General features: G+C 57.3%; 54 protein-coding genes, 2 tRNA genes, 3 rRNA genes and 1 pseudogene (2 of these 60 running past the window's edge). 26 read left to right on the forward strand and 34 right to left on the reverse strand.

Features of this window, described 5'->3' with window-relative positions; genetic code table 11:
- On the forward strand, positions 1-722 hold the 3' portion of the coding sequence (locus OGM81_01745; protein UYJ43901.1) for an MATE family efflux transporter. 634 nt of this gene lie to the left of the window's left edge; 722 of the gene's 1,356 nt are visible here — the last part of the coding sequence; its start codon lies beyond the left edge, outside the window; it ends in the stop codon at positions 720-722.
- A 191-nt stretch (positions 723-913) separates the two neighbouring features.
- Here OGM81_01745 and OGM81_01750 read toward each other — a convergent pair whose 3' ends face one another.
- Positions 914-1,561 carry an ROK family protein gene (locus OGM81_01750; protein UYJ43902.1) on the reverse strand — a complete coding sequence of 216 codons (648 nt, stop codon included), beginning with the start codon at positions 1,559-1,561 and terminating at the stop codon, positions 914-916.
- On the opposite strand from OGM81_01750, the gene OGM81_01755 reads away from it, so the two are divergent.
- From OGM81_01755 to OGM81_01770, 4 genes are all read left to right on the forward strand, one after another.
- Complete coding sequence (locus OGM81_01755) at positions 1,554-1,988, forward strand: hypothetical protein (GenBank protein UYJ43903.1); 435 nt, start codon at positions 1,554-1,556, stop codon at positions 1,986-1,988. The two genes, OGM81_01750 and OGM81_01755, sit on opposite strands and share 8 nt — an antisense overlap.
- Positions 1,989-2,045: 57 nt before the next feature.
- On the forward strand, positions 2,046-2,891 hold the full coding sequence (locus OGM81_01760; GenBank protein UYJ43904.1) for a MurR/RpiR family transcriptional regulator: 846 nt from the start codon (positions 2,046-2,048) through the stop codon (positions 2,889-2,891).
- 236 nt (positions 2,892-3,127) lie between these two features.
- Positions 3,128-3,337 carry a hypothetical protein gene (locus OGM81_01765; protein UYJ43905.1) on the forward strand — a complete coding sequence of 70 codons (210 nt, stop codon included), beginning with the start codon at positions 3,128-3,130 and terminating at the stop codon, positions 3,335-3,337.
- A 105-nt stretch (positions 3,338-3,442) separates the two neighbouring features.
- The gene (locus tag OGM81_01770; protein ID UYJ43906.1) at positions 3,443-4,219 is read left to right on the forward strand and encodes a Cof-type HAD-IIB family hydrolase; all 777 of its coding nucleotides are present in this window, start codon (positions 3,443-3,445) and stop codon (positions 4,217-4,219) included.
- A gap of 56 nt (positions 4,220-4,275) precedes the next feature.
- Here the strand turns inward: OGM81_01770 and OGM81_01775 are convergent, their stop codons facing one another.
- From OGM81_01775 to OGM81_01800, 6 genes are all read right to left on the reverse strand, one after another.
- Positions 4,276-4,437, reverse strand: coding sequence for a hypothetical protein (locus OGM81_01775; GenBank protein UYJ43907.1), 162 nt, complete (start codon positions 4,435-4,437; stop codon positions 4,276-4,278).
- Positions 4,438-4,482: 45 nt separating this feature from the next.
- Positions 4,483-5,037, reverse strand: coding sequence for a GtrA family protein (locus OGM81_01780; GenBank protein UYJ43908.1), 555 nt, complete (start codon positions 5,035-5,037; stop codon positions 4,483-4,485).
- Positions 5,038-5,049: 12 nt separating this feature from the next.
- The gene (locus tag OGM81_01785) at positions 5,050-7,467 is read right to left on the reverse strand and encodes a glycoside hydrolase family 3 C-terminal domain-containing protein (GenBank protein ID UYJ43909.1); all 2,418 of its coding nucleotides are present in this window, start codon (positions 7,465-7,467) and stop codon (positions 5,050-5,052) included.
- A gap of 90 nt (positions 7,468-7,557) precedes the next feature.
- Positions 7,558-10,560: a glycoside hydrolase family 3 C-terminal domain-containing protein gene (locus OGM81_01790; protein UYJ43910.1), complete on the reverse strand. Its 3,003-nt coding sequence runs from the start codon at positions 10,558-10,560 to the stop codon at positions 7,558-7,560.
- A 215-nt stretch (positions 10,561-10,775) separates the two neighbouring features.
- The gene (locus OGM81_01795) at positions 10,776-12,053 is read right to left on the reverse strand and encodes an ATP-binding protein (GenBank protein ID UYJ43911.1); all 1,278 of its coding nucleotides are present in this window, start codon (positions 12,051-12,053) and stop codon (positions 10,776-10,778) included.
- Complete coding sequence (locus OGM81_01800; protein UYJ44950.1) at positions 12,050-12,760, reverse strand: LytTR family DNA-binding domain-containing protein; 711 nt, start codon at positions 12,758-12,760, stop codon at positions 12,050-12,052. Before OGM81_01800 ends, OGM81_01795 begins: the two co-directional genes overlap by 4 nt.
- Positions 12,761-13,066: 306 nt before the next feature.
- Here OGM81_01800 and OGM81_01805 point away from each other — a divergent pair, with 306 nt between their 5' ends.
- Both OGM81_01805 and OGM81_01810 read left to right on the forward strand, forming a co-directional pair.
- Positions 13,067-14,206, forward strand: coding sequence for a sodium ion-translocating decarboxylase subunit beta (locus OGM81_01805; protein ID UYJ43912.1), 1,140 nt, complete (start codon positions 13,067-13,069; stop codon positions 14,204-14,206).
- Between the two features lie 12 nt (positions 14,207-14,218).
- Positions 14,219-14,353, forward strand: coding sequence for an OadG-related small transporter subunit (locus OGM81_01810; GenBank protein ID UYJ43913.1), 135 nt, complete (start codon positions 14,219-14,221; stop codon positions 14,351-14,353).
- 112 nt (positions 14,354-14,465) lie between these two features.
- Here OGM81_01810 and OGM81_01815 read toward each other — a convergent pair whose 3' ends face one another.
- The 4 genes from OGM81_01815 to OGM81_01830 are packed head-to-tail and all read right to left on the reverse strand — an operon-like array spanning position 14,466 to position 16,554.
- Positions 14,466-14,591, reverse strand: a complete 126-nt coding sequence (locus OGM81_01815; protein UYJ43914.1) for a hypothetical protein — start codon at positions 14,589-14,591, stop codon at positions 14,466-14,468.
- 15 nt (positions 14,592-14,606) lie between these two features.
- Positions 14,607-15,239, reverse strand: a complete 633-nt coding sequence (locus tag OGM81_01820) for a GyrI-like domain-containing protein (protein UYJ43915.1) — start codon at positions 15,237-15,239, stop codon at positions 14,607-14,609.
- Positions 15,240-15,293: 54 nt separating this feature from the next.
- The gene (locus tag OGM81_01825) at positions 15,294-16,193 is read right to left on the reverse strand and encodes a YafY family transcriptional regulator (GenBank protein UYJ43916.1); all 900 of its coding nucleotides are present in this window, start codon (positions 16,191-16,193) and stop codon (positions 15,294-15,296) included.
- 31 nt (positions 16,194-16,224) lie between these two features.
- Positions 16,225-16,554: a hypothetical protein gene (locus OGM81_01830; GenBank protein ID UYJ43917.1), complete on the reverse strand. Its 330-nt coding sequence runs from the start codon at positions 16,552-16,554 to the stop codon at positions 16,225-16,227.
- 213 nt (positions 16,555-16,767) lie between these two features.
- Between OGM81_01830 and OGM81_01835 the strand changes: the two genes are divergently transcribed.
- The 4 genes and pseudogenes from OGM81_01835 to OGM81_01850 all read left to right on the forward strand — a co-directional run bounded on the left by OGM81_01835 (position 16,768) and on the right by OGM81_01850 (position 18,282).
- Positions 16,768-16,899: a hypothetical protein gene (locus OGM81_01835; GenBank protein ID UYJ43918.1), complete on the forward strand. Its 132-nt coding sequence runs from the start codon at positions 16,768-16,770 to the stop codon at positions 16,897-16,899.
- A gap of 17 nt (positions 16,900-16,916) precedes the next feature.
- Positions 16,917-17,177: a hypothetical protein gene (locus tag OGM81_01840; protein UYJ43919.1), complete on the forward strand. Its 261-nt coding sequence runs from the start codon at positions 16,917-16,919 to the stop codon at positions 17,175-17,177.
- Positions 17,178-17,249: 72 nt separating this feature from the next.
- Positions 17,250-17,357, forward strand: a pseudogene (locus tag OGM81_01845) (class I SAM-dependent methyltransferase).
- A 262-nt stretch (positions 17,358-17,619) separates the two neighbouring features.
- On the forward strand, positions 17,620-18,282 hold the full coding sequence (locus tag OGM81_01850) for a cupin domain-containing protein (protein ID UYJ43920.1): 663 nt from the start codon (positions 17,620-17,622) through the stop codon (positions 18,280-18,282).
- A 363-nt stretch (positions 18,283-18,645) separates the two neighbouring features.
- On the opposite strand, the gene OGM81_01855 is transcribed toward OGM81_01850, so the two are convergent.
- Positions 18,646-19,479, reverse strand: a complete 834-nt coding sequence (locus OGM81_01855) for an AraC family transcriptional regulator (protein ID UYJ43921.1) — start codon at positions 19,477-19,479, stop codon at positions 18,646-18,648.
- A gap of 433 nt (positions 19,480-19,912) precedes the next feature.
- On the opposite strand from OGM81_01855, the gene gnpA reads away from it, so the two are divergent.
- The 13 genes from gnpA (at position 19,913) to OGM81_01920 (ending at position 33,606) form a co-directional block, all read left to right on the forward strand.
- Complete coding sequence (gene gnpA / locus OGM81_01860; protein UYJ43922.1) at positions 19,913-22,078, forward strand: 1,3-beta-galactosyl-N-acetylhexosamine phosphorylase; 2,166 nt, start codon at positions 19,913-19,915, stop codon at positions 22,076-22,078.
- Positions 22,079-22,159: 81 nt separating this feature from the next.
- Positions 22,160-23,518 carry an extracellular solute-binding protein gene (locus OGM81_01865; GenBank protein ID UYJ43923.1) on the forward strand — a complete coding sequence of 453 codons (1,359 nt, stop codon included), beginning with the start codon at positions 22,160-22,162 and terminating at the stop codon, positions 23,516-23,518.
- Between the two features lie 135 nt (positions 23,519-23,653).
- On the forward strand, positions 23,654-24,538 hold the full coding sequence (locus tag OGM81_01870; GenBank protein ID UYJ43924.1) for a sugar ABC transporter permease: 885 nt from the start codon (positions 23,654-23,656) through the stop codon (positions 24,536-24,538).
- A 70-nt stretch (positions 24,539-24,608) separates the two neighbouring features.
- Complete coding sequence (locus OGM81_01875) at positions 24,609-25,337, forward strand: carbohydrate ABC transporter permease (GenBank protein ID UYJ44951.1); 729 nt, start codon at positions 24,609-24,611, stop codon at positions 25,335-25,337.
- On the forward strand, positions 25,334-25,786 hold the full coding sequence (locus OGM81_01880; protein ID UYJ43925.1) for a hypothetical protein: 453 nt from the start codon (positions 25,334-25,336) through the stop codon (positions 25,784-25,786). Before OGM81_01875 ends, OGM81_01880 begins: the two co-directional genes overlap by 4 nt.
- The gene (locus OGM81_01885) at positions 25,749-27,050 is read left to right on the forward strand and encodes a polyhydroxyalkanoate depolymerase (GenBank protein UYJ43926.1); all 1,302 of its coding nucleotides are present in this window, start codon (positions 25,749-25,751) and stop codon (positions 27,048-27,050) included. The genes OGM81_01880 and OGM81_01885 overlap by 38 nt, the downstream gene beginning before the upstream one ends.
- Positions 27,051-27,416: 366 nt before the next feature.
- Positions 27,417-28,022, forward strand: a complete 606-nt coding sequence (locus tag OGM81_01890) for a hypothetical protein (GenBank protein ID UYJ43927.1) — start codon at positions 27,417-27,419, stop codon at positions 28,020-28,022.
- Between the two features lie 170 nt (positions 28,023-28,192).
- Positions 28,193-28,903 (forward strand): class D sortase, encoded by a 711-nt coding sequence (locus OGM81_01895; GenBank protein ID UYJ43928.1) that lies wholly within the window; start codon positions 28,193-28,195, stop codon positions 28,901-28,903.
- Between the two features lie 12 nt (positions 28,904-28,915).
- The gene (locus tag OGM81_01900; GenBank protein UYJ43929.1) at positions 28,916-29,785 is read left to right on the forward strand and encodes a hypothetical protein; all 870 of its coding nucleotides are present in this window, start codon (positions 28,916-28,918) and stop codon (positions 29,783-29,785) included.
- A gap of 14 nt (positions 29,786-29,799) precedes the next feature.
- Positions 29,800-30,495 (forward strand): Wzz/FepE/Etk N-terminal domain-containing protein, encoded by a 696-nt coding sequence (locus OGM81_01905; GenBank protein UYJ43930.1) that lies wholly within the window; start codon positions 29,800-29,802, stop codon positions 30,493-30,495.
- Positions 30,492-31,244 carry a CpsD/CapB family tyrosine-protein kinase gene (locus tag OGM81_01910; protein ID UYJ43931.1) on the forward strand — a complete coding sequence of 251 codons (753 nt, stop codon included), beginning with the start codon at positions 30,492-30,494 and terminating at the stop codon, positions 31,242-31,244. Before OGM81_01905 ends, OGM81_01910 begins: the two co-directional genes overlap by 4 nt.
- Complete coding sequence (locus OGM81_01915; GenBank protein UYJ43932.1) at positions 31,241-31,996, forward strand: capsular biosynthesis protein; 756 nt, start codon at positions 31,241-31,243, stop codon at positions 31,994-31,996. The genes OGM81_01910 and OGM81_01915 overlap by 4 nt, the downstream gene beginning before the upstream one ends.
- A gap of 317 nt (positions 31,997-32,313) precedes the next feature.
- Positions 32,314-33,606, forward strand: coding sequence for a hypothetical protein (locus tag OGM81_01920; protein ID UYJ43933.1), 1,293 nt, complete (start codon positions 32,314-32,316; stop codon positions 33,604-33,606).
- 101 nt (positions 33,607-33,707) lie between these two features.
- Here the strand turns inward: OGM81_01920 and OGM81_01925 are convergent, their stop codons facing one another.
- From OGM81_01925 to OGM81_01980, 12 genes are all read right to left on the reverse strand, one after another.
- On the reverse strand, positions 33,708-34,337 hold the full coding sequence (locus tag OGM81_01925) for a bifunctional 4-hydroxy-2-oxoglutarate aldolase/2-dehydro-3-deoxy-phosphogluconate aldolase (GenBank protein UYJ43934.1): 630 nt from the start codon (positions 34,335-34,337) through the stop codon (positions 33,708-33,710).
- A gap of 24 nt (positions 34,338-34,361) precedes the next feature.
- Entirely contained in the window at positions 34,362-35,507 is a 1,146-nt protein-coding gene (gene dgoD / locus OGM81_01930) for a galactonate dehydratase (GenBank protein UYJ43935.1), read from the reverse strand.
- Positions 35,508-35,608: 101 nt separating this feature from the next.
- Complete coding sequence (locus OGM81_01935) at positions 35,609-36,871, reverse strand: PTS maltose transporter subunit IIABC (protein ID UYJ43936.1); 1,263 nt, start codon at positions 36,869-36,871, stop codon at positions 35,609-35,611.
- 84 nt (positions 36,872-36,955) lie between these two features.
- Complete coding sequence (locus OGM81_01940; GenBank protein UYJ43937.1) at positions 36,956-37,246, reverse strand: PTS lactose transporter subunit IIB; 291 nt, start codon at positions 37,244-37,246, stop codon at positions 36,956-36,958.
- A gap of 6 nt (positions 37,247-37,252) precedes the next feature.
- Complete coding sequence (locus tag OGM81_01945) at positions 37,253-37,669, reverse strand: PTS sugar transporter subunit IIA (GenBank protein ID UYJ43938.1); 417 nt, start codon at positions 37,667-37,669, stop codon at positions 37,253-37,255.
- A gap of 183 nt (positions 37,670-37,852) precedes the next feature.
- Positions 37,853-40,666 carry a sigma 54-interacting transcriptional regulator gene (locus tag OGM81_01950; protein UYJ43939.1) on the reverse strand — a complete coding sequence of 938 codons (2,814 nt, stop codon included), beginning with the start codon at positions 40,664-40,666 and terminating at the stop codon, positions 37,853-37,855.
- 22 nt (positions 40,667-40,688) lie between these two features.
- On the reverse strand, positions 40,689-41,618 hold the full coding sequence (locus OGM81_01955; GenBank protein ID UYJ43940.1) for a hypothetical protein: 930 nt from the start codon (positions 41,616-41,618) through the stop codon (positions 40,689-40,691).
- Between the two features lie 359 nt (positions 41,619-41,977).
- Positions 41,978-42,094: ribosomal RNA gene (rrf, locus tag OGM81_01960) — 5S ribosomal RNA — on the reverse strand.
- A 76-nt stretch (positions 42,095-42,170) separates the two neighbouring features.
- Positions 42,171-45,000 (reverse strand): 23S ribosomal RNA (locus OGM81_01965).
- Positions 45,001-45,233: 233 nt separating this feature from the next.
- Positions 45,234-45,310 (reverse strand) — tRNA-Ile (locus OGM81_01970).
- A gap of 3 nt (positions 45,311-45,313) precedes the next feature.
- Positions 45,314-45,389, reverse strand: a tRNA-Ala gene (locus tag OGM81_01975).
- A 143-nt stretch (positions 45,390-45,532) separates the two neighbouring features.
- A 16S ribosomal RNA gene (locus OGM81_01980) occupies positions 45,533-47,046 on the reverse strand.
- Together the 16S, 23S and 5S rRNA genes with 2 tRNA genes alongside form the textbook arrangement of a ribosomal RNA operon.
- A 454-nt stretch (positions 47,047-47,500) precedes the next feature.
- Here OGM81_01980 and OGM81_01985 point away from each other — a divergent pair.
- Complete coding sequence (locus OGM81_01985) at positions 47,501-48,076, forward strand: NUDIX hydrolase (GenBank protein UYJ43941.1); 576 nt, start codon at positions 47,501-47,503, stop codon at positions 48,074-48,076.
- Positions 48,077-48,190: 114 nt separating this feature from the next.
- Here OGM81_01985 and OGM81_01990 read toward each other — a convergent pair whose 3' ends face one another.
- Positions 48,191-49,309, reverse strand: coding sequence for a 5-methyltetrahydropteroyltriglutamate--homocysteine S-methyltransferase (locus OGM81_01990; protein ID UYJ43942.1), 1,119 nt, complete (start codon positions 49,307-49,309; stop codon positions 48,191-48,193).
- A 124-nt stretch (positions 49,310-49,433) separates the two neighbouring features.
- Complete coding sequence (locus OGM81_01995) at positions 49,434-50,336, reverse strand: LysR family transcriptional regulator (GenBank protein ID UYJ43943.1); 903 nt, start codon at positions 50,334-50,336, stop codon at positions 49,434-49,436.
- Between the two features lie 176 nt (positions 50,337-50,512).
- Between OGM81_01995 and OGM81_02000 the strand changes: the two genes are divergently transcribed.
- Positions 50,513-50,953, forward strand: coding sequence for a hypothetical protein (locus OGM81_02000; GenBank protein UYJ43944.1), 441 nt, complete (start codon positions 50,513-50,515; stop codon positions 50,951-50,953).
- An 81-nt stretch (positions 50,954-51,034) separates the two neighbouring features.
- Here OGM81_02000 and OGM81_02005 read toward each other — a convergent pair whose 3' ends face one another.
- The 8 genes in view from OGM81_02005 to OGM81_02040 are tightly spaced (at most 26 nt apart) and all read right to left on the reverse strand, a layout consistent with a single transcriptional unit that may run on beyond the window.
- Positions 51,035-51,940: a LysR family transcriptional regulator gene (locus OGM81_02005; GenBank protein UYJ43945.1), complete on the reverse strand. Its 906-nt coding sequence runs from the start codon at positions 51,938-51,940 to the stop codon at positions 51,035-51,037.
- A 26-nt stretch (positions 51,941-51,966) separates the two neighbouring features.
- Positions 51,967-52,638: a precorrin-8X methylmutase gene (locus OGM81_02010; protein UYJ43946.1), complete on the reverse strand. Its 672-nt coding sequence runs from the start codon at positions 52,636-52,638 to the stop codon at positions 51,967-51,969.
- Positions 52,635-54,140, reverse strand: coding sequence for a cobyric acid synthase (locus OGM81_02015; GenBank protein UYJ43947.1), 1,506 nt, complete (start codon positions 54,138-54,140; stop codon positions 52,635-52,637). Before OGM81_02015 ends, OGM81_02010 begins: the two co-directional genes overlap by 4 nt.
- Positions 54,137-55,189 (reverse strand): aminotransferase class I/II-fold pyridoxal phosphate-dependent enzyme, encoded by a 1,053-nt coding sequence (locus tag OGM81_02020; GenBank protein UYJ43948.1) that lies wholly within the window; start codon positions 55,187-55,189, stop codon positions 54,137-54,139. Before OGM81_02020 ends, OGM81_02015 begins: the two co-directional genes overlap by 4 nt.
- A gap of 10 nt (positions 55,190-55,199) precedes the next feature.
- The gene (gene cbiB, locus OGM81_02025; GenBank protein UYJ44952.1) at positions 55,200-56,156 is read right to left on the reverse strand and encodes an adenosylcobinamide-phosphate synthase CbiB; all 957 of its coding nucleotides are present in this window, start codon (positions 56,154-56,156) and stop codon (positions 55,200-55,202) included.
- Positions 56,153-56,752: a histidine phosphatase family protein gene (locus OGM81_02030; protein ID UYJ43949.1), complete on the reverse strand. Its 600-nt coding sequence runs from the start codon at positions 56,750-56,752 to the stop codon at positions 56,153-56,155. The genes cbiB and OGM81_02030 overlap by 4 nt, the downstream gene beginning before the upstream one ends.
- Positions 56,746-57,063: a bifunctional adenosylcobinamide kinase/adenosylcobinamide-phosphate guanylyltransferase gene (locus tag OGM81_02035; protein ID UYJ43950.1), complete on the reverse strand. Its 318-nt coding sequence runs from the start codon at positions 57,061-57,063 to the stop codon at positions 56,746-56,748. The genes OGM81_02030 and OGM81_02035 overlap by 7 nt, the downstream gene beginning before the upstream one ends.
- Positions 57,064-57,671, reverse strand: the 3' portion of a protein-coding gene (locus OGM81_02040; GenBank protein UYJ43951.1) for an adenosylcobinamide-GDP ribazoletransferase. The gene runs 145 nt beyond the window's last position; 608 of the gene's 753 nt are visible here — the last part of the coding sequence; its start codon lies beyond the right edge, outside the window; the stop codon is at positions 57,064-57,066.

A 57,671-nucleotide genomic window follows, 5' to 3' on the forward strand; every position in this document is an offset into this window, starting at 1 on the left:
TTTTCATCCTGCTCAAAAAACAGCTGCCGTTCACCATCAAAAAATCGGATTTCTGCTTCAATGTACAGTGCCGCAAATTCCTCGAGGTTGGCCTGCCGCTGGCTTTGCAGGAGTTCCTGACTCAGCTGTCGTTTTTGGCGCTCTGCGCATTCGTCAATCGCCTGGGGCTGGCGGCCTCGTCCGGCTACGGTGTTGCCAGCAAGATTGTCAACTTTGCGATGCTGATTCCCAGTGCGCTGATGCAGTCGATGGCCTCCTTTGTGGCGCAGAACGTGGGCGCGGGTGACAGCAAGCGTGCTAAAAAAGCGATGTTTACCGGCATTGGTATCGGCTTGGTCTTTGGCTGTGCCGTGTTTGCACTGATTATGCTCAAGGGTGATCTGCTGGCCGGGGTGTTCTCGACCGATGCAGAGGTTGTGGCAAACGGCTTTGCCTACCTGAAGGGCTTTGCCCCAGAAACCATTGCCACGGCGATTTTGTTCAGCATGGTGGGCTACTTCAACGGTAACAACAAGACGGTATGGGTGATGATTCAGGGACTGGTGCAGACACTGCTGGTCCGCCTGCCGTTGGCCTATGTTATGAGTATCCAGCCCAACGCCAGCCTGACGAAAATCGGCCTTGCGGCCCCCATCTCCACACTGGTGGGCGTTGTGCTGAACATTGGCTTCTACAGCTGGCTCAACCGCGCCGAGCAGCACAAGCAGACAATACCCGAATAAAAAGTTTGACCGCACCGGTTTTGCCGGTGCGGCCTTTCTTTTATGTGTGTGCCGTTCACGAAAATAGTTTTCGTGTCCAGACAGCCTTCATTCGCAGCTGCTTTCACTAACCAACAAAAAATATACTCCACAGATACCGTGCTAAAACGGTGCTTGAAGCAGTCAATTTGAATACTTTTATGGCGTGATGCTTACTTGGTTTGCCCATGCAGAGAAAAGTAATACACCGCGCCGACCAGCCCGGCATCATTCTGCAGGGCAGCGGATTTTAGCTCCAGACCCTCGGCAAAAGCGGGCATGACGCTGGCGCGTACTTTTTCGGCCAGCGGGTCGATCAGCAGCTCTTGCTGGGCGCTGACGCCGCCGCCGATCAGGATCAACTGCGGGTTGAAGATATGCACAAGCCCGGCCAGGCCCTGGGCAATTTCATTCACCCAAGCATGAACGACCGCCAGCGTGCGGGCATCCCCTGCGGCAGCGGCTTCAAAAATCGCGCGGCCATCGGGCAGGCCAATCCCGGCCTTTTGGGCGCTGCGCACCAGCGCGGTGGTGGCGGCGTAGCGCTCGTAACAGCCGATGGCCCCGCAGGTGCAGGCCACGCCGTCCAGCGCGTGGAGCCGGAAGTGTCCCAGCTCGCCGCCAAGGCCCCGGGCACCCTCCAGCAGGCGGCCGCCGGTCAGGATGCCGCCGCCCACGCCGGTGCCCAGCGTAACGCCGATCACATCGGTATAGCCTTTGGCTGCACCGGCCCAGACTTCGCCCAGCAGCATGCAGTTGGCATCGTTGGCAACGGTGACGGGCAGGCAAAACTCGCGTTCCAGCGTACCTTTTATGTCCACGCCGATCCAGCCGGGAAAGTTGCCGCAGGTGCTGGCCACCAACGACAGCAAGGCGCGGTTCGGCTGCAGTTCCTATTTAATAGCGCTGGGCATCACCCGGCTGGTGAAAAAAGCCCTGCGCACCGAGTGCTGGCGCGACAACGCCCACCCGGACGTGCTGGTCATCGTGCCGCCGTCCATCACGCCGGAGTATGACAAGCTGAAATTTCGTGAGGAGATGGGCCCCGGTTGTCATGAGCGGTGTGCCGGCATCGCCGCCCAGCTGGAGCCGATGCTGAAAGACCTGCCCGGCGTGCGGTTTCTGGACGCCAACCTGCTGCCCGGGGTGGGGTGCTCCCCTGTTGACGGCATGCACCTGACGCCGGAGGCACATAGAGCGGTGGCCGAGGCCTTGAAAAATGCGCTGACAAGCGTTACACTATTATAGTAAGGGTTAGGCGACCCTCAGCAGGGCCGCAAAACCGAGGGAAAGGAATCTTCATCTATGGTTGAGCAGAATTTTTGGGAGATGCTGCGTGCCAAGCACGACAGCCTGACAAAATCCGGCACGATCGTGGCGGACTACCTGGTGCAACATGCCGAGGACGCCCAGTATTTATCGATCTCCTCGCTGGCAAAGGCGTGCGGCGTGGCCGAGGCCACCATTTTCCGCTTTTGCCGCTCCCTGGGGTTTGACGGCTACAACGAGATGAAGATTGCCCTGGCCAAGGCCAACGCCATGACGGTGCCGGTGGCATTAAAGCTGGAACCTGGCGTAGATACGCAGATTTTATGCACCCATGCCTACAATACGGCCATCGAGGCACTGAACGGCACCCGCAACGCGCTGGACCCCGATGCCATCGACCAGGCCGCCACGCTGCTGCAGCGGGCACGGCAGGTGTTCTGCTTCGGGCAGGGCGGCAGCAGCCTGCTGGCGAGTGACATCTGGGCGCGGTTTGCCACCATCTCCACGAAGTTCCATACCAGCGGCGACAGCCACATGCAGGCCATCGCGGCCAGCCTGATGGGGCCGGAGGATGTGGTGCTGTTCGTTTCCTACTCCGGCGCAACGCGGGACATGATGGATACGCTGCGTCTGGCCAAGGACAACGGCGCAAAGGTTATTCTGCTGACCCACTATGATGACGCCCCCGGCACGGCGCTGGCGGACGTGGTGTTGCTGTGCGGCACTAAGGAAAGCCCGCTGGACTCCGGCAGTATGCCGGTGAAGCTGGCGGTGCTGTTTGTGGCCAACGTGCTGGTACTGCGCTACACGCTGGACAACCAGGAGCTTGTCAGCCTATCCCGCGAGAGAACGACCAAGGCACTGGGAAATAAACTGTTGTAAGTACGTAAAATTTGAGCAGGCAGCCCGGATGAGACGGGCCGCCTGCTTTTTTGTTGTGCGGGCGGAATACCAGGGTGCATCCTCCATGCGGCCGGGTACAACGCCCCCGCCCGCCCTGCGTGGGGGACGGATCGGACCAATTGCCCCGATAAAATCCGCTTTGCAAAATCCGGCGGGGGCTGGTATAATAGCTATAATTGCGCAGCATTCTGCGCCGGAAAAGTGAGGTCTTGATTTTGAAGAATCTGTACATCAGCGCGGCAGAGTATGACTACCATACCCTGCTGAAAGTGGCCGAGATGGCAGGCCTGGCTGGGATCGTGGGTTTCCACGAAGCTGGGGACGGCTACCTGGTCAGCTTCCCGGACGGGGAAAATACGGACACCCTGATCAACGACTACAAAAGCCGCCTGAAGGACCTGGAAAACAACATCTGGATGCACTGACCGCCTATTTTGGCGGGATTCTGCTGCTTTTGGGCGGAAAATTGATAGAAACTGTGCCATCACGGTGGTATACTGATCGTATATCGTTTAAAGGAGAGGTACCCCATGCCGCAGACGAAAATCGTTTTCTTTGATATTGACGGCACGCTGATCGATATGCAGGCGAAGAAAATCACCCCAAAAATGTTGGAGACTCTGCACCGTTTGCAGGACCGCGGCATCAAAATCTGCATCGCCACCGGGCGCTCCCCCATGGTGCTGCCCAAAATCGACGGGGTTGCGTTTGATGCGTACCTGACCTTCAACGGCTCGCTGTGCTATGACAGGAAAGGTGTCATCTTCAGCAACCCCATCCCCCACAAGGACGTGGTGCGTTTTATCCAAAACGCGGCGGCGCTGGGGCGGCCGGTCTGTGTTTCTACCAGGGGCCGCCTGGCGGCCAATGGCACCGACACCGACCTGACCGACTACTTTTTCATTGCCAACGAACCCGTGCCTGTGGCGGACGACTTTGACGCTGTGTGCGCGGAAGACATTTACCAGCTGATGCTGGGCTGCCGCCCGAAGGACTACCCTGCCCTGCTGGACGGTGCACCGGGGGCGAAGATCGCCGCCTGGTGGGACCGCGCGGTGGATGTCATCCCCGCGGGCGGCGGCAAGGGCATCGGCATTGAAAAAATGCTGGCCTATTACGGGCTGGACAAGGCCGAAGCATTGGCCTTTGGCGACGGCAACAACGACCGGGAAATGCTGCAGGCTGTGGGCACCGGTGTGGCTATGGAGAATGGCTCGCCCGAGTTGAAAGCCATCGCCGATGAAATCTGCGGCCCGGTGTACGAGGATGGAATCTATCACTATTGCGCCGACAAGGGCTTAATTTAAAAGAATAGCGATAAGAAAACTGCCGCACAGAGACGAAGCTGTGCGGCAGCTTTGTTTTATAGTGCAATCTCATCAATACTACGCTGGAGCGTCATGCCGTAGGCAGCGTAGGCTTTCTGCGCGATGGCGTTGTGGCTCCACACCATCAACTCCACCCGCTGGGCACCAAACTTGCGGGCGCACTTTTCCAACTCGGCAAACAGCGCCCACACAAACAAAATACCGGTCGCCTTATCCGGGCGACCGGTACTTTTATAGTGCGCTTAGTCTTTCTTCTGCTGTCCCTCGGGGAAGATGATTTTATTCACGAAGAAGAAAATGACCATTGAGATGCCGCCGTTCAAAACGGTGGTGCCGATGTTGTAGATGAAGTCCGGCACCAGCAGGCCAGCCACCGCCACCCACACACAGTTGATGGAGTTGACGATGCAGGTGATGAGGCAGAACGCCACCACGTACCAGCCGATCTGCTTGGCCAGATTGCCCTTGCTGCGGAACACAAAGTTGCGCTGGATCGGGAAGTTGATGCACTCACCGATGACCATGGCGATCATGTAGGCGCAGAAGTAGGGCAGGCCGCCGTGGGCAGCATCGTAGCCCAGAATATTCCACTGGAAGGTCTCGCCAAACAGCGTGACCGGGATGCCCGGCCAGCCGAAGTCTACCACCGGCAGGCTGGCAAAGGCCTTGGGCAAAAACTGCAGCAGCAGATACTTAAAAACGGTGATAAGGTTGGACACGACCACGAACAGGCCGCCCTCCCGCACCCACTTGGCAGCGGCGGGGTGCTTGGCCGCGAAGTTATTCCAGAATTGCACGTTGCACCTCCGTCAACTGTTGCGCAGGCGGCTTTCCAGCTGCGCGTTGAGAATTATGTTTTTGATGGCCTCAAGAATGACCTTGACCAGGCCAATCACCCAGAAACCCTTGGCTTCCAGCACGATGCCATCCACCATGCCCATACTGATGGCCCCGCTGGTCATTTTGGCCAGGGCGCGCAGCGGCATGTTGTATTGGAACATCACGTTCAGGTTGGGCTGGCCTTTTTTGTAGCTGGCGGTCAGCAGCGTATGCAGCACCAGCCAGATCAGCCAGCACAGCGGGCTGCGGCTGTGGTTCAGCTCGCCCAGGGTCATGTTGCGATCGATTTTTACGGTGTCGTCCGGGATGGGGCGGCCCAGCAGGGTTTCCCACTCGGCGTCGGGCACGTTCTGCACCTTGCCGCCTGTGTAGTGCGGCAGGCTCTTGCCCTCGTAGGGGTTGGGTGCACCGGTACCGGTCACAGTAACAACAGCGGTCAGGCGGATGTCCTCGCAGGAGGCACCGACGCGGACTTCATAGCTGCCGCCCTCGACCTCCCAGGCGTTGGTGAGCGTGTTCCAGTAGCGGAACGCCTTGTCATCCAGCGCAACAGTCACCCGCTTGCTCTCCCCTGCCGCCAGCTGCACCTTGGCAAAGCCTTTCAGCTCCTGCGTGGGGCGGAAGATCTTGGCATCAGGCTTGGCTACGTAGACCTGCACGATCTCCGCGCCCTCACGGTCGCCGGTGTTGGTCACGGTCAGGCTTACGCCCTGGGGTGTGGCTTTTACGTCAGCATAGGCAAAGGTGGTGTAGCTTAAGCCAAACCCAAACGGATAAGCGGGAGCGACCCCGGCCGTCTGGTGGTAGCGATAGCCCACGTACAGCCCCTCGCGGTACTGTACGGTGCGGCCGTCGCCGGCAAAGTTGTCCCGGGCGGGGGTATCCGAATACGCCTTGGCCCAGCTCTCGGCCAGCTTGCCGCTCGGGTTGACCTTGCCGGTCAGCACGTCCAGCATGGCCCCGGCCCCGGCCTGGCCGCCCAAAGCGCCGTAGACCAGCGCCTTGCAGTGGTTCGCCCAAGAGGTCTCCACCGATGCGCCGGCGCTGAGCACCACCACAATGTTGGGGTTGACCTTTTGCAGCGCACGCAGCAGCTCGATTTGGTTCGATGCTACGCACATATCGCTGCGGTCCAGGCCCTCGCTCTCTTTGATTTCGTCCAGGCCCATGCAGAGCAGCACCACGTCAGCCTTTTGGGCCAGCGTCACGGCTTCGGCCTGCTTGGCGGCGTCGGGTTTGCCCTGGCGGTCGAAACCGGCGGCAAATCCTACCTGTTCCAGTCCGCTTTCGGCCCAGCAGCCCAGCAGCGAATCTACCTTGATGGAGTTGACCGCGCTGGAGCCTGCGCCCTGGTAGCGCGGGGTCTCGGCAAAGTCGCCGATGACCGCCACTTTGGTGCCTGCCGCCAGCGGCAGCAGGTTGTCCTCGTTTTTCAGCAGCACCGTGCTTTCGGCAGCGGCGCGGCGGGCCAGCGCGTGGTGTGCGTCGGCGTCAAAGCTGCGGCTGTGGTTCTGCACAGCGGCGTGGGTGTCGTAAATCAGCGTCAGCAGTTCGTCCAGGCGGGCATCCACATCGGCCTCGGTGATCTTGCCGGACTTGACAGCGGACAGCAGTTCCCGCACGGCGTCACCGCCGGGGGCGGGCATTTCCAGCGTGGAGCCGTTCTTTACGCCCAGTGCATGGTCGTTGGAGCCGCCCCAGTCGGTAACGACAGCGCCGGTAAAGCCCCAATCCCTGCGTAGGATGTCCTGCAGCAGATGGGCATTTTCGTTGGCGTAGGTGCCGTTGACCAAATTGTAGCTGGACATGATGGTTTTGGGTGCGGATTCTTTCACCACGATCTCAAAGCCGGTCAGGTAGATCTCCCGCAGGGTGCGTTCGTCCAGCACGGAGTCCGACGCCATGCGGCGCAGCTCCTGGCTGTTGACGGCGAAGTGCTTGGGGCAGGCGGCGATGCCTTCGCTCTGGATGCCCCGCACATAGGCGGCTGCCATTTTGCCCGCAAGGTAAGGGTCCTCGGAGAAGTACTCGAAGTCGCGGCCGCAGAGAGGGCTGCGCTTGGTGTTGAGGCCCGGCCCCAGCAGTACGGCAACCTCCTGCGCGGCGGCTTCCTCGCCCATAGCTTTGCCCACTTCCTCGCCCAGGACGGGGTCCCAGCTGCATGCCACGGTGACAGCCGTGGGAAAGCAGGTAGCCGGCACGCTGGGGTTCAGCCCCAGATGGTCCGCCGCCCCGGCCTGCTTGCGCACGCCGTTCGGCCCGTCCGACAGGGTGATGGACGGCACACCCGCCTCGGGGCAGCCGCGCGTGGTGAAGGTGCCCGCGCCCGAAAGCAGTGCGCATTTTTGTTCCAGATTCAGTTTTGCGATGATTTCAGCGTTTTTCAAGGGGGACGCACTCCTTTTTTATAAGGCAATACCGCGCAATTTCAAGTCACGGTCATGCGCTTGCATTGTGCGGTATTGCGGGGGTTATTCTTATGCGTTCTTGTTTTCGGCCTTGGCAGCCTTCGCGGCCTTGTACAGCTTGACATCACGGACAATGCCGCGGATCGCCAGTGCAAACAGTGCCACGGCAACAAGGTCGATCAGCGCAACAAGGTGACGCCAGCCGAGCACAGCGGGCTTAAAGTCGTGGCGCAGCGCGGCGGTATCGCCGATGCTCTCGGCATAGTCGCGGTTGGTCACACGGACATGCAGGTACATGTAAAGGGCCTCCTTGGCGGCACGGCGCAGCGCCTGCATATAGCTGTTGGAGCCGGTCTCGCAGGAAAGCTGGCCGCCCATCATGCCGGACATCCAAAGGCTGCCGCCTGCACGCAGGGCCTGATCGCCGTTCATGTAGCTGTGGTGGTCGCAGTAGTCGGTGATAACAGCGCCGTCAAAGCCCCACTCGTCGCGCAGGATGCCGGTCAGCAGCGCCTCACTGCCGCCTGCCCAGACTGCGCCGATGCGGTTGTAGCTGCTCATCAGACCGACAGCATCGTAATCCTCGACCAGCATCTGGAAGGGGCGCAGGTAGGTTTCGCGCAGGGTCTGCTCGGTCATCCATGTGTAGACGGAATCGCGGTAGATGCCGCTCTCGCCATCGTTGCAGATGAAATGCTTGACATAGGTGTAAACACCGGCATCGTTGGCGCCCTGCACGGTGTTGCCGCAGATGACGCCGGACAGCAGGCTGTCCTCGGAATAATACTCATAGTTACGGCCATTGAAGGGGCTGCGGTGCATGTTGGTGGCAGGGGCATACCAGCCGGTGTAGCCGTTCTGCAGCGCCTGCGTGCCGATGGTGCGGCCCTCCTGCAAAGCAAGATCGGCGTTCCATGTCTGGGCCAGCGTGCTGGAGCTGGGGAAGCCGGTCCCGGCACCCATGCCGGTAAAGCCGCCGATCTGGGCGGGGCCGTCGGCATCCTTGCTGCGCACCTTGCCGATGCTCTTAAGCTCAAACAGACCGCCGTAGCCGTTGACAAACAGGTTTTCCATCTCCTCCACAGTCAGCTGATCCAGCAGGGCATCCCACTGCGGGTCGTTGAAGTCAGCGCCCAGCTGGTAGCCCAGCTCGGTAGTCTTGCCGTTATCCTCGATCTTCAGGCCGTTCTTGGCACCGGTGGTGATGGCCTCATCGGCCTCGTTGATGTAGCCGTTCGCCATGTCGGCGGTGTAAAGGTTCAGCGCCTTGACGTTGTCGGTCATGGCACGGCTGGGGGTGCAGGCCTTGGGGAAGGTGCCCGCAAAGTCGGCGCGGGTCAGGTAGGTGATGTTCTGTTCGGAATCGCTGCCGTCAAGGCTTACGCCGTCAATGGCATCGCTGCCGGTGAACTTGTTGGAAACCGGGTTGCCGGTGACGGTGTCCTCGGCATACTGGACGTTGGCAGGCAGATTACAGGTAATGGTTGCGGCGGCGTCATCGTCCACATCGTGGGCATCGTGGCGCACGGTAAAGATGTAATCGCCTGCGTCCAGCTCATAGCCGGTAAAACCGTTGTGGTTGGCGTCATAGGCGTCATAGCTGGCCATATCGGAGACGGGAACGGTCAGAGTAACCTCCTCGCTCTCGCCGGGCTGCAACTCCTTCGTTTTGGCGAACGCGCCCAGCTCCACGCTGGACTTTTCAATCTCGCCTACAATATAGGGTGCGGTGTAGTAGAGCTGCACAACATCCTTGCCGGCGCGGTCGCCGGTGTTGGTGACGGTGACCTTCACGGTCACATCGCCGTCCTTCGTCAGGGTGGCACCGTTGGCGGAGGCATCGGTCACCTTCCAATCAAAGCTGGTGTAGCTCAGGCCGTAGCCGAAGGGATACTGCACAACGCCGTCATAGCCGGTGCCGTACTCGTTGGAAACATCGCTCCAATAGCCCTCGGCGTCAGCGGTCTCGTACCATTTGTAGCCGATGTAAATGCCCTCGGCGTAATCCACATAGGAGACCTGCTCATAGGCATAGGGTGCATCGAGGTTGCCGCAGGTGGTGCCGTCTGCCGGGTAGAGCCCCTCGGCATCGGCGTAAGCACCCACGCCCTCAAGCCCAGCGTTCGCGTAGCTGGCAGCGGTGGTCAGATCATAGACCCAAGTGTCGGCGGTGCGGCCGCTCGGCTCCTTCTCACCCCACAAAACGGAGGGAATGACCGAGGCAGCCCCCGAGCCGGACAGCCCGGCAATCAGGCAGGCATCCACACCGGGGATGGTTTCCAGCTGACCCAGCTCCATCACGTTGGTGGAGTTGACCAGCACGACCACATTTTTGTAGTTGGCACCGACGTAGGTCAGCAGATTTTCTTCCTCGGTGGTCAGCTCCAGCATCGTGCGGGTGTCGTCCACCACGATGTCGCCGCCCTTTTCGGTGCGCTTGTACTGCTGCTTGGTGGCGTCGTTGCTCTCGCCTGCCAGACGGCCGATGACGACCACGGCGGTGTCGGAGTAATTCTTGGCGTTATCCAGCATGGTCTGGGTGTAGTAGGTGGTGTTGTTGATGTCAGGCTCATACAGGCGGCCGGACTGCTCGGGGCGGCTGGTCAGCGTTCTGACATACTCTCGACCGGGCTGGAAGTCCTTGTACATATCGGTCAGCTCGGTGTTGTACTCAATGCCGTAGGCGGTCAGGGCAGCCAGCAGATCGGTGTTGACGCTGCTTACACCGCCGGAGCCGGAGCCGCCGCCCAGCCATGCGGTGGATGCCCAGCCGAACACGTTGACCTTTTTGGTGTCAGCGCTCAGGGGCAAGGTGTTGTCGTTGTTCTGTACCAGAACGGTACCCTCGGCCTCGACCTCTGCGGCGAGGGCCTCGGCCTTCAGCTTGGTATCGGCAATTTCGGTTTCGGAATAATGGCCGCTGGGTGCGCCGATAAAGCTGTCGATGATGGTTGCCATCGTGGACAGCATATAGGTGCCTGCCAGCGCCGCGACCAACAATATCGCGGACAGTGCCAGCCCGATCCCGTGCAGTACGGGATGCGGCTTGCGGACTTTCGGTTGCTTTGTCATTTTCGCTTCTCCTTCTCATACACATTGTTTAGGCGTCTGCCTTTGTGGTGTCCTTATTGTAGCAGAATCCATGCCCTGCGGCGCATTTTTTGCATAATCTGCTGTTTTTGGCGCATACTTTGCAAAAAACACAAAACGCACAGAAAATTCTCTGTGCGTTTTGTCTAAATTTATAGGTCGCAGCTTGTGCAAGATGTCCAATCGCCTTTGCGCGTTTATTTCTGCGGCAGCAGCACGCGCAGCGTAAACCACTCATTCTCCCAATGCAGGGTCAGTGTGCCGCCGTGGGCTTCGGCGGCGGCGCGGACGCTTTTCAGGTCATAGCCGCCGTGGGCGCTGCGCAGGGGCAGGCCGTCGGGGCCAAGCTCCACGGGCTGGGCGCAGTAGTTCTCGAACCGCAGCATCACAAAGCCGTTCTGCGCGTAGATGGCTACCCGGATCAGCTTCTTCTCCGGGTCCGGCTCGGCGGCCACACTCTCGGTGGCGTTATCCAGCGCGGTGCCCACGATGGTGCAAATCTCGCCGGTGGAAAGGAAATCCAGCAGCTTGCCGTCGGCCACGCAGGTCATGTTGATGCCGTGCTGCTGGCAGTACAGGCTTTTGGCGGTCAGCAGCGTGTCCAATACGGGGTTGCCGGTCTTGTTCTCGGCCTCGTAGCGGCGGATGTCGCTTTCCATGGCGGCCAGGGCGGCATCCTGCTTGGCCTGGTCGCGCTCGGCACGGATGGTGGCGATCTGCACCTTTAACTCATGGTAGCGCCGGTTGATGAGCTTGATGTTTTCCTTGCTTTGGCGGTACTGCTCGTACTGGCGGCGCAGTACATCGTCCATGGCGGTCAGCTCGCTGTGCAGGGCACTTTCCCGCAGCTGCTCGTGCTGGACGGTCAAAATCAGCACGCCCGCTAGGTCCACCAGCGTGCGGATATAGCGGATGCTCATCGTAGCTTCATTATTATTTACAAAACTCAGATTGCTTACCGCAAAAACCGTGATGGCCATAATGACCGCCATTAACATGCCCAGCGGCGTAATGTGCAGCTTGGCAGGCTGGGTGCTGCGACGCTTTTCCATCCAGTACACGGCGGTAAACAGCACACCGTACACCAGCACAAGCAGCAGCACGGCCAGCGGGTCGCGCCCGGTGCGCTGGGGCCACAGGGCACAGTGCAGCTGCCACTCCACGCTGGCGGCCAGCTCGGCCAAAATAAACGCCCGGGCACAGTAATACCCGGCTTCCAGCGGGGTGGTCTCGCAGGTGCGCCACAAAAACAGATACATCGAGCCGATGGCAGCCACCATGCAGGGAAGCCACAGCACCAGCGGCACCGAGCCGGTCAGCTGCATAAACACCGCCAGCCCGGCCATCCAGATCAGGCTGTTGAAGGTGCTGTGTCTGGCCGAATAGCGCGGCGCCAATTGCCGGGCATATAATAAAGTGGCCAGGCACTCGGCCAGGGCCGTGTACAGGCGTGGGATGTCCGGTACTGCGGTCATACGCCCTCACCCCCGATGTAATCGGCCAGGGCGGCCAGAAACGCCTTGCGCCGCGGGCGGCTGATCTGTAAGGTGTGCGGCCCGACCTGGACCTCGCTTTGCTGCACGCCGCGCACCTGCGCCAGGTTGACCAGATACCCGCTGTTGCAGCGGGCAAAGGGGCGGTTCGCCAGCTTTTCCTCAAAGGCTTTCAGCGCGCCGGGGGCGATGAAGTCGCCATCCTCGGTGTAAAAGCAGACCTTGTGGCCGTCACTTTCCATATAATAGATGGCGGCGGTGTCCAAGCGGCGCATACCGCCGTCCACCGGGACTGCCAGGTAATGCCGCGCCCGCCGGGCCAGCTGGTTGACCGCCTTTTGCAGCTGCTGCGAAAACGCAAAGTACGGCACGGGCTTGAGCACGTAATCCAGCGCCCCCACCGAGTACCCCTTGATGGCATACTGCGCCATGTTGGTGATGAAGATGAGCAGCACATCGTCGTCCAGCTCGCGGATGCGCTGGGCGGTCTCCATGCCGTTGAGGCGCTTCATCTCCACATCCAGAAAGATGATGTCGAAGGCGGGACGGTAGTTTTCCAGTATTTCGTCGCCGTCGGTAAAGCAGGTCACCTCAAACTCGGTGCCGTACTGGCGGGTGTAACGGCGCACATAGTCGGTCAACTGGTCGCGTACCGCGGCTTCGTCCTCGACAATGGCAATTTTAATCATGGCAGGTCCCTCGGTTTCGTTGTGCTTTTTACCATAAAAGTATAACACAGCTTTTTTTCCTGTGCAACATTTTGCCGCGTCTGTGCGCTTTTTGCAAAAATTCCCTTGCAATTTTGCCCGCCATCCGCTATACTATGGGCAAGGTAAAAGGGAGTAAGGGACGCGGTCCGCCGCGCTGTATCGCTTCGTCACCACGGGCCGCACGGCCCCGGAGCATACTGTAAACACTGAGACTTTTGCCGCAGTTTTTCTGCGGCAGGGGTCTCTATTTTTATACCCTGCCGCCCAGTATTTGGGAGGTACTGTATGCAGATCTTACAAACTTTTGCCGGGTTGTTCAGCAACTTCGGCAACCTCACCTGGCAGATGGTGGTCATGTGGGTGATCGGCGGGCTGCTGATCTACCTGGCCATCGTCAAAAAGATGGAACCGAGTCTTCTGCTGCCGATGGGCTTCGGTGCGATTCTTGTCAACCTGCCGCTGTCGGGTGCCATCACCCAGGGGGACACCATGGGGCCGATCTCGGCGCTGTTTGAGGCGGGCATGTCCAACGAACTGTTTCCGCTGCTGCTGTTCATCGGCATCGGCGCGATGATCGACTTTGGCCCGTTGCTGGAAAAGCCCTGGCTGATGCTGTTTGGCGCGGCGGCGCAGTTTGGCATCTTCATCACGCTGGTGCTGGCGGGGCTGTTCTTTGACCTGCCCGACGCCGCGTCCATCGCAGTCATCGGTGCGGCCGACGGCCCGACGGCTATCTTTGTGGCGAACAGTCTGGGCAGCAAGTACCTGGGGGCCATCATGGTGGCAGCCTACAGCTATATGGCGCTGGTGCCCATTGTACAGCCGCCGGTCATTAAACTGTGTACTACCAGAAAAGAGCGGCTCATCCGCATGTCCTATAAAAAAGGAAGCGTAACCAAGACCACGAAGATTTTGTTCCCTATCGTGGTCACGGTGCTGGCGGGGCTGGTGGCCCCGGCCAGTGTGGCGCTGGTGGGCTTTTTGATGTTCGGCAACCTGCTGCGAGAGTGCGGCGTTCTGAACGCCCTGTCCGAGACTGCGCAGAACGTACTGGCCAACCTTATTACCATCGTGCTGGGCCTGACGGTGGCCGGGCAGATGACGGCAGACAAATTTGTGCAGCCTGACACACTGCTGATTTTGGCGTTGGGCCTGGTGGCCTTTGTGTTCGACACGGTGGGCGGCGTGCTGTTTGCCAAGCTGCTGAACCTGTTTTTACCCGAAGGCAAAAAAATCAACCCCATGATCGGCGCGGCGGGCATCTCGGCCTTCCCGATGAGCGGCCGTGTGGTCAACCAGATGGGCCTGGCCGAGGATAACCAGAATTTCCTGCTGATGTATTCCATCAGCGTAAATGTTTCGGGCCAGATCGCGTCGGTCATTGCCGGCGGGTTGATTCTGACCCTGATGAACGGGTACGTGTAAGGAGGTACGATTATGTCGTTTGCATTATTGCCCACCACGCTGACCATGCTGTGCGCCGGGATGGCGGGGATTTTCCTGGTCCTGGGCGTGCTGGTGCTGGGTGTGTACCTTTTAAATAAGGTGTTTCAGGAAAAAGATAAGCAGTAACAATTAAAAATACAGAACAAAGTGTTATATTTATAAAATAAAATACAAAATGTAAAAATCGCCAGCCATAGTGCAAATACCATGGCTGGCGCTTTTTTCCGTTCCTATGTGTTTATTTCTGCTTCCGGGTAGCGATGGCACAGATGCCGCCGAAGATCAGACTGACGACAGACCATATGTTCAAATCGCTGTAGCTGCCCGCGCAAAGCAGGCCGTCTATCATGTAGCCGTTGACCATGCAGTAATTGGGCTGCTATTTTTCCATGCTGCCCGGAGAAACAGGCTCGACCGGGCAGCGTAAGATCGTTTTTCGCCTGCAGGGTTCCACGCGATTGGCATTGCTCAGGTAGATCTCGCGGTGATGATCTCCCGTTCGCCGCATGCCGTGCGCCGCCGCGAACTGGGCCATCTTTGCAAACGAGGCAGGCTCATCGTCATAGGAACCGATGTGGAGGATTTCTACGCACAGCCCGTCCTGCATCACACCAAAGGTGATTTCTCCCAACAGAGGATTCGGCTTTTTGCGCTGCACCTGTTCCTGCGCCTGCCGTACCAGCTCCCCGCTGATAAAATCCGGCTGACGGATCATCAGGGTGTATTCCAGCTTGTCTTTTTCCAAATCATCCCCACTGATTTGTGCCCAGACGCCCTCCAGCGGGCAGACGGCGAAGTCGTCGATTTCTTGTTGCAAAGACGCCGCTTTGTAGGCCGCTTTGACCACATACGCCAAAGCGTACAACGCACCCACGCGGTTGGAGAAATCGGCCCCGTTCGGGTCTCCCCTGCCGTCTATCTTGATGTAGTTTTGCGCGGGGACAGTTATCAGGGCCGGGGCCGTCCTGGCCCCGTAAAGAGCCTTGCCCTGTTTCCGCCACTCATATTTCATGAAGTACACCATCCTTTCGCAGACAGCATACCACTTTATACCTGACAACAACTGTCAAGTTTTATAGATGCGCAGCATAGAAATAAGCTTTTCCTTTACCTGCTCCCGCACGCTGGCAGGCTCCAGCACCTCCACACTGTCGCCGAAGGACAGCAGATAACTGAACAGCACGCCATGATCGGGCAAATCGACAGATACATACAAGTTTCCCTGTGCGTCTGTGGTGACGGCATCGGTAAATTCATCATACACGCGGAAGGCGGCTTCGGGCGTAAACTTTAAGCTTACAGCAACCAAATCTTCGGCGTGGAGAGGTGCTTTAGCCGGCAAACCAGTGGGAACATCCCGCATAAAAGTTTCTTTCCCAATGGCAAGGCCCTTGATACGGGTCAGCTTAAAAAAGCGGAAATCCTTCCGCAACCGGCAAAATCCGTATAAATACCAATCCTTGCCTTTGAAAACCAGCTTCAGCGGCTCGACCGTCCGTTGCGTATAGCCGCCGCTGCTGCCAAAATAGGAAAAAGTAACCAGAACTTTCTTGAAAATTGCTGTTTTGATGGCGTTGAACACATCCTGATCCCGTGCGCTCTTTTTCCAGTCCGAAAAGTCGACTTCTATCCAATCCGCGGCCCGGGTCTGGAACAGCGCTCCTAATTTTACAAGCAATTCCCCGGCCGTTTCATCGGCTACGGATAAATCCTGCAAAGCCATCAGGATTTTCTCTTTTTCCTCGCCAGATAACAGTACGTTATCCAACACGTACTCCGGCAGGAGGGAGACCCCGCCGCCCTTGCCTTGCGTGGCATACACCGGGATGCCCGCCGCGCTGAGGGCGTCCAGGTCCCGGTAAATCGTCCGCACCGAGACTTCCAGCTTCTCCGCCAACTCCGACGCGGTGCACTTGCCCGTGTCCAGCAAAGTATACACGATGCGGAACCATCGGCTGTCCTGCAAACCAATCACCTCGGCTTTTCTTACACTGCCTTTACTTTTTGCTGTCGAATACGCCTACGCCCAGGAACATTACAAAAAAGCAGAGCAGCAGCCAGCTGAGCATGACGCAGACGCAGTAAAAAGGATATTGCTTCGTATGGCGAAACCGCTCCACCAACGTACACCGGGTGCGGATATTAAACAGGTCAAAGGCAAAAAGATAGCACCCCACCGGCCCCAGAAGGACTGTGGCCCCCACCACAAAGTTGGAGAAGGAGCTGAAGGAAGCCAGTCCCACCGCCAGCGCAAAGATGGCGAACACGCCGTAGACCAAAATGGCGATCAGGATATGCAGCGGGTTGCCGCTGCGGAACCCCGGCACGCCAGGGCGCCCAGTAAATCATCGGTCGTGCGGTTCATGGAATCCATCCGTAACAATCTATCTTGCTTTTGATTATAACGCAAGGCATGTCCTGACACAAGCCCATACAAAAAGAGGCTACTGCAATTTCTGCGGGCACCTTTAGTGGTGATTTCCATTTGATCCATCAGCGATTCCGGCGTGGAATCCCGCACAAAAGAGAGGGGCTTCCCCATGAGTGAAACGATCAACCTTTCCGACGTACCGGAAACGATGCTGCAGACCGTCTACTGCGCCGGGCAGGTTTACCAAGGCAAGCAGGACGAGGTACGGCAGGTCGAAGCGTTTCTAAAACACAGGGTGTAACCAGGCTGACGCTGGTGGTGGCGTCTTCCATTGGTGCTGATTTGGCCATGGACTTTTTGACCACCACCCACCTGCCGGTGGAGCACGTATTTTTTGACGGCGGGCAGTTCGCGCAAATCGGCAAAGGCACCCGCCGCATCATGGTTCCGTTTTTGTACCTGGCCATCAAGAGCCTGTACTGGTCCAAGGGCGACACGCTGAAAAAGATCATGTGGTGCGATGACGACGCCATCAAGCCCTACTTTATCGCGACCCGCAGGGCTTTGCCGCGATGCTGACTAGCATCATCGAGCAGAACGTCCTGCCGCCGCTACCGTTCGTGAAAAGCGCCTGAAAAAGAGAGAGGCTTCGTGAAATATCATATCAAGGAAAACACCGTGCAGGAAACGCGGGTCATTCCGCTGTACGGCTGCAAGAGGTGTTCAGGGCTGTATCCGAACCTGTTCCGGGACGAGACCGAAACAGGGCTTGACTTCCACAATCAAATCCTTATACTGGATATGATAAAGCGCCTGACCCGCGAAGAAGGGATCAGCGCCATCATAAATACCCGCTATCCGACCAATGCTATAAGTGTGGCAGACGAAGCCCGGCTGCTGATATTCTGAACGAGGAGAACATCTCCTACTCGTTCGATGTGCAGGTGATCGTGGATGAGTTGAAGTATGAGGGCCGCTCAATCCGCGGCATTGTACCCCCGGCCCTGCGAGGAGACGCTGTATGAACAACACCCCCTTTACCATCGCGCAAATGCGTCCCATCCGGGAGGCCATGACCATCTCACGCCCGGCCCGCCTGGGTGCGGAAGTGCCTGTGACCTGGTTTTCAATGGGCGCCGGCACCTCCATCACCCCGGAAAGCTATGATTGTACCACCCTGTACCTGGGGGCTGAGGGCAGCGGATGCTTTGTGCTGGGCGCAGAGGCCCGCCACGTACCCCTTGCCCCCGGTGAACTGCTGGTACTGCCCTCCAAAACGCTGTGCGGCACCCTGGCCGACAGCGACGGCGCCGGCATGATCTACACCGAAATCATTTTAAAAAAGGAGCAATTTACCATGAACAACATCATCAAAGCGGGCCAGCCCACCGCCCTGAAAGACCTGATCTCCTACGAGGAAGGCAGCATCGCCAACCTGGACATTGTGCATGCTGACAACATGAAGTTTGTGCTGATGGCCTTTGACGAGGGTACCGGCCTGACCCCGCACCGCGCCCCCGGCAACGCTATCCTGACCGCCCTGGAGGGCAAGGCCATCATCGGTTACGAGGGTAGGGACTACGAGCTGAATGCTGGCGAGAGCTTCCGTTTTGACAAGAACGGCCTGCACAGCGTCACCCCGCAGGGCAAGTTCAAGATGAGCCTGCTGCTGGTCATCGAGTGATTTTATAAAGCAAACCGCCCACACGGAGAATTTCCCGCGTGGGCAGTTTTTGTTAGGCAGTTAGTATAGGGGCGGCCCGAAGGGCCGGAGGGAGAGACAGTGCCTTTAGCGCTTATTAGCCCGAAGGTTCTCTCCCCTACCCGCTGCGGCGGGAGTCCCCTCCCAGAGGAGGCCACGGAGTTGGCAGCCCTTGGAGACTCTTTGCAATCATGCAGGAACGACCGCAGCCCGCAACTAAGGCATCGGCGGCACCAATGATTTCGGCCACGGGCTGGCGGTTTATGTGGATGCTATTAAACAAATTGCCGCCGCCCCGGTTTGCCTGCCGGGGCGGCGGTGTTTTGCTTTTATAAGGTTTGGTGTTTACTTTTTGCCAGGCTGGTTTTTGCGGCGGTATTCCAGCGGGCTTTGGCCGGTAAAGCGGCGGAAGCTTTGGGAAAAGTAGGCAGGCGAGCTGAAACCCATCTGCTCGCTGATCTGAGTCAGACTAAAGTCGGTGCTGGTCAGCAGGGCCTTGCTTTCGGTAATGCGGCGGTTGAGCAGGTAGTTGATGGGTGAGGTGTTGTACTCCCGCTGGAAAGTGTGGGAAAGGTAGTATTTGTTTACGTGGGTGATCTCGGCCAGCTTTTCCAGCGTGATGTTCTCACTGAAATTTTCGTCAATGTACCGTTTGGCGGCGGCACACTCCTTGCTCTTGGACGGCGGCTGCACGATGCGCATCGACACGGCGGCCTCCCGCACGATCTTGACCAGCAGCACTTCCAGAATATCCTGGCAGACCATCTCACAGCCGTCGGCGCGGCTGTCGATCTCCCGCAGAAGCATCCGCATCAAAAACAGCAGTTCCTCCCGCATCATACCGCAGGAGAGCATCGTGTAGCCCAGGTCCTTCTCATTAAAAAGGAACTCCGCGCCGTCGATACCCAGCACGATGTACTCCAACGGGTAGGTCTGGTAGCTCAGCTCGGTATGCTGCACGCGGGGGTTGACGATGATGAGATCGTCCGGCGCCACATCGAACAACTTGCCCTCGATGTTGAACTGCCCGCGGCCGCTGACGCAGTAGAACATCTCGGTGCAGGCGTGGGTGTGTGGCACGCTGCGCCAGTCGCCGCCGAAGCGGCTTTTGCTAATGTACAAAAGGCGCACCGCCTCCCGCGGGGGGACCTCCATGTTCAGATCGTACCGTGTATTCACTGCCGGGCACTCCTTTCTGAATTTTGCAAAGTTTTAGTGCTTAAACCACAATTTATCTAAAGCCAAGTGCAAGATTTCTCTTAATTCTAAAGGCGTATATCGTTTTTTGCCCTTATTATACTCATTCCTACGTCGATTGGCAAGGCACGACACGTAACATAAGTGCAGATTTGTGGGACGATTTTACAAAAAATTACAAAATTATGACATAAAAAGCGAATTTTGTCAAACCATACAAAGAATACGTCGATATTTTGTGCAACTTTTCGGTCACCGCCACAAAAAGACTAAAAGGAGCGCAAAAATAGCAAGATTTCTAAAATACTGCTCAAAAAAGTATCTGTTTCTTTGCCCTAAAACAGGGTATGATGATACCGTCAAGAAAGACAGGGTGCTGTAGAGACACCCTTTGTGAGAGGAAGGAAACGGGGAAATGGAGCAGACCGGAAGATTAACATTGCCCACTGATGCCGATGTTGTGGAAGAGACCCTGCGGCTGAAAGCATTGCTGGGGGCCGACGCCCTGCGTGACTGCGACGGCACCGAGATGCCGGACGCCCTTTTGCAGGACCCCGCCAAGAAATACGCCACCTATTACACCACCCGCAAAGATAATGCCTGGGCCGAGGCAAACCCAGACGAGATCCAGCAGGAGTACCTCATCAGCGACCGGCACACCGCCCGCAGCACCACGCTGCGCATCCATTTGATGGACGGGTTCCACACCCAGCAGTTGAAAGTCAACACGCTGGATGACCCCAAGCGCTGGTGGGAGGTCATCGACCGCACGACCGGCGAGGTCGTACCCACCGACAAGTGGTCCTTTGACGAGGCCGCCGGCGAGGTGGAGATCGAGACTATCCCCTACCACGAGTACACTGTCAGCTTTTTGGCGTTCCTGATCTGGGACCCCGTACATATGTATAACTTCCTGACCAATGATTGGAAGGACACACCCCACCAGCTGACCTACGATGTGCGCCAGCCCAAAACGCAGGCTTACGTAAAAGAAAAGCTGCGCCGCTGGTGCGAGGCAAACCCCCACATTGATGTGGTGCGCTTTACCACTTTCTTCCACCAGTTCACGCTGACGTTTGATGACCAGAAGCGCGAAAAGTTCGTGGAGTGGTTCGGCTACAGCGCCAGCGTCAGCCCCTACATTTTGGAAAAGTTCGAGAAATGGGCCGGGTACAAGTTCCGCCCTGAGTTCATTGTGGACCAGGGCTACCACAATACGATGTTCCGCGTGCCCAGCAAGGAATTTAAAGATTTTATCGAGTTCCAGCAGCAGGAAGTCTGCGCCCTGGCCAAGGAGTTGGTGGACATCGTCCACTCCTACGGCAAAGAGGCCATGATGTTCCTGGGCGACCACTGGATCGGCACCGAGCCTTACGGCAAGTACTTCAAGTCTATTGGACTGGACGCCGTGGTTGGTTCCGTGGGCAGCGGCGTTACGCTGCGGATGATCTCCGACATTGAGGGCGTCAAGTACACTGAGGGCCGCTTGCTGCCCTACTTCTTCCCCGATGTGTTCTGCCCGGGCGGTGATCCCATCGGCGAGGCCCGCACCAACTGGCTGAAAGCCCGCCGCGCGGTGCTGCGCAGCCCGCTTGACCGCATCGGCTACGGCGGTTACCTGAAACTGGCCAGCAACTGGCCCGGCTTTATCGACGAAATCCAGAACGTGGTAGGCGAGTTCCGCCAGATCCACGAGAACATGCAGGGCACCAAGTCCTATGTGGCACCGTTCAAAGTGGCCATCCTGAACTGCTGGGGCCACCAGCGCAAGTGGATGAGCAACCAGGTGCACCACTCCATTTACCACCGCGAGACCTACTCGGCCGAGGGCGTGCTGGAATGTCTGAGCGGCATGCCTTTTGATGTGGAGTTCATCAACTTTGATGATGTCCGCAGCGGCATCCCCAAAGACATCGGCGTTATCATCAATGTAGGCGATGCCTACACCGCCTTCAGCGGCGCCGAGAACTGGATCGACGAGAAGGTCGTGACCGCTATCCGCAAGTTTGTGGACGAGGGCGGCGGCTTCATCGGTGTGGGAGAGCCCACCGCCTGCCAGCACCAGGGCCGGTACTTCCAGCTGTCCGATGTGATGGGCGTTGACCGCGAGATGGGCTTCTCCCTGAGTACCGACAAATACAACACCTGCGATCCCCACCACTTCATCCTCGAAGATGAATCCTTTACCGGTAAGATCGACTTTGGCGAGGGTACGTCCCGCATCTACGCCCAGGGCAAGCATTACCAGATCTTGGCGCAGGACGGCGAGTACAGCCAGCTGGTGGTGAACGAGTACGGCAAGGGCCACAGCGTTTACTTTGCGGGCCTGCCCTACTCCCCCCAGAACTGCCGCATTTTGCTGCGGGCCATCTACTACGCCGCCGGTATGCCGGAGGAGATGAAGCACTACTACGTGACCAACGTGGACACCGAGGTGACGGTATTCCCCGAAACGAAGCGCATTGCCGTCATCAACAACTCGGAATCCGAGCAAAAGACCGACCTGTACATCAAGGGCAAGCTTATCAGTGAGCTGACCCTGGCCCCGCGTGAGATGCGCTGGGTCGACGATGCAGAGTAAGACCCGATAATTTATGGGCCGCGCCTGCGGACCGTATTTTATAAAAGATGGAGAAACAATATTTTTAAGGAGGACAAATCCATGAAAAAGAAGAATGTAGCAGCCCTTATGGCAGCCGCCCTCACGGCTTCCATGCTCGCCGGCTGCGGCAGCAGCGCCAGCAGCTCCGCTGCCTCCACCCCTGCCGAGTCCACCCCCGCTGAGAGCGTCGCCGAGAGCGAAGCTGAGACCACCACTGCAGACGGCGACGAGACCCTGACCGTCTGGGCCTGGGACCCCAACTTCAACATCTACGCCCTGAAGCAGGCGGAGGCCCTCTACCAGAAGGACCACCCCAACTTCAAGCTGAACATTGAAGAGAACGTCTACAACGACATCGAGACCAAGCTCATCACCGCTGCCACCAGCGAGGATTACAGCACCCTGCCCGACATCTTCCTGATGCAGGATTACTCTTACCACAAGATGGTCGCCAACTTCCCCGGCATCTACACCGACCTGACCGACGCCGGCCTGGATTGGGACCAGTTCTCCGGCGGCAAGCTGGCTGACTCCACCGTCGACGGCCACCACTACGGCCTGCCCTTCGACAACGGCGCTTCTGTCATGGCTGTCCGTTCTGACATGATCGAGAATGCCGGCCTGACCGTCGAGGACTTCAAGGACCTGACCTGGAGCGAGTTCGAGGAGAAGACCCAGAAGGTCGTGGACGCCAACGGCGTGCCGATGCTGACTTCCTCCGGCGGCTCTGAGCTGATCATCGAGATGATGCAGTCCGCTGGTGCCTCCCCTGTTGTTGACGGCGAGGTCAAGATCGCTGACAACGCTGCCCTGAAAGAGGCCCTGACCGTTTACAAGGATATGGTCGACAAGGGCATCCTGGCCGAGTACACCGACTGGGATCAGTACATTGCCTCCATGAACGACGGCAAGGCTGCCGGCGTTATCAACGGCTGCTGGATCATGTCCAGTGTCCAGGCTGCCGCGGATCAGTCCGGCAAGTGGGCTATCGTTAACATGCCCAAGCTGGATGGCATCGATGGTGCTACCAACTACGCAAACTGCGGCGGCGCAAGCTGGGCCGTTTCCTCCAACTGCAAGAACACCGAGCTGGCCTTCGACTTCCTGAAGAGCACCTTCGGTTCCAGTGTTGAACTGTACGACGACCTGCTGCCCAACGCCGGTGCTATCTCCAGCTACCTGCCTGCTGCTGAGAGCGATGTTTACAACCAGCCTTCCGAGTTCTACGGCGGCCAGACCGTTTACAAGGACATCGTTGAGTTCGCTGGCCAGGTTCCCGCTTTCGACTGCGGCGCTTACTACTCTGACGTGCGCAGCGCCCTGACCGATGCTGTTACCAACGTTGTGCAGAACAACGCCGACATCGACAGCGAGATGCAGAACGCCCAGGATACCGTTGAGTTCAACATTGCTGGCTAACATCCGCCGCGCCTGACGCGTACCGCTTACACAATTGAACGTCCGCCAAGGGCACGGGTTGCATCAGATACCCCTTTTGCAAGCCGTGCCCTTGCTTTTACGAAAAAACACATGGGCAAATTAGGGAGAGTTACCATGAACAAACGAAAAGGGCTGAACATGGAGCAGAAGCGCAACCTCACCGGCTGGGCTTTCCTGCTGCCGGCCTCGATCCTGATTTTTGTATTTTGCTTTTACCCCATGGTGCAGGCGCTGATCCTTTCTTTCCAGAAAGGTACCGGCAGCGCCGTGCAGCCGGCCGGGTTTGCCAACTATGCACGTATTTTAAAGGACGCCACCTTCCAGCAGTGCTTGTTTAACACGATCTTCTACTTCGTGATCCAGGTGCCCATCATGCTGATCCTGGCGCTGATTCTGGCACAGCTGCTCAACAGCCCCGACATCAAGGGCAAGGGCATCTACCGCACGATGATCTTCCTGCCCTGCGCCACCTCGCTGGTTTCCTACTCGATGATCTTCAAATCGCTGTTTGCCAACGATGGTCTGGTCAACCGGGTGCTGTCCACTGTAGGCATCCCAACCGTGGATTGGTTCCAGAACGCCTGGGCGGCCCGCTGGGTCATCGTTATTGCGCTGATCTGGCGCTGGACCGGCTACAACATGGTGTTCTACCTGGCTGGCCTGCAGAACATCGACTACTCCATCTACGAGGCCGCCCGCATCGACGGTGCGTCCCCCATCCAGCAGTTTATCCACCTGACCATTCCCCTGCTGAAACCCACCATTCTGCTGACGGCTATTATGTCCACCTCCGGCACGCTGCAGCTGTTTGATGAGTCCGTCAACCTGACGGCTGGCGGCCCCGGCAAGGCGACGATGACGCTGACGCATTACATCTACAACATTTCCTTTGTGGAAACGCCCAAGTTCAACTACGCGGCGGCGCTGTCGGTGTTTATCCTGGTGGTCGTGGCCATTCTGTCTGCTATCCAGATGAAAGTAGGTGACAAACGTGACTAAAGGCAAAAAGATTTTGGCCCATGCCGTGTTGATTCTGGCCAGTTTCCTGTCGGTCTTTCCGCTGTACTACATGTTGTGCGGCGCTACCAACCCCAGCATTGACGTCGTACGCGGCAAACTGATCCCCGGCACCTACCTGATGGAAAACTTCAAGTCGCTGATCGCCAACCAGAATTTAGGGCTGGCCATGGCAAACTCCTTCCGCAACGCTATCCTGATGACCTTCATCACGCTGCTGGTCTGCTCCATCGCCGGTTACGGCTTTGAGATCTACCACGACAAGGCCAAGGACGCCCTGATGAGCGTGCTGCTGCTGGCCATGATGCTGCCGTTCGTAGCCATCATGATCCCGCTGTTCAAGATGATGTCCCACTGGGGCCTTGTTAACAGCTGGGCGGCGTTTGTTCTGCCCTCTATCTCGACCCCGTTCATGATCATGCTGTTCCGCCAAGCGTCGAGGTCCTTCCCCAATGATATTATCGAGGCTGCCCGTCTGGACGGCCTGAGCGAGATCGGCATCTTTTTCCGTATGTTCGTGCCCATCATGCGCTCCACCTACGGCGCGGCCATGACGGTTACCTTCATGAATGCCTGGAACAGCTACCTCTGGCCGAAGATCATCTTCCAAAACAATGCCTCTATCACGATGCCCATGCTGGTTGCCAACCTGAAGAGCGGCTACAGCGTCGATTACGGCATGCTGATGCTGGGTGTCCTGATCTGCACGCTGCCCACTGCCATCATCTTCCTCTGCCTGCAAAAGAGCTTTGCCAACGGCATTACGGGTGCAGTCAAATGACCGCACGTGATGTCTGTCTCTCCCCTGCCGAGTGGGAAAATGCACTGGTGCAATTGCAGCTGGCCAAACAGCTGGGACTTATCGACGATGCCAGCCCCGAAGCGCTGGAAGCCCGCCGTCAGGCCAAAAATGCTGAGAATGCCCGGCTGCAAACCGCCGGCACGGTGTTTTACGGCCCGCGGCAGTACACCCCGGCCATGTACCTGCAATATGAGCTGACCCGTTTTAAGCTGGACTTTGCCCAGCCCACGGCAGCCATCCGAGCGCTGCCTGTTTGCCCTGTCATCACAGAAGAGCAGAAACAGGCGTACTATCGCAATAATCCGGATCTCTTTACCCGCTATTGGGGCGACAGCTTCCCCTATGAGGACGTGGAGCAGATCATTGAAAAAAGGCTGCGAGAGGAGGCGTATGATGCCCTTGTGCAAGACCTATTACGTCAACGCTGAAACCGGCCGCGACAGTTTCGACGGCCTGAGCGAGGCCACCGCTTTTGCCAGCCTGCGTGCTGTCAATCGCCTGACTTTGCAGCCCGGAGACCAAGTACGGCTGGCCTGCGGCAGTGTGTTTGCGGGACAATACCTGCACCTGACCTGCTGCGGCAGCAAAGATGCCCCCATTGTGGTGGGCGCTTACGGCGACGGCCCTGCCCCGCGCATTGACGCCGACGGGCAGGGCATCTGGTACCAGGATTATGGCTGCCCGTTGGACAGCCCCACCCATGTGTACCGGGGCTATGTTTCCTCGGCCGTGCTGCTGTACGATGCCGCGTATGTGACCGTGCAGGACTTGGAAATTACCAACCACAGCGGTGCCGTTTTGGGCGAGAGTTACTCCCAGCCCGACAAGATGGAGCGCACCGGCGTGGCTGTGGTGGCCAAGGACAAAGGCACCTGCCGCGGCATTACGCTGCGCGATCTCGCCATCCACGATGTGAACGGCAACGTCTACGACAAGCACATGAACAACGGTGGCATCTACATGACTGCCCTGTCCCCTGCCGACGAAGCCGCCACCGGCCCGGCCCGCTTTGCCGATGTGCTGGTAGAGGGCTGTTACCTCTACCGCGTCAGCCGCTGGGGCCTGGCGGTGGGCTACACCTACGCCCACGCTCACTTTCAGGGGGCGGCGCTGGAAGAAGCCCCGTTCCTCAAGTACGGCCACGAGAATGTGACCATCCGCGACAATTACGTAAAGCTGGCCGGCGGCGATGGCATCACCGTGATGTACGCCCTGCGCCCGCTGGTGGAGCACAACACCGCTGATTCCGTAGCCTGTGAGATCAATGACCGCGTGTATTCCCACCCCGGCGACCGCGCCGGCAAAGTGGCGGCGGGCATCTGGCCCTGGAAATGCAAGGATGCACTGTTCCGCTGCAACGAAGCCGCCGACACCCGCCTGAACCAGGACAGCATGGCTTATGATGCCGATTCCGGCGACGGCACGGTGTACGAGTACAACTTCAGCCGCCAGAACGAGGGTGGCTGCGTGATGTTCTGCCTGCAGGAAGCCATCCACAATACCTTCCGCCACAGCGTCAGTTTTGACGATTTAGGCGGCACCATCAGCCCCTCGGAGAACCCGGACGCGCTGATTACCGACAATGTATTCTATGTGCGGGACGGCGTGCCCTTCGTCCGCCCACAGATGGGCGGCGGCAATTACACCGCCGAGAACAACACGTTTTTGCCCCTGGACAAGTTTACCCCCTGAATAGCGGCAGTCTCTCCCATGCCCTATCACCCCTGAATAAGCCCAACCAGCAAACACCCCCTGCCTTGCTTTTGTACAAGGCAGGGGGTGTTTGTTCACCCCACCAGCCCGCCGTTGTCGGGTGCGAGCCCTTTTTTCATTTTCGTACCCCACTGGAATGACCAAGACGCAAACAAGCCAACCTATATATAGGGGCTGTTTTGGGTAAAACGACCATTTTCGACATTTTCGGCTAAAATATATAGCATTCCATCCGGTTCTATGATAAAATGAGAATACTTATAAAGGGGAGTTTTTCAACTGTGCTTTATAAGCGCATAACTGCCTGCGCAGCGATGCACTTTTGAAGAAAGGAGGACAAAAATCATGAACAAGTTCAAGAAGCTCGTTGCGGTGCTGGTCAGCGTTGTCATGGCTTGCGTCTTTGCTACCGGTGTGTTCGCTACCGATTACGTAGAGAACCTGAGTGCTGCCCGCGCCGAAGTGAACGGCTATCTGACCAGCGCCGGTGTTTACGGCATGGACGGTGTTGTCAACAGCCTGAACGAGACCCAGCTGCGTGCCCTGCGTGATAATTCCGTTGCCCTGCGCAACGCTCTGACCCAGGCCAAGAACGCCCTGAACGGCGCCAAGACCGAGGCCGATGTCCGCACTGCTGTCAGCACTGCTCTCAGCCAGGTTGGCGGCATCTTCAGCGATGCCGGCATCAGCCTGAACATCGATGTCGTTGCTTCCGGCAGCGAGGTTGCCGTTGTGCCGACTGCTTCCGCTAACGGTGTCTCTGGCACCACCCAGTGGAAGTTTGCCACCGATGGCTCTGTTGCTTCTGCTTCCAACCCGCTCACCGCTTCTTCTTCTGCAGTCATCAAGGCTACCGGTGACAACAGCGCTATGGTCATTGCTACCATCGTTCTGTCTGTTGTTGGTATCCTCGGCCTGGCTGTCCGCAAGGAGAGTGCGCTGGCTCTGTAAGCCAATGCAGCATCCGATGAGCTTGTCTTAATCGGAGGACGGGCAGCACTTCGGTGATGCCCGTTTTGTAGGTTCTTTTCAGGCAGTGTGCTTGCCTGTTTCAGATAGATACTTTACGGATAGCCGGGCGCGGCTGGTGTCTGCGTCCTAGCTCAGGAGGGGTTAAAAACTTGCCACATAGTAAAAAAAGGTCTTTCATCCGCAGCAGTCCGCTGGCCTATGTTGTTGTGCCTTTGGCGCTGGCGGCTGTCACGGCAGCCCTGCTGGCGGCACTCAGCTTTGTGCTGCTGCAGCCCTACCAGATGATGCTGGGCTGGTTCTTTGACAACACAACTGCTTCTCAGCCGCAGGACCTGCTGGCTGAAGCCGGTACGGTAATTGACGGCGGTGCGGCAGGGGAAGCCGCTGCCCAGCCGGAGACGATTCCCTTCAGCAGCATTACCTACCCCACGTTGGGTGACCGCTATGCTGATATTACGATTTCCGGCACCAACGTGAACGCCCCGGTATATTACGGTGATACCAACAAAATCCTGAACCAGGGTGTCGGCACCTATATGGAAAACAGCAGCGCCGGTCTGCCCGGCGAAGGGAAGACGATTCTGCTGTCCGGCCACAACAACACTTTCTTCAATGATCTCCAGCATGCAGAAGAAGGGGCCACCGTAACCATTACCACCCATTACGGTGTGTACACCTATGAGGTTACGGAGACAAAAATCCTGGATTATCAGGACTCGTCCGCTTACGACTTTTCCCGCGAGGATGAAAATCTGATTCTGTATACCTGCTACCCGTTTGATGCTATGGGCTTTACCCCGGACCGCTTCTTTGTGTATGCACGGTATATCTCCGGCCCCGTGCTGGACAGAAACAGCTAAGGGGGCGATTGTTTGGAAAAAAATAATGTAAAAAAGAAACGCGGCAGTGTCGTCTGGGCACTGGGCTTGTCCTGGCTGTCCACGCTGCTGTTGGCGATTCTGGCCATTTTTCTGATGCTGCTGACCACTATATGTAGCGAGGGATTCATGCGCAAGCAGGTAACGCGCAGCAGCTTTGCTGATTATGCCTACAGCTACCTGTATGATAACTATGTCAGCTATGGTGCATCCACCGGTTTTGATGCCGATGTGATGACCTCTACCCTTTCCCGCGACCAGATTAACACGGATATGGAACAGGCTGTGACAGACCTGTATGCAGGCAATACGGCTGTCAATGCCCGTGAGAATGTCAAAACCGACCTCAATGCTGTTCTGGTAGCTGACCTGAACAGCCGCGGCAAGGATGTGACCGAGGATGTAGCGTCCGCTGTTGAGATTGTGGCCGATGCCTGCCGTCTGGATTATGCAAACTACGTTGCCATTCCTCTGGCAAGCCAGTTGTACACGGCCATTACCAAGGTTGATCGTCTGGCGCTGCCGGGTGTCATTGTTACGGCGCTGCTTTGTGCTGTTTCGCTGGTGCTGATGATCCGTCTGGCAGGCAGTTCCCGCCTGGGTGTGCGCTGCCTGACCTTCACCTTTACGGCCGGTGCAATTTTGTGCGCACTGGGTGCCACCGTTCTGTATCCCCTGCTGGGACTGGACAATTTTTCGCTGGAACCCGCCTCTATCCGGGCACTGGTTCTTACCTATCTTCGCAGTATGCTTGGCAGCCTGGGCATCTTTGCGGCTGTATATGCCCTCGTGGCCGCTATTCTGCTGGGCTTTATGTTCGTGGCGCGTCATCAGCTGAAGCGCCGATACCAAAATAACACCTGAGGAGGACCCGACCCGTGGAAAACGAAGAATACGATACCATAGACCTGCTGGAAGTCCTGAATGCAGTCCGGCAGCATCTGGCAATCCTGATCCTTTGCACCCTGGCAGCGGCCATTGCCGGTTTTGCTGTCTCCAAGTTCGCCATGACACCCCAGTACGAGTCCTCGGCCCTGATGATCGTCAACACCCGCCAGGATACCACTTCCAATGTTACCAGCGACCAGATCAACTCGGCCACCAAGCTGGTTTCCACCTACAGTATTATTATTAAAAGTGATACCGTGCTGCAGCAGGTTATCAATGACCTGGGCCTTTCCCTGAATTACAGTGAACTGAAGAACCGCGTAACGGTTGATGCCGTGGACGACACACAGGTTATGAAAATTACCGTCCGCAGCAACAATCCTGAATGGGCTCAGCAGGTCTGCAACAAAATCACCGAGGTTTCCCCCGACGTGATTCTGGAGGCTGTAGAAGCCGGTTCTGTCAAGGTCATTTCCAACGCTTCTCTTGCTGCCACCCCAGTTTCTCCCAACACCACAAAGAATACTGCCCTGGGCGGTATGATCGGTCTGGTGCTCTGCCTCGGTGTGATTTTCCTGCAGGTTCTGCTGGATAACAAACTCAATAACGAAGAAGATGTTGCGAAATACCTGGATCTCACCGTTGTGGGTGTCATTCCTGAATACGAGAGGGGCAAAAAGAAATGAGTGCAAAAGACAAAAAGTCCCGGACTTCTCACCGCGAATTGTTTGTTGTCAGCAAAGACGCGCCGTTCCAGTTCGTGGAAGCCTATAAATCCCTGCGTACCAACCTGGAGTTTCTCTCCGCCACAAGTAACTGCAAAACCATCCTGATTACTTCCTCGGTGCCGGAGGAGGGCAAAAGCAACGTGGCCATTAACCTGGCCATCACGCTGGCAGCCTCCAACAAGCGGGTAGTCCTTGTGGACTGCGATATGCGTAAAAGTGCAATTTCCCGCTATCTGCGCATTCCCCGCAGCCACAGTGGTCTGACGAATGTCATCACAACAAAGGATGTAGGCAAGCTGCCGGACGCCCTGCTGCGTCTGAAAGACAGCGGCATTACGGTGCTGCCCGTTGGTACGATTCCGCCGAATCCGGCAGAACTCCTCTCCACCCCTATTGTAGAGCAGATTTTTACGGCTCTGCAGCAGACCTATGACTATGTAATTGTGGACACGCCGCCTGTCTCGGTGGTGACCGATGCCGCCGTTCTGAGCCGTGTATCGGATGGTGTTCTGCTGGTTGTCCGCCCCGGTGTCACCACCATTCAGGGTGCCCAGCTGAGCAAAAAGAACCTGGAAGCCGTTGACGCCCACATTCTCGGCGTCGTGATGAATGGCTATAATGCCAAAAAGACCGGCCGCAAAGACGGCTACTCCTACGCGTACTCTTATGGTTACTACGACACAAAACAGGATAGCAGCAACGAATGAGCCAGAATTTGGTAGACCTGCATTGCCATATCCTGCCCGGCATCGATGATGGTGCCCGGGACCTGAACATTTCCATGGCGCTTTTGCGCAAAGAAGTCCAGGACGGTGTGGCTGGCATTGTATTTACCCCACACTTCCATTATGAGCGTATCTCGGTAGAGGATTTTGCCGCAAAGCGCCGCGCCGCGTTTTTACAGGTAGCCAAGGCCGCCAAAGAGACCGGCCTGCCGCTGGCGGCCAAGTTGGGTGCAGAGGTGTACTTTACAACGGCTCTGCCCAGTCTTGATTTGCGCGCGCTGGCCTTTGCCAAATCAAACTACATTCTTATCGAATTTCCTACCACCTGCCACCCCGCAGGCATTGACGAAACGCTGTACGCTGTGCGCCAGCGCGGCTATACGCCGATTCTGGCCCATGTGGAGCGTTATCCTTTCGTGACCGAGGATCCTACCCTGCTGTACAACTGGGTCAGCGAGGGCTGTCTGGCGCAGATCAACGCCAGCGGCCTGGTGCGGGAAGGCCGCACGGCCCACTGGCTGCTAAAATTGCTGGAATGGAACCTGGTGCATCTGCTTTGCACCGACTGCCACTCGATCGACACCCGCCCGCCAAACCTGAAAGCCGGGTACAGCAAGCTGCCAACCCCCATCGCCCGCCGCCTGCGCCGCAACAGCATTGAAGTCTACCTGGGTAATGAACTTGTCCCACCCGAGCCGACCAAGCCGCAATACCGCTTTGGCCGCTGGGTGTGACCCTATTACAAACAACTCCCCCTGCCGATGAATTCAGCAGGGGGATATTTTGTTTATATACTTTTGCAAACGACGAACTCAGCGGTAAATCTCTCCCCTGCCCTACAGAGCGGTTTGCATTTGGTGCCGGGTGGGAGTGCCCTCGATGTCAACCGAGAGTCTCGGTGGCCATGGTCTCGCCGATCGTCAGGACTGTTTTCATCTGCGTTCCACCGTAACCGGGCATGCCCGATTTTATAAGATAATTGTCGTTTTTTCGATGTTGTGGTATACTGATAGCAAACGCACCGGAAATCTGAAAGAAAGGAAAAATTATCATGCCGACACAAGAATTACAACAGCGGCAAATCTTATCACAGCAGCAGCTGCAAGCCTTGAACATCCTGTCCCTGGACGGTGCCGCCCTGGACGAGATGCTGAAAAAAGAGGAAATCGACAATCCCCTGTTCGACCTGGACAAGATCCACGGCACAGTCGAGCGGCCCATCAGCGTGCAGACGCCGGATAAGGAGGGCGACCTGTCGGAGCGGGCTGCCCCGGACAAAACGGCGCAGGACCTGTACCTGTTTTTGGAGAGTCAGCTCCCCGCCAATGCCACGAAAGCCGAGCGCGGCGTCTTTCGCCACATGGTGGAGTTCCTTGAACCCGGCACTGGCCTGCTGCCCGAAACCGTGGAAGAGGTGGCTGAGATTTTGGCTGCACCCTTGTATGTGGTCGAGCGCTGTCTGTCCTGGCTGCACCAGATGGAGCCTGCCGGTGTGGGCGCGGCCACGACATCGGAAAGTCTGGTGCTGCAGGCATTCCACAAGGGGATGACAGACCCGACGCTGCTGGGCATCCTGTTCGATCATCTGGAGGATGTGGCCGCCAAGCGCTACCGCACCATCATGCGGGCCTACGGCCTGACGATGGAGGAAGTGCAGCACTATGTCTCTCTGATCCGCACTCTGGAGCCGTACCCGACGGCAGCCTTTGGCGGCGGTGAGAGCGCTGGTTTCATTGTGCCAGATTTGGAGTTCTATTGCAAAGACGGCCAGTGGGGCGTGCGCGTGCAGGACCGCTGGAGCAGCGGCGTGCCCTACAGCAGCTACTACGACCTGTCCGGCACGGACGCAGCGCCGGAGCTGCGCACCTATTTGCAGGAGCAGCACCGCCACGCGGACTACATCGTGCAGTGTGTGGAGAAGCGCCGCAGCACCCTGCAGCAGCTTGGTCAGCTGATCTTGAACACCCAGCTTGCCTTTTTAGCCGAAGGCCAGCCCCTGCACACCCTGACGGCTGATATGCTGGCCGAGCAGATGGGCGTCAACCCGTCCACCGTCAGCCGTGCCATCAAGGGCAAATATGTCAAAACACCCACCAAGGTCTATCCCCTCTCCTACTTCCTGACGAGGGCTGGCAACCGCAGCGGGGACGCTGCACCGGACAGCCGCAGCGAGATTCTGGCCGCCCTGCATAAACTTCTGCAGGAGGAAGATCCCGTCCATCCTCTCTCTGACGCACAGCTGGCGGATCAGCTGACGGCCCAGGGCATTACCACCACCCGGCGCACCGTGGCCAAGTATCGGCTGCTGCTGGGCATCCCCGGCGCGTTTGAGCGCAAGCAGTGACCGCCAGCTTTGACTAAATACTTACAAAAGAATCGCCGATCAGAGCCTCATAGGTTCCGATCGGCGATTTTTATGAAGGATGCTTTTACGGTAATGGCAAATCAGTTGCGGCCGATGCGGCTGACCAGGTCACGGACATAGGCCTCGCATGTCTCCCAGTCGTTGGCAGCCACGGCGTCCTTGGGCATCAGGCTGCTGGCCAGACCTACGCTCAGGTAGCCGGCGTCAAAGAACTGGCGGATATTCTGCGGGTTCACACCGCCAATGGCCATGTAGTGGGTATCGTCGAAGGGACCCTTCAGGTCCTTCAGATAGCTCATCGGCATGCTGCCAGCAGGGAAAAGCTTCATGGTCTTAAAGCCATACTCCAGGCTGACGGCCACATCGGTGGGGGTCAGCACGCCGGGCAGTAGGGCAATATCGTTCTTGGCGCAGTACTCCAGCACGTCCACAGGGGTGCCGGGGGTCAGCAGGAACTGGGCACCGGCGTCCACTGCGGTGCGGCAGCGCTCGGTGGTGATGGCCGTGCCGCCGCCTATCAGGCAGCGGTCACCAAAGTGCTTGCGCAGCATGGTGATCTGCTCCAGCGCGTGGGGGCTGTTGAGGGCCACCTCAAAGAACGCTACGCCGCCGCGCACAGCGGCATCGGCATAGTCGATGGTTTTTTCCGGCGGGACATTGCGCAGGATGCCCAGCAGCGGGTGCTCTGCGGTGATTGCATACATATCCATAATGGTATTTCCTTTCTGGTCTGCTTACCACTCGGCCATGGTGCCATCGTAGTTACGCCACTTGGGGTTGGTCCAATGCAGGCCCTCGGCGGAAACTTCCTTGACGAGGTCCTCGTCGATCTCCAGACCCAGGCCGGGCTTGGTGGGTACATCCACATAGCCATCCTTGTACTGGAAGATGTCCTTATTCTTGACGAAGTCCAGCAGGTCAAAGCCCTTATTGTAGTGGATGCCCAAGCTCTGCTCCTGGATAAAGACGTTGGGAGAGCAGACATCCACCTGCAATGTAGCGGCCAGCGCAATGGGGCCGTAGGGGGCGTGGGGCGCGGCAGCCATATCAAAGGCCTCAGCCATGGCGACGATCTTTTTGGTCTCCAGGATGCCGCCAACCAGGGCAACGTCAGGCTGGATGATGTCGATGGCACCCTCACGGAAGAGGTTCTTGTACTGCCAGCGGCTGACCAGGCGCTCGCCGGTAGCCAGCGGGGTGGAGACCTGGTTGGCGACCTCGCGGAAGCCTTCCTCGTTCTCGGGCAGGACAACTTCCTCCATGAACATCAGCTTGTAGGGCTCCAGTTCATGGGCCAGCACCTTGGCCATCGGCTTATGCACACGGCCGTGGAAGTCGACAGCGATGCCGAAATCATTGCCACAGGCCTCGCGGATGGAGGCAACGCGGTCCACAACGGCCTGGATCTTGGCAAAGGAGTCAATGTAGTGCAGCTCCTCGGTAGCGTTCATTTTGACAGCGTCAAAACCCATGGCACGGCGCTCCAGCGCGGCCTTGGCCACATCGTCGGGACGGTCGCCTCCGATCCAGGAGTAGACCTTGATGCGGTCGCGGGCCTTGCCGCCCAGGAACTCATACACGGGCACGCCAAAAGCCTTGCCCTTGATGTCCCACAGGGCCATCTCCATGCCGGAGACGATGGTGCCGTTGATAGGGCCGCCGCGGAAGAAGGACTTGTACATCTCCTGCCACAGGCGCTCGATCTCGAACGGGTCACGGCCAAGCAGATACTCGCCCATTTCCTTGGCACCGGCCACGACGGTTTCGGTCTTGGTGCCGGAGATCATCTCTCCCCAGCCCTCGATGCCTTCATCGGTGGTGATCTTAACAAAGATCCAGCGGGGTTTGACCTCATATACGGTAATACCGGAAATTTTCATTGGGAAACCTCCTAACATACAGTGCAAAGGGGCAGCCGCAGACGTTTCACGGCCTACAAAACTGCCCTTTGCACTATCTTGGAATTCGTTAGCGGAATTGCTTAGTGGAACAGACCTGCAACAACACTCAGCAGGTAGGAGAGCAGGTGGGTACCGGCATCCTCAGTGGAGACGAGAGCGGCACCGGCCAGGTCATAGCCGCCAGCCACAGCCAGTGCGGTGTGGACAGGAGCCAGAGAGGTAGCGATGAACAGCATGATGATGGTGAAGATCACGCAAGAAATATAGCTGCGGACAACATTGCCCTTGCTGAATGCGACCGGGTAAGCGGACAGCCACATGGCCTGGTAAGCAATATCAGAGATGGGCAGCAGACGGTTGAAGGGCAGGACCATGGCCAGGATGATGGTGGTGGGGACCATCAGGATGCCAACGGCGATGCAGCTGGGGTTAGCGATGGTCAGGGCAGCATCGATACCGATGTGGAACTTATTGCCGCTGAACTTCTTGTTCAGCAGCTCCTTAACGGCATCAGCAAACGGAATCAGGCCTTCCATCAGGACCTGCATCATCTTCGGGGTCAGGACCATGGTAGCAGCGGTGTACATAGCAACGGTCATAACGCCGGCAACATCGTTGCCGCCCAGGATGCCGAACACAGCGCCCAGGATGGTGCCGATCATCAGAGGCTCGCCGAGGACGCCGAACTTTTTCTGGATGCTCTCGGGGTCAGCCTGCAGCTTGTTCAGGCCGGGGATGTGGTCGTAAACTTTGTTCAGCAGGTAAGCCAGAGGTGCCCAGCTGATGCTGTTGGAGGTGGGGAAGGAAACGCCGGGCAGGCCGAACTCTTCCTCAACGACAGGCTGGGTCCAGTCGGCCAGCTTGAAGGTAACGATAGCGCAGATAGCACCGCAGATCAGGCCGATGATGGCGCTGCCGGAAACATAATAGCAGATAGCAGCGCAGAAGATGAAGTGGTTGTAGCTCCAGAAGTCGACCATGACGCAGTTGGTAGCCTTCAGAACCAGCATCAGGATGTTGATGCCCAGGACGACGAAGACGACCACAGCGGCCAAGGGGTAAGCCCAGGTAGCGGCGGCACGGGCAGGCCAACCCACATCCATGATGTCGGTATGCAGGCCAAAGCGGGCGACCATGTTCTGCACGCTGGGGCCAACCTGTGCAACAAAGGTGTTGATGACCAGGTTGACACCACAGAAGCCAACACCGGTGGTGATGCAGCACTTCAGCAGGGTGCCGATCTTAACACGCAGACAAATACCGATAACGAACATGATGATGGGCATCATGCACATGGGACCCAAACCGCAGATCCAGTTCAAGGCGTCAATAACAACTTGCATTTTATAACTCCTCCGGTTTTATAATTTTGCAGCGGCCATTTCAGGGGCAGTGGTACCGCCGCGCTTTCCTATTTCTTTCTGCAATCAGCCGCGCAAGATCTTGATGATCTCGTCGATGGCCTCTTTCTCGCCAACGCCGGTCACGAAGCAGGTGCCGCGCACAACGGGAACGGAATCGGTCAGGCTGTCCTTCAGTGCGCCGGTGGGCACGATAACGTCGGGGCGCTCGACCTTGACTTTGCCCTGGACCTCGGCGAACTTGCACTGAATGAACTTGACATCAATGCCAGCGTTGGCCATAGCGGTCTTCAGCTTGTTAATAGCGATGGTAGAGGTGATCATGGAAGAACCACAGCAAACCATAATCTTTTTCATAAGAAATCATCCTTCTTTCTTTAAAATGTTCATAACATCTTGCGGGGTGTCGGCCTTGACCAACTGCCCCATCACGTCCTTGTCCGCCAGGATCGCCATGATCTCCTGCAGGATGTCGATCTGCTTGCCGTTAACATCCAATGCAATGTTGAAGATCACATTGACGTCCACCGTGGCTTCATCGTCATCCATGCGCTGGAACGTAACGGGCGTATCCAGGACCGCAATGCCCATGGCAGAATGTTCAACATGAGCCGGGACCACATGAGGAATTGCTGCATTGTACTCTTCCAGTTCAAGGCCGGTGGGGTAATCGCGCTCACGCTCCAAGACAGCATCGTAAAAGCTGGTCTTTACCTTCCCGTTTTTCAAAAGAACTTCATACAGCTGGTGCAGAGCATCCTCTTTACTTTTTGCTTTCATGTGTGTAATCACACATTCAGGAAAAAGAATATCTCGCATAGCCATCTGTGTAGTTCACCTCCTTTTCTCTTGTACCGTAGTGCTGCATTTGCTCCAATACAAAAATGTGGGTGCAAGGGATCTGGAACCCTTACACCCATATATGTAGCAAGTTACGTGCCAACTTTCTGGCAGAATTTGATCCTATTTTAGGAAATCGTAGATCTCCTTGGCATTTTTTGCAGATAATAACTTCTTTACGTAATTTTCGTCTTTAATAATATCGCAGAAATTTTGTACAAATCCCTGGCATTTTTCGTCCAGCGCAAACAAAAAAACAATTTCAGCCACAAATCCGCCCGTCCAGTCCAACGGATGGCAGATTTTGGCGACGCAGATGGCAGGTTTTGTGACGTAGGCGGGCTCGCCGTGGGGGATGGCAATATGCCCCGGCAGGCAGGTTACGCCTAAGTTCTCTCGCTTGTAGACGCTCAGCAAAAATTCCGGCTTGACGCAGCCTTTCTCCATCAGCATCATGCACATGGTGTCCAGCGCATCGTTCTTGTTCTGGAAATCTGCATCGCAAAGGATCAGCTGCGGGTCCAGCAGATCGCCGATGCCGCTGTTGTGCTGGCAGTGGGCCTCCAGCAGGTTTGTCAGCGCCATCGAGCCGCGGCCAGAGAAGATGTAGTTCATCGGCAAAAACGGAATGCCCGGCAGTTCCGGGTTGATGGTGCCTACCGCGGCCACGATGTCGTAGTCCCGGCGCAGTTCTTCCACGCGGGCCAGCATAGCATCGCGGTTCAGCAGGCCCACATCCACAATTTTGATGTCGCTGCACTCCACCACGGTGGCTTTCAAGAAGCTCTCTATGCGGCGGGCGTAACCCTCGCCGGTGATGCAGACCGTCAGGATCGCAGACGGCTTACCGGTACGCTGCTCCAGATCGGAGAATCCGGCGTGCAGACGACCGATTTCCAGCGCATCCGCTAGTTCATCCAGCGTGCATTTATCCCGGAAACTGGCCCGGTTCACGGCGTCCAGCGCCATCAGCGTATCCACGCGGGCCACGCACCGCACGCTGACACCGGTGCGCAGGGAAATCTCCGGCGCAAAGGACGCCAGCGAACCCATATCCACCAGCAGCAGGCAGCCCAGCCCCTCATCCACCTGTTGGACCAGACGGATGGCGCGCTCCAACACCTGCTCGTTGGGCTCGTCCCAGCCCATGGAGAAGCCGATGGCGTTGTCGTCCTGCAGCACATGGTTCACGACCTCAGCCATGGCCGGGCCGACCTGGCCGTGAGCCATCAGTATGATGCGGATGCGCCGCTCCATCTTGCGGGCCGAGAATGCCACCAGGCACAGGGTGAGCATCTGCCGCTTGTAGTCGCTTATATTGCAGGGCCGCTTGGCGCGGAAACGGTCAATAAACTGTTGGGCCAGCTCCATCTCAGCCGGGTACTTTTCCGCCAGTGAAATCTGTGCACCGTTGGCGTTTTGGGGCACATCCGTGGTCAGGCTGAGCACTAACGCGTCCTCAAAGTCCTTGCGGCAGGAATTCAGGCTGTCCCGCATCTCGGCCAGCACAGCCAGCACGACCTTGCGCACTTCCTGCCGCTCCTGCTCCAGCGATTTCGCCGTGTTGTTATTGTGCAGGTTGTTCTGCGGCAGCACGCGGCCCAGCAGTACGGTCTGCAGGGCTTTCATCCGCGCTTCAGGCGTGCAGTCTTCCTCGGCAATTTCTTTCAGTCGGTAGTACATTTTATCCAGCGTTTGACTGGCGTCGTCCTCCACCTGCGGGAAGACCAGCTGCCGATCATAACAGCTTTCCACTTCCAGCAAACGGGTCAGGCTGCCTGCCGAGATCAACTGCTGCACCAGTTCGGCACGGATGTAAACAGTGTCTTCCTGCTTGGAGACGCTCTCCAAAAACGCGTTGGCGCAGCAGACCTGGATGTCGCTCTGCATCTGGCCGATGTTGCCGGGACAATCATATTGCAATAAGATGCGCACGGCCTCCCGTTCCACCACCAGCTTGCGGTCGATCTTCTTGTACTCCCCCGCAAAGATGCTTTGCAGCACGGCAAACCGCTCCGCCATCGGGCGGTCAGCGATGCCGGGCATCGAGATGACGATGGGGATACGGCGGCGGAACGTCAGCAGCAGGGCCGACTCCGGCGAAGAGGTGGTAGCGGCGATCAGCCGCACATTGACCTTACGTGCCGGGCCGGAATCGCCCAGTCGGCGGTAGCTGCCCTTGTCCAGCAGGTAGAAAAGCATTTCCTGCCCTTCCCCGGACAGACGGTGGATCTCATCCAAAAACAGGATGCCGCCGTCTGCCTTCTGCACCAGGCCGTCCTTAGTGGCGTTGGCGCCGCTGAACGCGCCGCGCACATAGCCAAACAACTGGCTGTTCAGCAGCTGCGGATTGTCGGCGTAATCGGCGCAGTTGAAGGAGACAAAGGGGGCATCCGGCGCCAGCAGGCCCTGCTGCACCGCATAGTGGTACATATTCTCTGCCAGAAACGTTTTGCCGGAACCAGACGGACCAATAATGAGTGTGTGCAGGCCGTTGGGTGGATAAGATACCGCCGCCTTCGCCTGATGGATCTGCGCTTTCAGGCCGCCGTCGTAGCCGATCATCCCGGCAAACACGTTGGTGCCCTCGGTTTCCTCTTGCGTGGTGATTTCTACGGCCGGTTCAGGCTGCGGCTCGGCTTCTTTTTCTGGCAAATTGCTGTGCAGTTCCTTTACCAGATAGCGCGAGACATTGTAGCCCATCGCGTTCAGCCGCAGGGTCAGCGACCGATCCGAAAGCCCCGGCTCCTGCTCCAGAAGTTTCTGCATCTCTACCACCAGCGCCGGGCGCAGCCGCATCCAAGAGTTAGGAATGCCGTTGATCCGCCGCAGTTCCACTACCTGTTCGCGGCGCAGCTGCAACATCTGGGCCAGTTGTTCATCGGTATAGGGGCGTTTGGGGTCTTCCTGTCGGATCAGTTCAGTCAGAGTGGCCATTGCTGCCCCTCCTTTTTCTATGTTAGTCGTTATATTTCCAGGCGAAAATTCGTTTGGGGTTCTCTACCATCATTTTGTGGAAGTTTTCTTCGCCGATGTAAGGCAGCAGTTCCGCCTTCAGGTCGGTCAGGATATAGGTGAAGCCGGGCTTACCGCCGTAGGCAGGCAGATAGTTCTTTTTGCCCATATCGCCGGCCAGGGTCACGTGGTCTACGCAGCTGGCCTCCACCAGCGCCGTGACCATCCGCACGCGAAAGGAATCGCGATCCTGCAGTTCTCGGCCAACATGGTCCAGGCAAATGGTAGCGCCCTCGCGGCAAAGCCGGATGGCATAGTCCGTATCCATCTTGCTGTCAATGTGGCACAGCAGCACGTTCTTCGGATCGACACCGTGTTTTTCCAGCAGGCGCAGCTGGTCCATGCCCATTGTGCCCTTGTCGCAGTGGGTGCTGATGGGGATGCCCGTGTCGCGGTGTACGCGGGCCACTGCCTCGATGGAGCGCTTTTCGGCGGCGGTCACTTCCTCAAAGCTGGTGCCCAGCTTGATAACACCCGGGTGGATCTCGGTGTCATCCAGGCCATTCGTCACTTCGTCCATCAGAATATCATACAGCTCACCGTCGGTTTTATCGCCAAACCAGGGCGGCATAAACAGCTGTTTGTGGAAGCCTGTGCAGCAGATAACATGCACACCGGTAGCCTGCGCAATGCGCTGATAGGCCTTTACGTTGCGGCCGTAGTTGATCGGCGTCATCTCCACCAGGGTCTCACCCCCGGCTGCGGAAAAACTGCGGGTCTCCTCCGTCGAAGCCGCCTCGTCATCCAGCGTATAAGGGATATAATACTCATCCGGCAGCTGGGGTTTTACCATCAGGTGCTCATGCACATAGGTAACGCCCAATTTGTTTACATTTAGCGGGCCACATACAGTAACAGCCGTATTACGAATCATCGTCGTATTCCTCCATTTTGGCAAAGCAAAGCCCTGCCCACATTTGAAAGCCAGGCAGATTCCAGATACCTAGGCAGCCCAAAAATGTGAAACTCGGAGAAATTATGCAGCACGTATATTGTCATTATTATAAATCGACAATTTTATATTGTAAAGAGATTCACGGTAAAATAGATGTCCTTTTTCGTAATTGCACATCGTCGGGACGAACATTGTTCACCCGCGGATTTGCGTTGTCACTCGCTTTGCGGACGCATAGTGTGCGTCCCTACTATCTCCATATTCCCTATCACAAATCACGAAACAAAAAGCAAAAGCGCCCTATCCCTTGCGGGATAAGGCGCTTTGCTTAAAAGAGAAGTCGGCATCTACCTATTTTCACAGGCCGTCTCCAGCCAACTATCTTCGGCACGAGTGAGCTTAACTTCTGTGTTCGGAATGGGAACAGGTGGAACCTCACCGTCATCGACACCGACCGTCTCTTTTTTCTGAGGATGTACCCTCAAAACTGAATATCGAACTGCTTTAGCAAATAGAGTATCTTTTAAAGATGGGGTCAAGCCCTCGACCTATTAGTACACACTAGCTGAACGGATCACTCCGCTTACACTCTGTGCCTATCAACCTTGTAGTCTTCAAGGGGTCTTACCTGATTGACTCAGTGGGATATCTTATCTTAAGGCCGGCTTCACGCTTAGATGCTTTCAGCGTTTATCCGATCCGAACATAGCTGCCCAGCTGTGCCACTGGCGTGACAACTGGTGCACCAGAGGTTCGTCCATCCCGGTCCTCTCGTACTAGGGACAGCGCCTCTCAAATATCCTGCGCCCACGACAGATAGGGACCGAACTGTCTCACGACGTTCTGAACCCAGCTCGCGTACCGCTTTAATTGGCGAACAGCCAAACCCTTGGGACCGAATTCAGCCCCAGGATGCGATGAGCCGACATCGAGGTGCCAAACCTCCCCGTCGATGTGGACTCTTGGGGGAGATCAGCCTGTTATCCCCAGGGTAACTTTTATCCGTTGAGCGATGGCATTTCCACTCACATACCACCGGATCACTAACTCCGACTTTCGTCTCTGCTCGACCCGTCAGTCTCGCAGTCAGGCTCGCTTTTGCGTTTGCACTCTCTAGCTTGGTTTCCGTCCAAGCTGAGCGAACCTTTGAACGCCTCCGCTACTTTTTAGGAGGCGACCGCCCCAGTCAAACTGCCCACCTGACAATGTCCCCCGCCTCGATTCAGAGGCGCAGGTTAGAATTCCAATGTCGCAAGGATGGTATCCCAACGTCCGCTCCAGAATCGCCAAAGCGACTCTTTCCCAGCGTCCCATCTATCCTGTGCATGCAACACCGAAACCCAATATCAGGCTACAGTAAAGCTCCATGGGGTCTTTCCGTCTTGTCGCGGGTAACCGGCATCTTCACCGGTACTACAATTTCGCCGGGCGGGCTGTTGAGACAGTGCCCAGATCATTACGCCTTTCATGCGGGTCAGAACTTACCTGACAAGGAATTTCGCTACCTTAGGACCGTTATAGTTACGGCCGCCGTTCACTGGGGCTTCAATTCAATGCTTGCACATCTCCTTTTAACCTTCCAGCACCGGGCAGGCGTCAGCTCGTATACGTCATCTTTCGATTTAGCACAAACCTGTGTTTTTGGTAAACAGTTGCCTGGGCCTATTCTCTGCGGCTCACTCTCGTGAGCACCCCTTATTCCGAAGTTACGGGGTCAACTTGCCGAGTTCCTTAACAACCCTTCTCCCGTTGGCCTTAGAATCTTCTTCCTACCTACCTGTGTCGGTTTGCGGTACGGGCACCTTAAACATACACACAGCTTTTCTCGCCTCTCTTCCAGCCGGACTTCGGTACTATATTTCCCTCGATCACTACCAGAACCAACACCTGGCTCCGACCTTCTGAAAGTGTCCCTGTGCTTAAGTCTTTCGGTGGGGACGGAATCTCTACCGTCTGTGCATCGGCTACGCCTTTCGGCCTTACCTTAGCTCCCGCCTAACTTGGAGCGGACGAACCTTCCTCCAAAAACCTGAGGTTTCCGGCCATGTGGATTCTCACCACATTCGCGCTACTCATTCCGGCATTCTCACTTCTGTAAACTCCACAGCCGCTTACGCTACTGTTTCTCCGCTTACACAACGCTCCCCTACCCCGCACTTACGTGCAGCCTAAGCTTCGGTTTGTATCTTAGCCCCGTTAAATTTTCCGCGCAGAGACGCTCGACCAGTGAGCTATTACGCACTCTTTAAATGAGTGGCTGCTTCTGAGCCAACATCCTGGTTGTCTGCGTATTTCCACATCGTTTTCCACTTAGATACAATTTGGGACCTTAGCTGTAGATCTGGGCTGTTTCCCTTTTGACAATGAGATTTATCTCACACTGTCTGACTCCCATACATCAATACTCCGGCATTCTTAGTTTGATAGGCTTCGCTACCCTCTCGGGCGCTAGGCCATTCAGTGCTTTACCTCCGGGTATCTAATATGAGGCTAGCCCTAAAGCTATTTCGGGGAGAACCAGCTATCTCCGAGTTCGATTGGAATTTCTCCGCTACCCACAATTCATCCGCCGCCTTTTCAACGGAGGTCGGTTCGGCCCTCCATGAAATTTTACTTTCACTTCAGCCTGATCATGGGTAGGTCACCCGGTTTCGGGCCCATTGCATGCTACTGAACGCCCTTTTCAGACTCGCTCTCGCTACGCCTCCACGCCTTAAGCGCTTAAGCTCGCAACATACAATCGCTCGCCGGACCGTTCTACAAAAAGTACCATATCACACGTTGATGTGCTCTATGTGCTTGTAGGCACAAGGTTTCAGGTTCTCTTTCACTCCCCTCCCGGGGTCCTTTTCACCTTTCCTTCACAGTACTATACGCTATCGGTCACTGGGTAGTATTTAGGGTTGGAGGGTGGTCCCCCCATCTTCCGACCAGGTTTCACGTGTCTGGCCGTACTCTGGAACTCGCGCAGCTCTCGTCACTTTCGCTTACGTGTCTCTCACACTCTTTGGATGGCCTTCCCATGCCATTCAGCTAGCAACTTAAGTCCTTAAAGCGGTCCATACCCCGGAAGGATTTCTCCTTCCGGTTTGCCCTCTTCCGCGTTCGCTCGCCACTACTAACGGAATCTCGTTTGATGTCTCTTCCTCGCCCTACTTAGATGTTTCAGTTCAGGCGGTTCCCCCCACACACCTATGGATTCAGTGTGCAGTACCGAAGTATGAGCTTCGGTGAGTTTCCTCATTCAGAAATCCCTGGATCAATGGATATTTGCTCCTCCCCAAGGCTTATCGCAGCTTATCACGTCTTTCATCGGCTCCCAGTGCCAAGGCATTCTCCTTGCGCCCTTTGTAGCTTGACCGTTGTTTCGCTTTCGCAAAACATATCTTTATTTCAGATTCTCCATTTGCCAACGAGATTTTACCATTTTACTGTCGCTTATTGCTAAGCTTCAGTTCCGCTTGGTGAAATTATAGATTTTTATTAAAATCAGGAATTTTACATAGCTAATAAAATCTCATTTCGCAGTTCTATATTCAGTTTTCAAGGTACATCACATAAGGTTTTGGGTAACCCAGCGCACTGGATTACCAGTGGTGGGCTGAAATGGACTCGAACCATCGACCTCTCGGTTATCAGCCGAGTGCTCTAACCAGCTGAGCTATCAGCCCAAATGGTGGAGATAAAGGGATTCGAACCCTTGACCCCCTGCTTGCAAAGCAGGTGCTCTCCCAACTGAGCTATACCCCCGCGTTCTTCACGTTTCGGGTTTCGCTGTGTCCCTTATGCTTTGAGGCTCCGTTTGCACGGCCCTCAAAATTGAACAATACTGAAACTTGCTTTCCTGTCCGTTCAGCCAAAGACCAGCTTTAGCTGAACGTCTGACTCCCTAGAAAGGAGGTGATCCAGCCGCACCTTCCGATACGGCTACCTTGTTACGACTTCACCCCAATCACCAGTTTTACCTTCGGCGGCGTCCTCCTTGCGGTTAGACTACCGACTTCGGGTCCCCCCGGCTCTCATGGTGTGACGGGCGGTGTGTACAAGGCCCGGGAACGTATTCACCGCGGCATGCTGATCCGCGATTACTAGCAATTCCGACTTCATGCAGGCGAGTTGCAGCCTGCAATCTGAACTGAGACGTTGTTTCTGAGTTTTGCTCCACCTCGCGGTCTTGCTTCTCTTTGTTAAACGCCATTGTAGTACGTGTGTAGCCCAGGTCATAAAGGGCATGATGATTTGACGTCATCCCCACCTTCCTCCGTTTTGTCAACGGCAGTCTCGCCAGAGTCCTCTTTCGTAGTAACTGGCAATAAGGGTTGCGCTCGTTGCGGGACTTAACCCAACATCTCACGACACGAGCTGACGACAACCATGCACCACCTGTCTCGATGTCCCGAAGGACTTCATGCATCTCTGCACTATGCATCGGATGTCAAGACCTGGTAAGGTTCTTCGCGTTGCTTCGAATTAAACCACATACTCCACTGCTTGTGCGGGCCCCCGTCAATTCCTTTGAGTTTCAACCTTGCGGTCGTACTCCCCAGGTGGATTACTTATTGTGTTAACTGCGGCACTGAAGGGGTCAATCCTCCAACACCTAGTAATCATCGTTTACGGCATGGACTACCAGGGTATCTAATCCTGTTTGCTACCCATGCTTTCGAGCCTCAGCGTCAGTTGGTGCCCAGTAGGTCGCCTTCGCCACTGGTGTTCCTCCCGATATCTACGCATTCCACCGCTACACCGGGAATTCCACCTACCTCTGCACTACTCAAGGCCAGCAGTTTTGAAAGCAATTCACGGGTTGAGCCCATGGATTTCACTTCCAACTTGCCGGTCCGCCTGCGCTCCCTTTACACCCAGTAATTCCGGACAACGCTTGCACCCTACGTTTTACCGCGGCTGCTGGCACGTAGTTAGCCGGTGCTTTCTTGTTAGGTACCGTCATTATCGTCCCTAACGACAGGAGTTTACAATCCGAAAACCTTCTTCCTCCACGCGGCGTCGCTGCATCAGGGTTTCCCCCATTGTGCAATATCCCCCACTGCTGCCTCCCGTAGGAGTCTGGGCCGTGTCTCAGTCCCAATGTGGCCGTTCAACCTCTCAGTCCGGCTACCAATCGTCGCCTTGGTGGGCCGTTACCTCACCAACTAGCTAATTGGACGCGAGTCCATCCTGAAGCGAATAAATCCTTTTCCCGCAGATCCATGCGAATCCGTGGGCTTATGCGGTATTAGCAGTCGTTTCCAACTGTTGTCCCCCACTCCAGGGCAGGTTACTCACGCGTTACTCACCCGTTCGCCACTAAATCAAGAAAAGCAAGCTCCTCTTGATTCCGTTCGACTTGCATGTGTTAGGCGCGCCGCCAGCGTTCGTCCTGAGCCAGGATCAAACTCTTTATAAATGGTATTTAATCGCCATTTAAAAGCGTTAAATCTCTGTAATCACTCAGACACAATCGCTTGCGTCCTGTATGAATTACTTGTAAATTTGGAATTGTTTATCGTGGGTTTCCAGACCCACGTTCAAGGTTCCACAAGTTTCAGTTTTGTTCAATTTTCAAGGTCCTGCTGTGCTGTCCTTACGGGGTGTCCCGCCGGACAGCTTGTATATAATACCACCGCCGTAAGCGTTTGTCAACACATTTTTCCAAATTTCAACAAAATTGAATTCTAAACTTATATGTGGTGGATATTCTCACGAGAATATACTATTTGCGGTGGTTTTATTTTGATGTTCATCATATATTCACAACATTAGTACATATTTTGCCTGTTGTTCCCGCAAATGATCTGGTTTACACGGCGGATTTCTGCTTTATAATGGGGATATACCTATTATAAAGGAGTGCCGCCAAGATGACACGTGAGAAACTTCTGAACCAAATTGCCGCCTATATACCTTATAATGAGCAGGAGGCCGCCGACAGGGAACTGATCCTGCATTGGATACGGGACCATGATGACGCCTTTACGCGGCAGAATAAGGTGGCACACATAACTGCCTCGGCCTGGGTGGTGAACCGGGACCGCCGCAAGGTGCTGTTGGTGTACCACAACATATACAATTCCTGGTCCTGGCTGGGCGGGCACGCGGACGGCGAGACAGACCTGCTGGCGGTAGCCTTGCGGGAAGTCAAAGAGGAAGCCGGTATTGCCAATGTGCGTCCTGTATCACCGGACATCTATTCGCTGGAATCCCTCACTGTGGACGGGCATGTCAAAAAGGGGCAGTATGTATCCAGCCACCTGCATTTAAACGTCACTTACCTATTGGAGGCCGACTCCGATGAGGCCGTATCTATAAAGGAAGACGAAAACAGCGGCGTGGCCTGGTTCACGCCTGAAGAAGCGTTGGCAAAGTCCACCGAGCCATGGTTTGTCACCCACGTTTATGCAAAGCTGATCGATAAACTAAAAAGCAGTGATCTGTAAAACGCGCTGACTTTCGCCATCCATAAAATATCTGTATAACAAAGTGCGCCCTGCTGTCGGGTAGTTTCACCGGACAACAGGGTGCGTCTTTGTATTTAGTTTCGGGGATGTCTGTTACTTACCCCAGACTTCCTCAGCAATCTCTTTCACCAGTTTGAGTTTGTTCCACTGCTCGAGGTCGGTCAGCTTGTTGCCGATCTCGCAGGAGGCAAAGCCGCACTGCGGGCTGAGGCAGAGGCGATCCAGCGGGATGTACTTTTCGGCTTCGTGGATGCGGGCGATGACGGCAGCCTTATCCTCCAGCCGCGGGGACTTGGTGGTGATAAGGCCTAGCACGACTTTTTTGCCCTCGGCCACGTACTGCAGCGGCTCAAAGTTGCCGGAGCGCTCGTCGTCGAACTCCAGGTAGAAGGCGTCCACGTTCTCGTGGGCAAACAGGATGGGTGCAATGGGAGCGTAGCCGCCACGGCTGGCCCAGGTGGAGTGATAGTTGCCGCGGCAGACATGGGTGGTCAGAGCCAAGTCAGCAGGGCGGCCCTCCAAAGCCAGATTGTTCAGGCGCAGGTACTCGTTGGCCTGGTCTTCCAGCTTGACGCCTGCCTGGGCGATAAAGGCCTGATAGTTGGGGTCGCAGAACATGCCCCAAGTGCAGTCGTCGAACTGGATGCTGCGGCAGCCTGCATTGTACAGGTCACGGATGACTGTGCGGTAGGCGGCGGCAATGTCCTGCAGCAGCTGCTCATGGTCGGGGTAAACAGCGACGGTGTTTTTGCCGTTATCCTCGCGGTAAAGCTCGGCCAGCAGCTGGGCGGGAGCAGGCATCGTCTGTCGGGCGATGCAGTTTTCGTCCTCGAACTGTTTAACGAACTTGTAATGCTCGACAAAAGGATGATTTTCGCCGCTGATTTTGCCGCTGACGCGGATGGAACCATGGGTGGTTTCCTCTCCCTGGAAGTAGTAGCCGTGGTCCAGCTCGATCTCGTCGATACCGGCAAAGCCCCACATAAAGTCCAGGTGCCAATAGCTGCGGCGGAATTCGCCATCGGTGATGGCGTGGTAGCCGGCGCGCTTTTGCTTTTCGATGAGCAGGGTGATCTGTTCATTTTCCACAGCGGTCAGCTGCTCGCGGGTGATCTCGCCGGCCTTGAACTCGGCGCGGGCGGTCTTGATAGCCTGCGGACGAAGGAAGCTGCCCACAAAATCGTAACGGAACGGGGAGCGCAGTGTAGCCATAGTTATGTACCTCTCTATGTGAAATTTTATTGTATTCGTCGATAGGTACAGTATACAGCACGATGCGCTCGTTGTAAAATATCGGCTTTTGTGGGTTTGATATAGGTTAAAGCTATACCACGGTTTATTGCGCTGTGCGCTTTTGCAAAATCTCAATATACCGTTTGCCAAACAGCCCCGGCTGGACCTGCTTGTGGGTCAGGTAGCCGATTTGCATGGCATCGTCCACCAGCAGGGGCACGGCCACGATATTGGGACCGTTCAATGACTCACTGATGACGCCGCTGCAGATGGTATAGCCGTTCAGGCCGATGAGCAGGTTGAACAGCGTGGCGCGGTCGCTGACGAGGATGTCTTTTTTGCTGTCCCGGGTGCTTAAAATTTCTTCGGAAAAATAAAAGGCGTTGTGCTCGCCCTGCTCATAGGAAAGGCGCGGGTATGGGGCCAGGTCGTCCAGCGTGACGGCGGGCTTGGCCGCCAGCGGGCTGGACGCGCTGACAAATACATGCGGCTTGGCCGTAAACAGCGGCGTAAACTGCAGGTCATGCTCCCGGATGACCTTGCGCAGGACGGTCTCGTTATCCTTATTTAAGTAAAGCACGCCGACCTCGCTGCGCAATAGGGCCACATCCTCGATCAGCTCGTAGGTCTGGGTCTCGCGGATGCGGAAGTCGTACTCCGGGCCGCCGTACTCCCGCAACAGCTCCACAAAGGCTTCCACTGCAAAGGAGTAGTGCTGGGTGGACACGCAGAATTGATGCTTGACCGGCGCCGCGCCCAGGTACTTTTCTTCCATTAAGTCCATCTGGGCCAGCACCTGCCGCGCATAGCCTAGGAACTCCTCACCTTCCGGCGTCAGCACCGCACCGCGGTTGGTGCGGCGGAAGATTGTCAGGCCAAGCTCCTCCTCCAGTTCCCGCAGCGAGGCCGTCAGGCTGGGCTGGGCAATATAAAAGCGGCGGGCGGCTTCGCTTAAAGTGCCGGTCTCTGCAATGGCGGTCACGTACCGCAGCTGCTGCAAGGTCATGGTCACACTCTCCTTATTATCATAAATGCATGATTTGGTTTTTAGTATAGCACACTTTTGCCGGGGTGTGCAGTTATACAAATTTTGTATGTCAGTTATACGCATAATACATTTTACACAGGTGCCGGTCCCCGCTATAATGGTTCTCGGACCTGAAAAGGTAGAGGAGTGGGAAAATGCGTTATACGGAGTTAACGAAGAAAGAATTGCAGCGGGAATACACGAAGCTGACCCGGCGCTATACCGATTTTGTGCGGGAGCCACTGGAGCTGGATATGACCGCCGAGTATACCTTTGGCAAAAGCGAAAGCCGCCGCGCGGCACGGCATTTCGGCACGGTGCTGGGCAAAGAACTCAGCGATACCGGCGCTGCACAGCCCGCCCCGGTAGAGGATGCGGTTGCCGCCCTGGCTACCATGCCGGGCTGCGCCTCCCGTACTGTAGAGCTTTGCCGCCAGGCGGGTGTTCGGTTCGATGCCATCGACCACAGCACCGTATTGGCGCGTATCATTCCTGCGGACGCGCGGTCAGAAGAGTTGACCCACGCCGCCAGTGTATTTGCCATCAGCGCACGCCTTGCAGCCCTGGAAAGCCTGCAGAGCGTGTTGCGTTCCTAACCCTGTTACCCCCAAAAAACAAGGAAAGCCAACCGCGCCTGTATCGTGTGCACAGCGATGCAGGCGCGGCTGGCTTTTTGTTTACTTTTGCTTGTTTTTCGCTGATTCCAACAGCTGGTGGCGGAACTCCCGCGCGGCGGTATTCAGCGGGCGGCGGGGGTCGTAGACCAGGCAAACCGAGCGGGACGGGATAGCCTCCTGCAAATTCATCTGCAAAATGCGCTTGCGATGCAGGTTGCCGCGGGCCATCGGCTCCGGCACAAAGGCCAGGCCCAGGTCACTGCGCACCAGCGTCAGCATTTGGTCGGTGGTGCCGGCTTCGATGTCGGGTTTCAGTTCGGCGTTATGCTCTAAGAAAAACTGGCGATAGAAGATGCGGCTCATACTTCCGTTTTCCAGCATGATGAGCGGGTAGGCGGTCAACGCCTGCAGGGCGAGGGTGCGCCCGGCCAGCTCAGCAAAGCTGGGGCCGCCGACCAAAATCTCATTGAAGGGCATCAGCGCGACCCGTTTCAAGTCACTGCCGGTCTCGGCAGGGGTGGTAACGACGGCAAAGTCTACCTCGCCGTTTTTTACCGCCTGCACGGCCTGCAGGGTGGAGTGGTTCGTGATGCGCAGCCGGATACCGGGGTACTGGGCGTGAAAGCCCCGCAGCTGCTCCGACAGATAGATGTTCAACGCGGTCTCGGTAGCGCTGATGCTGATCGCGCCGTGGGAAAGGCTGGCGCTGGCGCTCAACTCCTCCTCGGCATCCTGGATCTGCACGGCGGCGGAGGAGATGCGGGCGTAAAGGTTCTCGCCCTCCGGCGTCAGCGTGACGCCTCGATTGGAGCGGATGAACAGCACGCAATGCAGCTGGTCTTCCAACTTGTTCATCGTATGGGTGATGTTGGGCTGGTTGCTGCCCAGCACGCGGGCAGCCTTGGTAAAGTTTTGGTACTTAGCCACGTAGTAAAAGATTTTGTAGTAGTCCCAATCCACATACATGACGGTGTCCCCTCCCCTGTTGTTTTTTACTGCCAGCCGCGGGCCTTGGGGTCCAACATTTCGGCAGCCTGATAGAGCAGCGCATTGCAGATGGCCGCCGCCACGTTGCTGCCGCCCTTGCGTCCCATAGCCACAATGGCCGGGACACCGTACTGCCCGCATGTAGCAAACAGCCGTTCCTTGCTTTCCACCACATTGACAAAGCCAACGGGCACACCAATGACCAGCGCGGGACGCAGACCGTTTTCGATTTCCTCGGCAATGGCCAGCAAGGCCGTAGGGGCGTTGCCCACGGCCAGCACCGCGCGTGGGTATTCCTGCGCGGCCTTGTGCATGGCGGCTACGGCGCGGGTGGTGCCAGCTTCTTTGGCGGCAGCCGCCACGGCGGGGTCGGCCATAAAGCACACGGCCTGCCCGCCCAGCTTGGCAAGGCCTGGCTTGGTGATGCCCGCCAGCGCCATGTTGGTATCGGTGATGATGGTCACGCCCTCGTGCATGGCGGCAATGCCCGCTGCCACCGCAGCGGGGGTAAAGTGCAGGTTTTGCGCGTAGTCGAAATCGGCCGTAGTATGGATGACCCGCTTGACGACCGCCGCATTCTCCGGCGGGACCTCCAGCCTACGCTGGGCCAGTTCCTCGGTGATGATGCTCATGCTGGTGCGCTCAATATCGGCGGGCAGGTGATGCTGCGGGGTCATGTGCGTTCCTCCTTTGGGCCGGTCAGCCCCATGGCGGCGTAGACGGCGGACATGTCCAGGGCTTGGCGCACGCCGTCGGCCAGCAGGTCAAACTGCTGTTCGCGGTAGGCCTGCATCGTGATGGGCGCAGCGCTTTCCATGGCAATGCCCTTGCGGCGGCAAAGCAGTTCGGCCAGCCGCTCGGTCAGCTCGCCGCTGTCAAACAGGCCGTGCAGGTAGGTGCCGAACACATTGCCCTGCACGCAGCCCTCGGGCGTGCCGTCCGCCAGGGTGCAAAAGGGTGCGCCCTGCTCCTGTATAGATGTACGGCCGGTGTGGATCTCGTAGCCGGTGAGTTCCGCCCCTGCAAAGGGGGCGGCGGTTGTGGCTGTGGATTGAGTGCGGCGTTTTTCGTTGGTGAAAACCGTCCGGGTCGGCAGCAGGCCCAGGCCGCGCAGAGTCTGGGGATGGCCGCTCTCGGTGCCAGTGGAATCATCCAGCGTTTTCCCCAGCATCTGGTAGCCGCCGCAGACGCCCAGCACCGGCGTGCCGCCCGCCGCCAGCTTTTGCACAGCGGCTTCCAGCCCGGATTGCCGCAGCCAGATCAGGTCGTCCACAGTGTTTTTGGTGCCGGGCAGAATCACCAGGTCCGGCGCGCCCAGCTCCCGCGTGGTCTGCACGTAGCGCACGCCCAGCAGGGGGTGCTGTTCCAGTGGCATAAAATCGGTAAAGTTGGAGATATGGGGCAGGCGTAAAATCGCCACATCCAGCGGCTTGACGGCGTTTTTCTGCTGTAGGCGGTCGGAGAGGGAGTCCTCGTCCTCAATATCCACCTTTAAATAGGGCACCACGCCCACCACGGGCAGGTGTGTCTTTTCTTCCAGCATCGACAAGCCTGGGCGCAAAATTTCCACGTCCCCACGGAATTTGTTGATGACAAGCCCTTGTATGCGTGCCCGCTCCTCCGGCTCCAGCAGTTCCACCGTGCCGTACAACTGGGCAAACACGCCGCCGCGGTCGATGTCGCCGGCCAACAGCACCGGCGCGTCCACCAGCTTGGCCAGGCCCATATTGACGATGTCATCAGCTTTCAGGTTGATCTCGGCCGGGCTGCCTGCGCCCTCGATAACAATGATGTCAAACTCCTCGGCCAGGCTGTTGTAGGCCTGCAAAATGTCGGGGATCAGGGCACGCTTGTGGCGGAAATACTCCTTGGCAGGCATGTTGCCCCGCACCTCGCCATTAACGATGACCTGGCTGCCGATGTCGCTGCTGGGCTTGAGCAGGATGGGGTTCATCCGCACGTCCGGCTCCACGCCCGCGGCCTGGGCCTGAACCACCTGGGCACGGCCCATTTCCAGGCCATCCCGGGTGACAAAGCTGTTCAGCGCCATGTTCTGGCTTTTGAAGGGGGCAGTTTTGTAGCCGTCCTGGGCAAAAATACGGCAGAGCGCCGCGCACAACAGGCTCTTGCCCGCACCGCTCATCGTGCCCTGCACCATGATACATTTTGCGCTGCTCATGCCAGCACCTCCCCCATGATTTGCAGCAGTTGGTCATTCTCAGCCGCCGTGCGCACAGCGGTGCGGTACCAGGCAGCGTCCAGCCCCGGATAATTAGCGCAGCTGCGCACTACTGCGCCGTACTGGCGCAGAGCTTCGCCAAAATCAGCCGGGGCCTTAAACAGCAGATAGTTGGCCTTCCCATCGATGACATACAGCCCCAGCGCCCGCAGGCCTGCCGCCATTTTGGGGCGTTGGTCAGCAATCAGGGCACGGACGGCATCGGCGTAAGCGGTCTCCTGCAACGCTGCAATGCCCGCGGCCTGGGCCAGGCTGGACACAGCCCAAGGCTGGCCCGCCGCCTGCATTTTGGCTAACAGATCGGCGTTGCTGCACAGTGCATAGCCCAAACGGACGCCCGCCATGGCGTAGAGTTTGGTAAAAGCTTTTAAGATGATAAGATTCGGTGCCTCGTGTAAAAATGTTTTTGCAGTCAAAGTGTCCCGATCGGGCAAAAAGTCCAAAAAGCATTCATCCACTACCAGAGCGGCCCCGCAGGCGGCACAGCGGTGCAGCAGCTTTTCTACCAGTGCGGACGACGTTACCTGCCCCGTGGGATTGTTAGGCTGGCAGAGAAACACCATGTCTGTTTCCGGCGTTACAGCGTTGATAAAGGCATCCGTCACTGCGAAATCGTTGGCAGCATCCAGCGTAAACCGCGTAACTTCACAGCCGACCGTATCCAGCGCCGCTGCGTACTCGGCAAAGGTGGGCGCAGGCAGCAGGGCGCGGCGCGGGCGGACAGCCAAAGCAAGGCGGAAGATCAAATCCGCCGCGCCGTTGCCGCACAACAGCCAATCGGCGGGCACATCCTCGGCCACGGCCAGCTTGGCCCGCAGTTCCCGGCAAAGGGGGTCTGGGTAGCGGTCCGCCGTGGGCAGTGCCGCCGCGATGGCCGCCGCCACCCCCGCAGGCAGCCCCAGCGGGCTGACGTTGGCCGAAAAATCCAGCGCGTCCCGGCCAAACTCAGCCCGGTAGCCGGCCCAATCGCCGCCATGTACCAGTTTCATCTGCATTCCCTCACAAAGCAAAAAGCAGCCGCACCGCCAGCCCCAGTGCCAGGGCCAGCAGGCTTTCGGCGTACATCATGCGGTTGGCCCGCACGATGTCCTGCGGCTCAATGGGCCGCAGCGGGTCGCCGATCGTCGGCTTATTGTAATATTCGCCAAAATAGTAGGCCGGGCCTGCCAGCTGCACACCCAGCGCCCCGGCGCAGGCACTCTCAGTCTGGGCGCTGTTGGGGCTGGCGTGGTTACGTCGGTCCCGGCGCCAAATTTTCCACGCACCGGCGGCGCTGCCCCCGGTCAGGGCCGCAGCGGCCACCCACAACAACCCGGCCAGGCGGCTGGGCTGCCAGTTGGCCACGTCGTCCAGTTTAGCAGCACAGCGTCCAAAATAGAGATACTTCTCGTTTTTATAGCCCAGCATGCTGTCCATCGTATTGATGGCTTTGTAGGTCAGCGCCAGCGGTGCGCCGCCGATCAGCATGTAGAACAGCGGAGCAATGACGCCGTCGCTGGCGTTCTCGGCCACAGTCTCCACCGCCGCTTTGGTCACGCCTTCGGCAGTCAGGCTTTGGGTATCGCGTCCCACGATGCGGGCCACCGCCTTGCGGGCAGCAGGCAGGTCGCCTTTTTGCAGTTCCTTATACACGTTCATGCTTTCCTGCTTAAGGCCTTTGGCCGCAAGGGCCTGCCCGCACCAGAACATTTGCAGGGCCAGCCCCAGCGCCGGGTGCAGTTTGGCCGCCAGCCAGCAGGCCGCGCCGGTGACCAGCAGAGTGCCCAGCGGCAGCACAGCAGCCACGATACCCCCGCCCAGCAGCTCGCCCTGCGGTGTTGTGGGCAGGGCGGCGCGCAGGCGTTTTTCCAGTGCCGAGATGCACCGGCCCATCAACACCACCGGGTGAGGCAGCCAGGCCGGGTCCGCAAAAATGGCATCCAGCACAAAACCGCCCAGCACCGCCCAAAATATCAGCATATACTCTCCTTGGTGTACTGCACGGTCTTGACCAGGTGCAGTACGTGCTGCGCGGCCCAATCGCGTGCATCCAGCACATAACCGCCCGCGTTGGGGCCGCACCACTTGTAGTAGCCTCGTTGGGGCAGGGCGTAACGCTCCAGCGCGGCCATCTGGGTACCGCCATGGGCCAAAATCACCAGCATGTCCTCACCGTCCGCCAGTGCCTTATCCACCAGCGCCGCAAAAGTCTTGCAGATACGGTCCGAGAATTCATCCTTGCGCTCACCGTCCGGGCAGGAGCTTTCGCAGTTGGCGGCGACCCAGGCCTGATAGTCAGGATCGTGCTCCATCTCCACGTAATTGCGCCCCTCAAAACTTCCGAAGCACATTTCTTTCAGCCCGTCCACCGGCACAAGCTTTGCCTTGGGGAACAGTACCTTCGCCGTCTGGGCTGTGCGCTGCAGCGTGGAAATATAGACGACCTTCGGGTCAATATCGGCGCGGCGCAGCTGGGCCAGGCCCTCGGGCGAAAGCGGGATGTCCCGCTGGCCCTGGTAGCGCTTTTGGGCGTTGTACTCGGTCAGGCCGTGGCGCAGTAAATAAATCAACATTTCGGCAGTTCTCCTTTCAATACCGTGGGCAGGCCACAGAACATTTCCACCACGCAGCTTGCCCGCGCGGCCAGCAGGCAGGCCAGACGGCCGGCGGCTTCCCGCGCGGCGCGCTCGGCCGGATCGATGGGCACGATGCCGCCGCCAATTTCGGTGGCGATGACCACATCATAGGCGGTCAGTTCGTCGGCCAGTTTTTCTAGATCCGTGGCGTTGGCGGCCAGATTTTGCACATCACAAATCTGCCGTCCGCCGAACTTTTGGGAAAACGCGCGTTTACCGCTGTAAAGGGGTCCGGTAACAAAAAGCATTTACAGCACCCCCAGCCATTGGCAGGCGGCCAGCGCCGCCAGCATCCAGATCTCACATTTTTGCAAAAACCACCCGGCCAAGTCACCCGTAGTGCCGCCGAACTGGTTTTTGGCTGCGTGGTAGTACCGTACAAACACGGCACAGGCCGCCAGCACCAGTGCCCAGCCGCCCAAAGCGACGAGGGCCGCGCCCAGCAGCACACAGAGCACCGTCAACACGCGGCGCACGTTGGTTTTATCTGCCGCCGTGGCAAAAGTATGGGCCAGGCCGGTGTTTTTTGCCATGGGGAACGCTGCCACCGCCAGCCCGGAGAGCGCCCGCTCCCCCACCAGTGCTAATGTCCACAACACACCCACGCGCGGGGTAAACTGCACGCAGACACACAGAGCCAAGTAAGCTATAAAGTAACTGCACAGCCGGATAACAGCGAACGCACCGCAGTGGGGGTCCTTTAAAATTTCCAGCTTTTTGGCGGTGTCGCCGTAGCTGGAAAGGGCATCGCAGGTGTCGGCGTAGCCGTCCAGATGGATGCCGCCCGTGACCCACACCGGCATCAGGCAGAACCCTGCCGCGCGGGCAAAATCCGGCAAAGGCAGGGCACCGCACA

It is taken from the genome of Oscillospiraceae bacterium (genome assembly GCA_025758045.1).
GTDB lineage: Bacteria > Bacillota > Clostridia > Oscillospirales > Ruminococcaceae > Gemmiger.

Bases quoted from the DNA above. Each gene is read 5' to 3' on its own strand.
- OGM81_01920 (UYJ43933.1), top strand. From the start codon at position 32,314: ATGCCGACACAAGAATTACAACAGCGGCAAATCTTATCACAGCAGCAG.
- OGM81_01800 (UYJ44950.1), bottom strand. From the start codon at position 12,760: ATGATTAAAATTGCCATTGTCGAGGACGAAGCCGCGGTACGCGACCAG.
- OGM81_01795 (UYJ43911.1), bottom strand. From the start codon at position 12,053: ATGACCGCAGTACCGGACATCCCACGCCTGTACACGGCCCTGGCCGAG.
- OGM81_01770 (UYJ43906.1), top strand. From the start codon at position 3,443: ATGCCGCAGACGAAAATCGTTTTCTTTGATATTGACGGCACGCTGATC.
- OGM81_02015 (UYJ43947.1), bottom strand. From the start codon at position 54,140: ATGAGCAGCGCAAAATGTATCATGGTGCAGGGCACGATGAGCGGTGCG.
- OGM81_01955 (UYJ43940.1), bottom strand. From the start codon at position 41,618: ATGATTCGTAATACGGCTGTTACTGTATGTGGCCCGCTAAATGTAAAC.
- OGM81_01915 (UYJ43932.1), top strand. From the start codon at position 31,241: ATGAGCCAGAATTTGGTAGACCTGCATTGCCATATCCTGCCCGGCATC.
- dgoD (UYJ43935.1), bottom strand. From the start codon at position 35,507: ATGAAAATTTCCGGTATTACCGTATATGAGGTCAAACCCCGCTGGATC.
- OGM81_01805 (UYJ43912.1), top strand. From the start codon at position 13,067: ATGCAGATCTTACAAACTTTTGCCGGGTTGTTCAGCAACTTCGGCAAC.
- OGM81_01755 (UYJ43903.1), top strand. From the start codon at position 1,554: ATGTCCACGCCGATCCAGCCGGGAAAGTTGCCGCAGGTGCTGGCCACC.
- OGM81_01985 (UYJ43941.1), top strand. From the start codon at position 47,501: ATGACACGTGAGAAACTTCTGAACCAAATTGCCGCCTATATACCTTAT.
- OGM81_01815 (UYJ43914.1), bottom strand. From the start codon at position 14,591: ATGGTCAACGGCTACATGATAGACGGCCTGCTTTGCGCGGGCAGCTAC.
- OGM81_01870 (UYJ43924.1), top strand. From the start codon at position 23,654: ATGAACAAACGAAAAGGGCTGAACATGGAGCAGAAGCGCAACCTCACC.
- OGM81_01935 (UYJ43936.1), bottom strand. From the start codon at position 36,871: ATGCAAGTTGTTATTGACGCCTTGAACTGGATCTGCGGTTTGGGTCCC.
- OGM81_01835 (UYJ43918.1), top strand. From the start codon at position 16,768: ATGAGTGAAACGATCAACCTTTCCGACGTACCGGAAACGATGCTGCAG.
- OGM81_01865 (UYJ43923.1), top strand. From the start codon at position 22,160: ATGAAAAAGAAGAATGTAGCAGCCCTTATGGCAGCCGCCCTCACGGCT.
- OGM81_02035 (UYJ43950.1), bottom strand. From the start codon at position 57,063: ATGCTTTTTGTTACCGGACCCCTTTACAGCGGTAAACGCGCGTTTTCC.
- gnpA (UYJ43922.1), top strand. From the start codon at position 19,913: ATGGAGCAGACCGGAAGATTAACATTGCCCACTGATGCCGATGTTGTG.
- OGM81_02010 (UYJ43946.1), bottom strand. From the start codon at position 52,638: ATGACCCCGCAGCATCACCTGCCCGCCGATATTGAGCGCACCAGCATG.
- OGM81_01790 (UYJ43910.1), bottom strand. From the start codon at position 10,560: ATGACAAAGCAACCGAAAGTCCGCAAGCCGCATCCCGTACTGCACGGG.
- OGM81_01945 (UYJ43938.1), bottom strand. From the start codon at position 37,669: ATGAAAGCAAAAAGTAAAGAGGATGCTCTGCACCAGCTGTATGAAGTT.
- OGM81_02020 (UYJ43948.1), bottom strand. From the start codon at position 55,189: ATGAAACTGGTACATGGCGGCGATTGGGCCGGCTACCGGGCTGAGTTT.
- OGM81_01990 (UYJ43942.1), bottom strand. From the start codon at position 49,309: ATGGCTACACTGCGCTCCCCGTTCCGTTACGATTTTGTGGGCAGCTTC.
- OGM81_01995 (UYJ43943.1), bottom strand. From the start codon at position 50,336: ATGACCTTGCAGCAGCTGCGGTACGTGACCGCCATTGCAGAGACCGGC.
- OGM81_01875 (UYJ44951.1), top strand. From the start codon at position 24,609: ATGTTGTGCGGCGCTACCAACCCCAGCATTGACGTCGTACGCGGCAAA.
- OGM81_01925 (UYJ43934.1), bottom strand. From the start codon at position 34,337: ATGGATATGTATGCAATCACCGCAGAGCACCCGCTGCTGGGCATCCTG.
- OGM81_01890 (UYJ43927.1), top strand. From the start codon at position 27,417: ATGAACAAGTTCAAGAAGCTCGTTGCGGTGCTGGTCAGCGTTGTCATG.
- OGM81_01940 (UYJ43937.1), bottom strand. From the start codon at position 37,246: ATGAAAAAGATTATGGTTTGCTGTGGTTCTTCCATGATCACCTCTACC.
- OGM81_01850 (UYJ43920.1), top strand. From the start codon at position 17,620: ATGAACAACACCCCCTTTACCATCGCGCAAATGCGTCCCATCCGGGAG.
- OGM81_01810 (UYJ43913.1), top strand. From the start codon at position 14,219: ATGTCGTTTGCATTATTGCCCACCACGCTGACCATGCTGTGCGCCGGG.
- OGM81_01885 (UYJ43926.1), top strand. From the start codon at position 25,749: ATGATGCCCTTGTGCAAGACCTATTACGTCAACGCTGAAACCGGCCGC.
- OGM81_02005 (UYJ43945.1), bottom strand. From the start codon at position 51,940: ATGTATGTGGATTGGGACTACTACAAAATCTTTTACTACGTGGCTAAG.
- OGM81_01910 (UYJ43931.1), top strand. From the start codon at position 30,492: ATGAGTGCAAAAGACAAAAAGTCCCGGACTTCTCACCGCGAATTGTTT.
- OGM81_01950 (UYJ43939.1), bottom strand. From the start codon at position 40,666: ATGGCCACTCTGACTGAACTGATCCGACAGGAAGACCCCAAACGCCCC.
- OGM81_01760 (UYJ43904.1), top strand. From the start codon at position 2,046: ATGGTTGAGCAGAATTTTTGGGAGATGCTGCGTGCCAAGCACGACAGC.
- OGM81_02000 (UYJ43944.1), top strand. From the start codon at position 50,513: ATGCGTTATACGGAGTTAACGAAGAAAGAATTGCAGCGGGAATACACG.
- OGM81_01820 (UYJ43915.1), bottom strand. From the start codon at position 15,239: ATGAAATATGAGTGGCGGAAACAGGGCAAGGCTCTTTACGGGGCCAGG.
- OGM81_01880 (UYJ43925.1), top strand. From the start codon at position 25,334: ATGACCGCACGTGATGTCTGTCTCTCCCCTGCCGAGTGGGAAAATGCA.
- OGM81_02030 (UYJ43949.1), bottom strand. From the start codon at position 56,752: ATGTTGATTTATTTACTGCGCCACGGCCTGACCGAGTACAACGCCCAA.